Source organism: Streptomyces sp. NPDC036822, assembly GCF_055609145.1.
In genome coordinates, this window is sequence record NZ_JBVJPY010000006.1 from 445,846 (window position 1) to 492,918 (window position 47,073).

The following is a 47,073-nucleotide window of genomic DNA, read 5'->3' on the forward strand; positions in this document are numbered from 1 at the left end:
GTCCTGCCCTGCGATCGCGACCTGTTCGTCCCACACCGCGGTCGGTGCGGAGCGGTCCGCGGAAGCGACGGTGACGCCGGTGAACGTGACGCCGCCGCCGATCGCGCCCAGGACGAGCACGGCGGGCAGAACGACGGTCAGCAGCGTGCGCCCGCGCTTGCGCGGCCGGCCAGGCGGCACGGTCTCGGGGGACATCCCACCCGCATCGATCACGGGGGACGCCTCATTCGCATCGGTCACGGTGGTCCTGCCGTCCTCGCTCACAGCCGCCCCAGCTGACGCTCGGCCACGGAACTGATGTCCTTCCGGCTGATCTTCTTCGTGTCGGCCATGAAGATCTCCACGGCGATGTCCCCGCGGTGGAGATAGGCGCTGGCGGTGTAGACGTCCATATAGCCCGCCTTCTTGTCCACCTCGTGGACGTAGGCGCGTCCGTTGGTGGAGCCCTTGAGCTCGAAGCCCCCGTCGCTGTTCTCGTCCTCGTAGTCCTGCTGGTCCTCCACGCGGTCCCGCGCCCCGAGGACACTGGTGGGGCGGTACTGGACCAGCCGGATCTCCGTCGTCCGGTGCTCTCCCGTCCGCCACGACGTGGTCGCGACCCGGCGGATCCCCTGCTCCAGCTGGTATCCGAACGCCAGCCCGGGATCATCGAAGCCGTCGACGTACTCGCTCACGTCCATCCAGCCGTCCTCGCTCCCGTAGTCCGTCTCCTTCGCGCCCGCGGGCTTGGGGAGCAGCAGCTTGCGCAGGTCGCCCTGCGCCTTGGCGCTCCGGTCCTCCGCGGCGGCCAGCGGCTTCGGCTCCTGGCCCTTCTGCAGAGGCTTCGACGGGTAGACGAGATCGAGCTGGTTCAGGGCCGGCAGCGGTGTCGGCTCGCGTTCGGCCTGGATGCCGTATCCCACCGCCGTGCCGCCGACGAGGCCGAGGACGGCCGCGACGGCGATCAGCCCGGCTGTCCGGGCGGCCCGCCGCCGCGGAGCCGCGGCGGGCTCCGGGGCGGTCTCCGTTGTCGCCTCCGGCGGAGGCGACAACGGATCCGGGGTGTGTGCTTCGACGCTCAAAAAGTCCCCCCACGAGACTTGAAGCGCAGATTCCGTAACCTGCGCACCCAACTGACACGTGGGTCATGCATGAAGTTGCACGACTTCGCATTACAGTTCGGCATATGGCGAAGAAGCTCGTGATCAAGGTGACCGCCGGGGCCGACGCCCCCGAACGCTGCTCGCAGGCCTTCACCGTGGCCGCCGTCGCCGTGGCCAGCGGGGTCGAGGTCTCGCTCTGGCTGACGGGCGAGTCGTCGTGGTTCGCGCTCCCCGGACGGGCGGCCCAGTTCGAACTACCGCACGCCGCACCGCTTCCCGACCTGATCGACTCGATCCTCGCGGCCGGTCGCATCACGCTGTGCACGCAGTGCGCGGCGCGCCGCGAGATCACGGAGAAGGACGTGCTGGAGGGCGTACGCATCGCCGGCGCCCAGGTCTTCGTCCAGGAGGCGATGACGGACGGCACCCAGGCGCTCGTCTACTGACCTCCACCGGCCGGCGGAGCTTCGTGCCGGCTTCCGGTCACGGCTCCCGGCGCTTCCTGCCGTCGAGTTCGTCCCACCACTCGTCGGACTTCGGGTCGCCCGACGGATCGTCCCACCACTTGTCCTCGGGGCCCCGCCGGTTGGCGACCATCGCGGCGACCGGCGGAATGACCATGGCGATCACGCACATGCCGATGGCGACGGGCATCGAGAACAGCCGCACCACGGCCCAGGCGCCCACGAAGAGGGCCAGGCAGATGCCCATCATCCAGAAGTAGACATGCCGCCGGCGTGCGTACATACCTCCAGCGTACGACCGCCCCCCGCCCCCCGGGCAGACCGAAGGGCCGTGCCTCAAGTCCTGGAATGGCGTCCAACCCCCCAGGAGGCACGGCCCTTCGGCCGGTTCTGCGGTGCGGTGTCAGACCGCGATCGCGACCTCGGCGAGGCCGCCCTGCTGCGCCACGACCTGGCGGTCGGCGGTGCCGCCGGGGACCAGGGCGCGGACGGTCCAGGTGCCCTCGGCCGCGTAGAAACGGAACTGGCCGGTGGCGGAGGTCGGGACCTCGGCCGTGAACTCGCCGGTCGAGTCCAGGAGACGGACGTAACCGGTGACGGGCTCGCCGTCCTTGGTCACGAAGCCCTGGATGGTGGTCTCACCGGGCTTGATCGTCGAGGCGTCGGGGCCGCCGGGCTGCGCTCCACACATGTCTGTTCTGTCCTTACGGTCGAGGGGTCCGGAGGGGAGGAGTCCGGGACTTACTTGTTGGCGCCGAGCTCGATCGGCACGCCGACGAGGGAGCCGTACTCGGTCCACGAGCCGTCGTAGTTCTTGACGTTCTCGACGCCGAGGAGCTCGTGCAGCACGAACCAGGTCAGCGCGGAGCGCTCGCCGATGCGGCAGTAGGCGATGGTGTCCTTCGCCAGGTCGACCTGCTCGTCCTCGTAGAGGGCCTTGAGCTCGTCGTCCGACTTGAAGGTGCCGTCGTCGTTGGCGTTCTTCGACCACGGGATGTTGCGGGCGCTCGGCACGTGGCCGGGGCGCTGCGACTGCTCCTGCGGGAGGTGCGCCGGGGCGAGCAGCTTGCCGGAGAACTCGTCGGGCGAGCGGACGTCGACCAGGTTCTGGGCGCCGATCGCGGCCACGACGTCGTCGCGGAAGGCGCGGATCGAGCTGTCCTGGGCCTTGGCCTTGTACTCGGTGGCCGGGCGGGTCGGGACCTCGGCGACGAGGTCGCGGGAGTCGAGCTCCCACTTCTTGCGGCCGCCGTCGAGGAGCTTCACGTCCTGGTGGCCGTAGAGCTTGAAGTACCAGTAGGCGTAGGAGGCGAACCAGTTGTTGTTGCCGCCGTAGAGGACGACCGTGGTGTCGTTCGCGATGCCCTTGGCCGAGAGGAGCTTCTCGAAGCCCTCCTGGTCGATGAAGTCGCGGCGGACCGGGTCCTGCAGGTCCTGGGTCCAGTCGATCCGGATCGCGTTGCGGATGTGGTTCTTCTCGTAGGCCGAGGTGTCCTCGTCGACCTCGACGATCGCGACCTGGGGGTTGTCGAGGTTCGCCTCGACCCAGTCGGCGTCTACCAGGACGTCGCTGCGGCTCATGCTTTTCTCCTCCGGGGCAGTGTTCGGCGGTGTGGCGCAAGTGGTGCGGGTACGCGGCATGGCGTGCGTACGGCTACACGGGGCGGCGCCGACCGTGCCGGTCGGCGGGCCCGGGGAACGCGGGGCTCGGTGGCTCCGCTCAGACGGAGCGACAGAGCATGGCGGCGACGCGGCACAGGTCTACTGCCCGCCGCTTCGTGAGATCCGCCTGTCGCTTCATGCCACGATCGTAGGGACGGACGGGTGGCCGTGTCACCGGCGTGTCGCATTTTGAGACACGATCGTCCGAGATGTGGGACGCGATCACTGCGCACGGCATCGCCCGACCCCTCCGCGCGGAGGTGCCGGGGCTTTCCATCTACGACTCGGACTGCGCCGTCTCACCATGTGGCCCAAGGGCCCCGGGAGGTGCGGCGTCAGCTCGCGAGGGCCACGTCCTTGCCGGTCACGGCGATGGCCACGCCGTCCTCGCGGGCCTCGACCTTCTCCAGCTTCATGCCGGCCGGCAGGCCGCCGATCCGGCGGTCGAAGTCGGTGCGCTTGCGGACCAGGCCCTCGACTCCGGGGATGCCCTCGCCGGGCACCTCGTCCGCACGGACCCGGATCGTGTCGCCTCCGGTCACGGTCACGGTGGAGATCACGCTGCGGGTGACCGTGCGGCCCAGGATCTCGATGCCGCCGGTGACCTTGACCTTGCCGTTGCCGCCGTAGGCGACGGTCACGTCGCGGTCGGAGGCGGCGGTGAGGTCGGCGTAGGAGATCAGGGCGGTGCCGGTGGCGGATCCCGCGCGGGCGCCGGAGTAGTCGCCGTTCACCGTCACGTCGTGGAGCGTGGCGGTCATCTCGCCGATCCGTATCCTGCGGCTGCCCGCCGTCGCCTCGACGCCGGTCAGCTTCACGTCGACCTCGTCGAGGCGCTTGTCCATGAGCTGCGTCAGGAAGGGGAAGCCCTTGATGTCGACCTCGGTGGAGCCGGCCCGGCCGGGCCCGAGCCGCACCCGGTCGGCGGCCTCCGACTCGGCGTAGTTGACGGCGAGCCGGTCCAGGCCGACGAAGAGGCCGCCCAGCACGACGGCCACGATCAGCAATACGCGTAGTGCTCGCATGGCCCGTGCATCCCCCAAAGTCTCCGGCCCCCCGACACGTTGATCGACGTGTCGGGGGGCCGGTTGGTTCCCGGGGGCGCTGCGACGGGTGTCACGCCAGCGCGCGGCCCAGCAGGTAGACGGCGGGTGCGGCGGCGGCCAGCGGCAGGGCGACACCGGCCGTCATGTGGACGAAGCGGGAGGGGTAGTCGTAGGCGGCGGCCCGTAGGCCCACGAGGGCGCAGACGCCGGCGCCCAGGCCGAGGAGGGCCCCGGAGGAGCCCAGGTCGGTGAAGCCCCCCGCCGCGATGCCGGCGCCCGCGGCGGCGAGCAGCGCCACGACGACGGAGACCGGTCCGGGCAGCGGCAGGGCCCGGGCGAGGACGGCGGCGGCGACGGCGGTCCCGCCGACGACCACGGCGTCGGGGGCGGCGCCGAGGTGTCCGGTGGCCACGACGGTCAGGGCGGCGGAGGCGACGGTCGCCATCAGGCCGTACATCCGCTCGTCCGCGTCGGCGCGGCTGCGCAGCTGGAGGACGAGGGTGAGGAGCACCCACACGCCGAGGGTGCCGATGATCGCGGCGGGGGCGTGCTCGCGGCCGGTGGCGAGGAGCGCGATGTCGGCGGTGAGGCCGCCGAGGAAGGCGAGGGCGATGCCCTGGCGGGCGGGCCACATGCCGTTGAGCCGGAACCAGCCGGCGGCGGTGACGGCCTGGATCAGGACGAGCGGCACGACCAGGGCGTACGGGCCGACGGCCGCGCCCGCGGCGAGCAGGACGCCGAGGACGGCGGTGAGCGCGGCGGGCTGGATGCCGGGGTCGATGATGGGCGACCGGCCCTCGGCGCGGGCGCGCTGGGCGTCGGTGACGCGGGTGTTGCCGCCGGTGGTGGGCGTGGAGTAGTGCGGGGCGCGTTCCGAGGGGGCGGGGCTCTGGGGCACGGGGGTCGCCTGCGGCGCCGGGGGCCGTGCGTCGTGGCCGGACGCGCCCTGCGGGGGCAGATAGGCGGTGTCGTCCGCGGCGGGCCGGGGGGCCGGGGGCGGGGCGGCCTCCGGCCGGACGGTCGGCTGGTACTGGGTGTCCCAGGTCTGGCCCTCCCACGTCTGGGTGACGTCGGGGTCCTGCTGTCCGTACGGCTGCCGGCCGTACGCGTGATCGCCGTGGGCGTGGTGGCCGGGCTCCTGCGCGGAGGCCTGCCCGTACAGCTGCTGGTCGGACTGCGGGTGCCCGTAGGACTGCTGTCCTCCCGGCTGTGGGTGCCCGTACGCCTGCTGTCCGGGTGGCTGCTGCCCGTATGCCTGCTGCTGTCCGTACGGCTCCCCGGTGGCGGCCGGCTGGTCGTACGCCTGCGGGGCGTGGCCGTGCGGATGCCCGCCGTACGGCCCGGTGGCCTGCTGCTGCGGGGCGTACGGGTCGTACGAGGGATCGTACGGATGTTGCTGATCGCTGCTCATGCTGTGCGGTTCACCCTCCTGCGAACGGCGGGAGCACCTCGACCGTGCCGCCCTCGGCAAGCCGTACGGTCTCATGCGCGCGGGTTCCGACGGGGTCGCCGTCGATGAGGAACGAACACCGCTGGAGAACGCGGACGAGCTCGCCCGGGTGCTTCTCGCGGGCCGCGTCGAGGGCCTCCGCCAGGTTCTCCGCGGTGTACGGCTCCTCGGCGACTCCGGCGGCGGCCTTGGCCGCGGCCCAGTAGCGGATGGTTCCCGCTGCCATAGCGGCGCTCCCTTCGTTCGTGTGCGCGCCGCTCCCCATGATGGGCTATGCGCGCGTCAGCCAGTCCCCCAGACGGCGGAGCAGCTCGTCGTCGGCCGCGTTCTCGGCGTGGCCCATGCCCCGCTCCAGCCACAGCTCGCCGGGACCGGCGGCGGCCAGGGTCCGCGGGTGGTCGACGGGGAAGTACGGGTCGCGGTCGCCGTGCACGATCAGCAGGGGCGTCGGCGCGATCAGGGGGACAGCCTCCACGGGGGACAGCGGGACGGGGTCCCAGTCCTGGTGGTGGATGCGGGTGCCGAGACCGTACCGGCCGACCAGGCGCCCCGCCCGCCGGGTGATCACCCAGTGGACCCGGCGCATCGACGGCGTCCCGCGGTAGTACCACCGGGCCGGGGCGCTCACGGCGGCGACCGCGTCGGTGTACGCCCCCGCGCGCTTCCGCGCGCTCCCCGACTGCTCCCCGGCCTTCGACCCGCCCGCGGCGGACGTGTGGTTCGGCCCGCCCGTGCCGGACGGGTCCATGGGCACGCCCGCGCCGGGCGCGTCCTCGCCGTCCTTCTTCTCCAGGGCGGCGTGCCGCAGCACCACGGACCCGCCCATGGAGAAGCCGACGGTCACGACGCGCGTGTGGCCGAGTGCGCGCGCCCAGCGGACGGCCGCCGAGAGGTCGAGGACCTCACGGTCGCCGACGGTCGAGCGGCCCCCTGACCTGCCGTGGCCCCGGAAGGAGAAGGTGACGACCGCCGCCCGCTCGGCGAGGACCCGGGAGGCCCGCCGGACGGCGGGCCGGTCCACCGAACCGGTGAACCCGTGGGCCACGACGACAGCCGTTGCGGTACCGCTCGTTTCGGTGACACTTGCCGTACACGGTTCGTAAACCGCCTCGATACGGACACCGTCCTCCGTGAGGAGGGTGGCGCGCCGAGGGCCGTACGTGATCGAGGAAACATCCACCATGTGAAATCGGCCCTCTGCCTCGGAACTCATGTGGGCTATTGTGCTTGGCAGAGGATCCGGGCGACGCAGCCCCCGGGTCCTTTTGTCTTTCCCGGCCGTTGTTACGGCCGGGTGAACAAAAGCTCTCAGGGCGCGAGAGCCTCGTGTGACCAGCAGTGAGTATGTGCCGCAGAACGTCCTCGCAGGGACCGAGGAGGAACCGACGTTATGGGCGAGCGAACGAAGCACGACCGACCGACGACCCGGTGGGGGTCACCCCTGCTCGAGCGCAGCGACGAGCTGGGGGGCGGGAAGCGATGAGCTCACTGTTGCTTCTGACCAACGCCCTGCAGCCGTCGACCGAGGTGCTTCCCGCACTCGGCCTGCTGCTGCACAACGTGCGCGTGGCGCCCGCCGAGGGCCCCGCGCTCGTCGACACCCCCGGTGCCGACGTGATCCTGATCGACGGCCGCCGCGACCTCCCGCAGGTGCGCAGCCTCTGTCAGCTGCTCCGTTCCACCGGCCCCGGCTGTCCGCTGATCCTCGTCGTCACGGAGGGCGGCCTCGCGGCCGTCACCGCCGACTGGGGCATCGACGACGTACTGCTCGACACCGCGGGTCCGGCCGAGGTCGAGGCCCGGCTGCGTCTCGCGATGGGCCGCCAGCAGATCGTGGCCGACGACTCCCCCATGGAGATCCGCAACGGCGATCTCTCGGTGGACGAGGCGACGTACAGCGCCAAGCTCAAGGGCCGGGTCCTCGACCTTACCTTCAAGGAGTTCGAGCTCCTGAAGTACCTCGCCCAGCACCCGGGCCGGGTCTTCACCCGCGCCCAGCTCCTCCAGGAGGTCTGGGGGTACGACTACTTCGGTGGCACCCGTACCGTCGACGTCCACGTCCGGAGGCTGCGGGCGAAGCTCGGGCCCGAGCACGAATCGCTCATCGGCACCGTCCGGAACGTCGGATACCGCTTCGTGACGCCGGAGAAGGTGGAGCGCGCGGCCGAGGAGGCACGGGTGAAGGAGGAGGCCCGGGTCAAGGGCGCCGCCCGCACCGTCACTCCGACGGACGAACCGGCCGACGTGGCGCATGCCACAGCACGCCCTGCCAATGGGTAGGTCACCCCGCGTAGACTGCCGCGCGTGGCCAAGGTGACGCGTGATGACGTAGCTCGACTGGCGGGTACTTCGACCGCGGTCGTGAGTTACGTCATCAACAACGGACCCCGGCCGGTCGCCCCGGCCACGCGCGAGCGTGTCCTCGCCGCCATCAAGGAACTGGGCTACCGCCCCGACCGGGTGGCCCAGGCGATGGCGTCCCGCCGCACGGACCTCATAGGCATGATCGTCCCGGACGCGCGGCAGCCGTTCTTCGCGGAGATGGCGCACGCGGTCGAACAGGCCGCCGCCGAGCGCGGGAAGATGGTCCTCGTCGGCAACTCGGACTACCGCGACGAGCGTGAGGTCCACTATCTCCGGGCCTTCCTCGGCATGCGGGTCTCCGGGCTGATCCTGGTCAGCCAGGGCATGAGCGAGCGGGCCGCGAGCGAGATCGAGGCGTGGGACGCGCGTGTGGTACTGCTGCACGAGCGGCCCGAGGCGCTCGACGACGTCGCCGTCGTCACGGACGACATCGGCGGGGCCCAGCTCGCCACCCGGCACCTCCTGGAGCACGGGCACCCGTACGTGGCCTGCCTCGGCGGCGTCCCCAACACCCCGGCGGTCGGCGACCCGGTCGCGGACCACGAGGAGGGCTGGCGCCGCGCGATGCTGGAGGCCGGCCGCTCGATCGAGGGCCGGCTCTTCCAGGCCCCGTACAACCGCTACGACGCCTACCAGATCGCGCTGAAGATCCTCGGCGGCCCCGACCGGCCGCCGGCCATCTTCTGCTCCACCGACGACCAGGCGTTCGGCGTGCTGCGCGCGGCGCGCGAGCTGCGCATCGACGTCCCCGGCGAGCTGGCCGTGGCGGGCTTCGACGACGTGAAGGAGGCGGCGCTCACCGATCCGCCGCTCACGACCGTGCACTCCGACCGCCCGGCGATGGCCCGGGCGGCGGTGGACCTGGTGCTCGACGACTCGCTGCGGGTGGCGGGGTCGAAGCGCGAGCGGGTGAAGCAGTTCCCCTCGGCGCTGGTGGTCCGCCGCTCCTGCGGCTGCGGCTGACCGGCGGGCACACCGGCCGGCGACGCCCGGCACGGGCCGGAACCCCCCGGCACCGCTCGCACGGACCAGGCCCTCCCGGCCGCACACCGCCCATGCCGACCCGGGGCCCCCGCCCAGGCCCGGCCCCCGCCGGGACCCGGCCCGCGACCGGTCCCACCAAACCCGCCTCGTCACCCGCCCCTCCCGGGCCTGTCTTTATATCGGGCATACGCGCTTCTGTCGGGCTTCTCAGCCCTTCCTCAGAGACCTCTCATCTCCCGATCCGAGAGTCGTTCCCATGACGGACCACTCCCAGCAGCCGCAGCAGCACCCGTACTACCCGCCGCAGCCCGCGCACCCGCCGTACGACCCGGCGGCGCCGGTCATGACCGAGCCGGGAACGACGATCTGGCCCGGCGCCGGGCACGTGCCCCCGCCTGCCGCCCCTCCCGTGGCCACCGCCTCGGCCGCGCCCGCCCCGGCTCCGGTGCCGCAGCACCGCCGCGCCAGGCGGAGTGTCGGCCTGATGGCCGCCGTGGCGATCGCAGCGGCCGCGATCGGCGGCGGCGCGGCGACGCTGACGCAGCAGCTCACCGCGGACGGCGCCCCGACGGCCGGGTCCGCGGTCAGCGGCACGAACGTCTCGGCCGACAGCAAGGGCACCGTCGCCGGAGTCGCCCAGGCCGTCTCCCCGTCCATCGTGGAGATCTCCGCGACCTCGGCCTCCGGCAAGTCCACCGGCTCCGGCGTGATCATCACCGGCGACGGCGAGATCGTCACCAACAACCACGTCATCTCCGGCGCCACCGCGATGACGGTGCGGCTGTCCGACGGCAGGACCTACGACGCCGAGGTCGTCGGCACGGACCCCGGCAAGGACCTGGCACTCCTCAAGCTGAAGGGCGCGTCCGGGCTGAAGGCCGCCACGCTGGGCGACTCCGACGACGTCAAGGTCGGCGACCAGGTCGTCGCGATCGGCTCGCCCGAGGGCCTGACCGGCACGGTCACCAGCGGCATCGTCTCGGCTCTCGGCCGCGACGTGACCGTCGCCAAGGGCGACGACGGCCAAGGCCAGGGACAGCAGCCGCAGTACGACCCCCGGCAGGGCTGGCCCTTCGAGTTCGGCGGGCAGCAGTTCAACGGCGACACCGGCTCGTCGAAGACGACGTACAAGGCGATCCAGACCGACGCCTCGCTCAACCCCGGGAACTCCGGCGGCGCGCTGATCGACATGAACGGCGCGATCATCGGCATCAACTCGGCGATGTACTCCCCCAGCGCCTCGAACGGCTCCTCGGCCGGAAGCGTCGGCCTCGGGTTCGCGATCCCGGTCAACACCCTGAAGGCCGATCTGGACAGCCTGCGCTCCGGCGGCGGCAACTGAACGGGGGCCCGGGCGAGCCGTGCGACGCTGGGGTCATGACAGGTCCGGTGAATGAAGGCGGCCGCATCCTCATCGTCGACGACGAGCCCGCCGTACGGGAGGCCCTGCGGCGCAGCCTCGCCTTCGAGGGGTACGGCACCGAGGAGGCCGTCGACGGGTTCGACGCCCTCGCGAAGGTGGGGACGTACGCCCCCGATCTGGTCGTCCTCGACATCCAGATGCCCCGGATGGACGGCCTGACGGCGGCCCGCCGTATCCGCTCGTCCGGCTCCACCGTGCCGATCCTCATGCTGACGGCCCGCGACACGGTCGGCGACCGGGTCACCGGCCTCGACGCGGGCGCGGACGACTATCTGGTGAAGCCCTTCGAGCTGGACGAGCTGTTCGCCCGGATCCGGGCCCTGCTGCGCCGCAGCTCGTACGCGGCGACGGCGGCCGGGGCCGAGGAACCCGTAGGCGACGTCCTGGTCTTCGGGGACCTGCGGATGGACCTGGCGACCCGCGAGGTGACGCGGGCCGGCCGGCCGGTGGAGCTGACGCGGACGGAGTTCACGCTCCTGGAGATGTTCCTCGCGCATCCGCGGCAGGTGCTGACCCGGGAGCAGATCCTGAAGGCCGTCTGGGGCTTCGACTTCGAGCCGAGCTCGAACTCGCTGGACGTGTACGTGATGTACCTGCGGCGCAAGACGGAGGCGGACGGCGAACCGCGCCTGGTGCACACCGTGCGGGGCGTCGGATACGTGCTGCGCGGCGGGGGCCCGGAGTGAGGAACCCGGTCGCGTGGTTCCGGTCGCGGCCGCTGCGGTCGCGGCTGGCGCTGCTCACGGCGGTGGCCGTGGCGCTCGCGGTGGCGGCGGCGTCGGCTGCGTGCTGGTTCGTGACGCGGGCGCAGCTGGAGGCCGAGCTGGACTCGTCGCTGCGCGACAGCCGGATGAACGACCGCGCGGTGGCCAGTCTGGCGCTGGCCTGCGCGGGAAACCTGGAGACGCCCGTACCGGCGGCCGGTGCGGCGTTCACCTGGCAGATCGTGCTGACGGACGGCAAGGTCTGCACGTCCGGCTCCTCGCCGATCCCCGTCCAGCCGGCCGATCTGGCCGTCGCGCGCGGCCAGGCTCCGTACGCCCTGCACACGACGAAGGCCGAGAACGGCGCGGAGATGCGGGTCTACACCTATCCGCAGGTGTTCCAGAACGTGGCCGTCGTCAGCATCGCCCGGCCCCTGTCGGAGATCGACAACTCGATGTCCACCCTGGCCTGGGTGCTGCTCCTGGTCTCCGGGGTCGGCGTGGTGGGCGCGGGGGCGGCCGGGCTGTGGGTCGCCCGGGCCGGTCTGAAGCCGGTGGACCGGCTGACGGAGACGGTCGAGCACATGGCGCGGACGGAGGACCTGACGGTCCGTATCCCCGTCGAGGGCGAGGACGAGGTCGCGCGGCTGTCGCGCTCCTTCAACGCGATGACGGCGGCGCTCGCCAGCTCGCGCGACCGGCAGGCGCAGCTGATCGCGGACGCCGGCCACGAGCTGCGGACCCCGCTGACCTCGCTGCGGACCAATGTCGAACTCCTCGCCCGCAGCGAGCAGACGGGCCGCGCGCTGCCGCCCGCGGACCGGGTGGCGCTGATGGCCTCGGTGAAGGCGCAGATGACGGAGCTGGCCGCGCTGATCGGCGACCTCCAGGAACTGGCCCGTCCGGACGCGGTCGAGCGGGGGCCGCTGGGGGTGGTGCCGCTGCACGGCATCTTGCGCTCGGCGCTCGACCGGGCACGGCTGCGGGGGCCGGAGCTGGCCTTCCGTACCGACCTGGCGCCCTGGTACGTACGGGCAGAGCCGGCGGGGCTCGAGCGCGCCCTGGTGAACGTGCTGGACAACGCGGTGAAGTTCTCGCCGCCGCGGGGCGAGGTGGAGGTGACCTTGATGCGGGGCGAGCTGACGGTCCGGGACCACGGTCCGGGGATTCCGCCCGAGGAGCTGCCCCATGTCTTCGAACGCTTCTGGCGTTCGCCGTCGGCCCGGAGCCTGCCCGGTTCGGGCCTGGGGCTCTCGATCGTGGCCCGTACGGTCCAGCAGGCGGGCGGCACGGTGGCGCTGACGCCGGCGGAGGGCGGCGGCACGGCGGCGGTGATCCGCCTGCCGGGGGCGCCGACTCCTCCGCCGGACGGGTCAGTTGTGGCGGATGAGGGACTCGACGAGTCCTGAGCGCGTGGCGGGGAAGTCCAGGGGGACGATGCCGAGCCCCTTCCAGCCGGCGGCCTCCGCGCCGTCGAGGAAGGTGTGGACCCGGGGGTTGAGCCGGTCGGAGTTCCAGCGCGGCGGGAGGTAGGCCGAGGTGGAGACGTAGTTGACGTAGAGCTTTCCGGGCTGTGCGGCGGCCTTGCGCAGGTGGGACTCGATCAGGGGGTACTTGGCTCCGGGCTCGGTCATGTAGGCGTCCTGGATGTCGAAGAGCGCGCCGTCGCCGTAGCGGACGCCGGGCAGTCCGGCGTTGTCGGCGAGCAGGACGACCTTGCCGCGGGCCTCGCCGAGGGCGGGCAGGCCGTCGCCGATGCGGAAGAGGGAGCGCCAGCCGCGCACGTCGAGGTAGTCGTCGAAGATCTGCCGGAAGACGGTGTCGGAGTCCGTGGAGTACTCCTGTCTGACGCGCATGAGGACGGTCTCGGAGGGGTGGGCGGCGAGGAAGGCGGCGCATGCGACGAGGACGTCGCCGAACATCATGTTCTGGTAGGCGGCGCCGTGGTGGATGGCGAAGGAGCCTCCGGTGACCCGGCAGCGGATGTCCAGGAAGCGGATGCCGCTGTCCAGCTGCTGGGCGATGGTGGTGTTCTGGCAGGCGGCCCAGAGGCCGCCGAACCGGGCTCCGGAGTCGTGGGTGCCGGGGATGGTGAGCTTCTGGAGCGGGGTGGGGTCGCCGTGGCCGGCCATCCAGTCCTGTGTCCCGAGGCCCCGGGTGCGGGCCCGTGCGGGCGGGGTTCCGATGAGGACGGTGGCGGTGGTCGCCGCGGCTCCCGCGAGAAAGCTTCGTCGGTCCATGGCACGGGAGTATGACGGGTACGCGTCAAGCAGCACCAGAGAGAGGAGGCGGCCCGTCGAAACGGGCTGCCTCCTCTCCGCGTGGGCTCCGACGTCAGTCGGCGTAGTAGCCGAAGACGTCGACGATGGCGTCGACCGACCCCGCGTGGTTCTCGATGTAGATCTGCCCGTTCACCACGGGGACGACCACCAGGTTCGGCACCGTCTGACCGGGGCCCACGTTCACGTGCGACGCGTCGGGAACCGTCCCCGACGGCGGGTACACCGTCAGGAACGTCGGAGCCGTCGCGTTCGTCGCCGTCAGGTTCAGCACGACCGCCGACACACCCTCGGCGGGCACGCCGCCGAGTCCGGCGATCTCCAGGACCGTCGTGCTCCGGGGCGCCAGCTTCAGCGCCATCCAGTTCTCCCGGGTGTCCATCACCCGCTTCGGCGGCAGCGGCTCGAACAGCGAACCGTCGCCCCCCGTCGTGAAGTAGCCCGAGACGTCGGCGATCAGATCGACCGAGCCCGCGTGGTTGTAGAGGCTCACCCTGCCGTTCACGACCGGCACGACCACGAGGTTGGCGACCGTCTGCCCCGCGACCACGTTCAGGTTCGACGCGCTGGTGCGGGTCGTCCCGTCCGGGTACGCCGACACGAAGCTCGACGCCGTCGGGTTCGTCGCCGTCACGTTCATCACCACGGCCGACACACCGCTCACGGGCACCCCGCCCCGGCCGGTCACCTGCACGTTCACCGTACGGCCGGCGCCGACCTTGGCCTTCGGCGCGCCGAGACCGCCGCGGGTGTCCAGGAGCCGGGCCGGCTTCACCGGCGCGAACCGGGACCCGTCACCGGCGAGCGAGTAGTAGCCGGCGACATCGGCGAGCAGGTCGACCGAGCCCGCGCGGTTGTAGAACGTCGCCTTTCCGTCCACCACCGGAACGGTGACCAGGTTGGACACGTTCCGCCCCGCCGTCACGTTCAGGTTCGACGCGCTCGTCCGCACCGTCCCGGCCGGGTACACCGACACGAAGGTGGAGGAGGTCGCGTTCGTCGCCGTCACGTTCATCACCACGGCCGACACACCGCTCGCGGGGACCCCGCCCCGGCCGCCGACCTGGAGCGTCACAGTGCCCCCGGGGCCGACCTTGGCCTTCGGCGCGCCCAGACCGCCCCGCGTGTCCATCACCCGCGTGGGCGTCACGGGCCGGTACGTCCCGGAGGCGAGCGACCGCGCGCGCGTCAGCGCGACGTCGCCGGTCAGGGTGAGCGCGGGCCCGACGCCGTCGGCCGGGACCACCGTCAGCGTCCAGCTGTACAGGCCGTCCGCGAGCGTCCCGCCGTCCGCCGCCTTCCCGTCCCACACCGCGTCGATCCGCCCGCGCGTCTCGCCGCCCGCCAGGGTGCGGACGACCTCGCCGGCCTTGTTCCTGAACTCGGCCCGCCAGGACGCGGCGGGCTTCGACAGCCACCACTTCCCGGACCACGCCTGCGGAGCCACGGCCTTGCGGTCGATGACCTCGGCCGGGCGCACGGAGTCGAGGACGGAGAGCGCCGAGGCGGGCACACCGGCCGGGACGACGTGCACGCGGTCCTGGTCGTCGGCGTACGAGACGTGCCCGCCGAAACGGTCCACTGTCCAGCGGTGGTCCACGCCGGTGGCGAGGACCCGGGTCGGTGCCGACCCCTTGAGCGGAGTGACCAGCAGGTCGTCGTCCCTCCGGCTGACGGCGTATCCGTCGCCCAGCCGCGCGTGGGTGCCGGGCACGGCGATGTTCGCCCCGGTGGCCAGATCGCGGACACCGGAGGTGGTGTCGCACCGCCAGTGGGCGAAGGTGCTCCACACCTCGACGCCCTTGACCTCGCAGTCCGCGACCTTCGCCGTACGCGTCACGGTCCCGGACCGCACGTCCACGGCGCTCACGGTGCCGCCGCCGGCCGGGAACCAGAGCGCTCCGCCGACCAGCGAGGCACCCCGGCCGTCGTGCACGCGGCGGTACACGATCGCGCCGGTGTCCAGGTCGACCACCCGCCACTCGTCGGTGGAGCCGTGGAGGACGTGCCGGCCCGAGGCGCCGATGTCCCCACGGACGTCGTCGACGCCGGCCACCCGGGTCGCCGGCAGTGTCCCGCCCGGCTGGAGCACGTACATCCCGGAGCCGTAGCCCGCCTCCCGGAACACCAGCCGCCCGTCGCCCGTGGGGACGGCGTTCTCGCAGTCGCCGCTGACCCGGCACGCTCCGTGGTGGAGCGCGTTGTCCGATCCCCGGTCGACCCGCGGACCGGCCGACGGCTCCGAGCCGACGCCGAGCTCGACCGCACGCACCCGGGCCCGGTCCCAGGGGACCTGGTCGAGCGTGTGCATGACGCCTTGGGCGACGGCGACCTGCTTGACGCGGGTACGGGCGAGGGGCGCTTCCGCCACCCGTGTGGCCACGGGGGCCCCGCCGGACTCGGGGACGCTCACCGAGTGGTACGTGTGCCCGCTCCCGCCCCCGGTGCTCGTGGCGACGACACGGCCGCCGGGGCCCACCGCTACGTCACCGACGACATGGTCCAGGACGACCCGGTCCGGGCCGCCGTCGAGCGGCCGGGCGACCAGACGCTCCGTTCCCGCCTCGCCGGGAACACGTGCCAGGACGTGGCCGCCCAGCAGGGCGACCGGGACGCCGTCGGCCCAGTCGAGCGCGGCCGACGGCGCGGAGAAGTCTCCCGCCAGGTCCCAGACCTGCATGCGGCCCGCGACAGGGCCGCGGAACATCTGGGCGCCCGCGATGCGCGTCACGACCCCGGTCGTGCCGAAGCGGAGCGGACGGGGCGTCATGGTCGCGTCCACCCAGATGCTTTCGGCGACCCCGTCGAGCTTGTACGCGAGCATGAAGCCGTACGAGCTCCGGAAGTTGCCGAGCCGCACCTCGACGGCCCCCGCCGGCAGTTCCAGCGTCCGGTCGGTGACCTTGTCCGCCTCCTGGGTGAGCAGGTGCCACCTGCGCGGGGCGTTCGGCTCGAACGTGACGACGGACGTACCCAGCACGGTCCTGAACTGCTGCCCGACAGGAACAGTGAGGTGGGTGACCGCCCCAGAGACCGGATCACGCAGGCCGATGGACGCGCCGAAGACCTCGGCGATCACGTCCGAGCCGGTGCCGAAGCGCGTCGAAACCGTGTCCGGCAAGGGGACGCGAGCGCCGTCCGCGTACGAGATCCAGGTCTGGCCGCCGCCGGACGCGCCCTGGAGGAACCCGGTCGCCCCGGCCAGGGGCAGCTTCGCCGCGTCGGGATCCACCGAGAACTCGGCGGGGACGGTGACCGACCCGGAAGCGGTGCCCGCCGGCTCGGCCGCCGCCGTTCCCGTCCCCAGCGGGACGAGCGAGATGAGTGCCGCCGCCGTCGCGACGGCGGCCGCCGTGGCGCGGCCACGGCGGTGTTTCGAGATGGCGTGCAAGAAGGTCCCTCCCCAGGAACCTGCGCAGGTTCCTCACCTGCCACAAGTGGCTTGAGGCTACCAGCAGTTCGAACCCGTTCAAATGGAAGGAGGGGCGGCGCCCGTCGAAACGGACGCCGCCCCTCCCCCCGTCTTCTACTTGACGACCGTGATCCGGTCCGCCGCCGGCACCGGCAGCGGCGCCGAGGCCGTCGAGTGCGCCGCCAGGTACGCGTTGAAGAGGTCCAGGTCCGACGCGCCGACCAGCTTGTTCGTGCCCGCCGCCAGCGCCGGGAAGCCGTCGCCGCCGCCCGCGAGGAACTCGTTCATCGCGACCCGGTAGGTCTTCGCCGGGTCGATCGGCTCACCGTTCAGCTTGACCGAGCCGTCCACGACACGGTCGGCGCCGCTCTTGGTCATGTCCAGCGTGTAGGTCAGGCCCCTGGAGACCTGAAGGATCTTGACCGAGGTCGCGTTCGCGCCGCTGACCTGCTGCTTCAGCGCGGCGAGCAGGTTCGCGCCGGAGAGGTCGACCACGTTCATCATGTTGGTGAACGGCTGCACGGTGAAGGCCTCCCCGTACGTCACCACCCCGTCGCCCTCGGCGCCGGACGCCTTGTGGACCAGGTCCGCGCGGATGCCGCCCGGGTTCATCAGGGCCAGCTGCGCGCCCCCCTTGTCCGGCGCGGCGAGACCTTCGAGCTGGGCGTCGGCGATCAGGTCGCCGAGCGGCTTCTCGTACGCCGTCGAACCGCGGCCGTTGATGTCCGCGGCGATCCAGCCCTGCGGGCGGTTCGCGATCGGGGCGGCCAGCGCGTTCCAGCGGCCGATCAGGTCGCTCATGTCCTGGGCCTTGGGCACGTCACGGGTGACGACGTGGTTGGCCGACTCCACCGACGTACGGACGATGTCCTTGGTACGGCGGTCGTAGGTGAGCGTGGTGTCCGTGTAGAGCTTGCCGTACGAGGACGCCGACGTGACCAGGCGCGGCTTGCCGGCCGGGTCGGGGACGGTGCACACGTACGCCTGGTGCGTGTGGCCGGTGACCAGCGCGTCGACCTGCGGGGTGACGTTCTTGGCGATCTCGGTGATCGGACCGGAGATGCCGTCGCCCGGGCCGGGGCTGTCGCAGTCGTAGTTGTACGCGGTGGAGGCCGGCGCGCCGCCCTCGTGGACCAGGGCGACGATGGACTTGACGCCCTTGCGCTCCAGGATCTTGGCGTACTTGTTGATCGTCTCGACCTCGTCGCCGAACTTCAGGCCCTTGACGCCCTCGGCGGTGACGATGTTCGGGGTGCCCTCCAGGGTCACGCCGATGAAGCCGATTTTGACGCCGTCGCGCTCCCAGACGAAGTAGGGGTCGAGCAGCGGCTTGCCGGTCGTCTCCTTCGTCACGTTGGCGGCGAGGTACGGGAAGTCGGCGCCCTGGAACTTCTCGCCGGGAACCGCGCAGCCGGCGGTGGGGTGGCAGCCGCCGTCCTGCATACGGGCCAGCTCGCGCGCACCCTCGTCGAACTCGTGGTTGCCGACCGAGGTGACGTCGAGGTCCAGCTTGTTCAGCGCCTCGATGGTCGGCTCGTCGTGGAAGAGCCCGGACAGCAGCGGCGACGCGCCGATCAGGTCACCGGCCGCGGCCGTGACGGAGTAACGATTCCCCTCACGCGCCCCGCGCAGGTGCGTGGCCAGGTACTCGACACCGCCCGCGTCGATCTTCTCCGTGGTGCCGTCCTCGTGCAGACGGGTGACCTGTCCGGAGGAACCGGTCGGCGGCTCGAGGTTGCCGTGCAGGTCGTTGAAGGAGAGCAGCTGGACGTCGACGGTCCGGCCCCATCCGTGACCATATGTCTGGCCCCGGTCCTGGGCCGCGCCGGCCGGCATCGCGGCCACGAGGGCGCCGACGGTGGCAAGTCCCGCACCGGCGGCGAGGATCCGCCGCCTCGCCCTGTTCTTCTTCGGTGTCGCTGACATCGCTCCCCTTGTTTCCTGTGAGTCAGTCCGCGCCGCAGCCTAGAGTCAACGCGCGTAGCGCAACAGGGGGTAGCGGGTTACAAGTGAGTTGCTCGTAGGCTCGTACCCATGACTTCTGACGTGGCGCCGGCCCTCGAACCCGGCCGGCAGATCCATACCCTCGACGAGCTCTCGCCCGAGCAGGTCCAGGACGTGTTCGCCCTGCTGGAAGCCGCCGAGCGCTCGGACGGCATGCACGCGGTGTCCGAACAGGGGCGGCTGTACCTGCGTCGCGGCAGCCGTGAGGGCGTACGGCACTTCCTCCTCACGGTCGGCCCCCACCTCTACGGCTACGCCCAGCTGGAGGACACCGACCCGGTGGAGGCCCCGGCCGCCGAACTGGTCGTGCACCCCTCGCACCGCGGCCGGGGGCACGGCCGGGCGCTCGGCACGGCGCTGCTGGCCGCCTCCGGGAAGCGGCTGCGGGTCTGGGCGCACGGCGGGAAGTCGGCCGCCCGGCACCTGGCCCAGGTGCTCGGCCTGACCCTGTTCCGGGAACTGCGCCAGCTGCGCCGGCCCTTGGTGCCGCTCGACATCCCCGAGCCGGTACTGCCCGAGGGCGTCACCGTCCGCACGTTCGTCCCCGGCCAGGACGACGCGGCCTGGCTGGCCGTCAACGCGGCGGCCTTCGCCCACCACCCCGAGCAGGGATCCCTCACCCAGCGGGACCTGGACGACCGGACGGCCGAGCCGTGGTTCGACCCGAAGGGCTTCTTCCTCGCGGAGAAGGAGGGGCGCCTGATCGGCTTCCACTGGACGAAGGTGCACGCCGAGGAGCAGCTCGGCGAGGTGTACGTGATCGGCATCCTGCCGGACGCCCAGGGCGGCGGGCTCGGCAAGGCCCTCACGGCGATCGGCCTGCGGCACCTCGCGGCGCAGACGCTGCCGACGGCGATGCTGTACGTGGACGCCGACAACACGGCGGCGGTGTCGGTGTACGAGCGGATCGGCTTCGTCACCCACGAGGTGGACCTGATGTACCGCACGGAGTCCTGACCCGCGCAAGCGCCGCGAAGCGGGGGGCGGTTGACACCGCGACCGGTATGCGGCCGGTACCGCTCCCTGCCTCCGGACCGTCCGGCGGCCCCAGCCCGGCGCCGGGGGCGCCGGGCGCGACGAGACCCCCCGTGGCCCGGCGTCCGCGACCGCGGCACCTGGCTGACCGGGGCCGCGCCTGCGCCCACCCCGCGGCTCGGCACCTGGCCGACCGGGGCCGCGCCTGCGCCCACCCCGCGGCTCGGCACCTGGCCGACCGAGGCCGCGCCTGCGCCCACCCGCGGCTCGGCACCTGCCCGGCCGAAGCCCTTCGCCGTCGCCGCCCTCGCCCTCCTGGCCGCCTTCCGCGTCCTGCGCGCCCGGCACCCGCGGAACCGCCGGTTCGGATCGGTGGCCGGGCCCCTCGCCGGACCCGCCACCGATCCGCCACCGATCCCCGTACGACACGTCGTCGTTACCAGCCATTCAGACGCGCTTGCGAGGCTCGCTCAATGAAGCCCGCCGTGCACGCGCCCCGCCAGGCGCTCCCGAAAGGGAGACTTCCCTCCACCACGGCCCGCTCCGACGCGCTTGACCACCCCTTCGCGCGGAAGAATGGGGCCATGAGCCAGCAGCCCGCCGAGGTCCCGGTCCAGTCCTCCGTACAGCCGTCCGCGACGCCGACACCGCACGGCCAGAACGGTCAGAGCGGCCAGAACGGCCAGCCGACCGTCGGTTCCATAGCCGCGCACCGCCCCCACGCCGTCCACGCGGGCCCGGTGTCGGATCTCGCGCCCGACCTGGACGCCGATCCGGACGCCTACGAGGACGACGGCGCCGCCGGGGAGCTCCCCCAGGGCCGCTTCCTCGACCGTGAGCGCAGCTGGCTCGCGTTCAACGAGCGGGTCCTCGAACTGGCCGAGGATCCCGCCACACCGCTCCTCGAACGGGCTAACTTCCTCGCCATCTTCGCGTCGAACCTCGACGAGTTCTTCATGGTCCGCGTCGCCGGCCTCAAGCGCCGCATCGCCACCGGGGTCGCCACCCGCTCCGCCTCCGGACTCCAGCCGCGCGAGGTCCTCGAACTCATCTGGAACCGGTCCCGCGAGCTCATGGCCCGGCACGCCGCCTGCTTCCAGCAGGACGTGGCCCCGGCCCTGGCCGACGAGGGCATCCACCTCATCCGCTGGCCCGAACTGACCGAGAAGGAGCAGGCCCGCCTCTTCACCCTGTTCCGGCAGCAGATCTTCCCGGTCCTCACGCCGCTGGCCGTCGACCCCGCGCACCCCTTCCCGTACATCTCCGGCCTCTCCCTGAACCTCGCCGTGGTCGTGCGCAACCCGGTCAGCGGCCACCGCCACTTCGCGCGCGTCAAGGTGCCGCCGCTGCTCTCCCGCTTCCTGGAGGCCTCCCCGCAGCGTTACGTCCCCCTGGAGGACGTCATCGCGGCCCACCTGGAGGAGCTGTTCCCCGGCATGGAGGTGCTGGCGCACCACATGTTCCGAGTGACCCGGAACGAGGACCTGGAGGTCGAGGAGGACGACACCGAGAACCTCCTCCAGGCGCTGGAGAAGGAGCTCATGCGCCGCCGGTTCGGGCCCCCGGTCCGCCTGGAGGTCGAGGAGTCCATCGACCCGTACGTCCTCGACCTGCTCGTACGCGAGCTGAAGGTCTCCGACGCCGAGGTCTACCCGCTGCCCGGGCCGCTCGACCTCACCGGTCTCTTCGGGATCGCCTCCCTGGACCGGTCCGAGCTGAAGTTCCCGAAGTTCGTCGCCGGCACCCACCGGGACCTCTCCGAGGTCGAGTCGGCCTCCGCGCCCGACATCTTCGCCGCGCTGCGCGAGCGGGACGTCCTGCTGCACCACCCGTACGACTCGTTCTCCACCTCCGTCCAGGCGTTCCTGGAGCAGGCGGCCGGCGACCCGGACGTGCTGGCCATCAAGCAGACGCTGTACCGGACCTCCGGCGACTCGCCGATAGTCGACGCCCTGATCGACGCCGCCGAGTCCGGTAAGCAGGTCCTCGTCCTCGTCGAGATCAAGGCCCGCTTCGACGAGCAGGCCAACATCAAGTGGGCGCGCAAGCTGGAGGAGTCGGGCTGCCACGTCGTCTACGGCCTCGTCGGCCTCAAGACGCACTGCAAGCTCTCCCTCGTCGTCCGGCAGGAGGGCGAGCTGCTGCGCCGCTACTCCCACGTCGGCACCGGCAACTACCACCCCAAGACGGCCCGGCTCTACGAGGACCTCGGGCTGCTCACCGCCGACCCGCAGGTCGGCGCCGACCTCTCGGACCTCTTCAACCGGCTCTCCGGCTACTCGCGCCGCGAGACCTACCGCCGGCTGCTCACCGCCCCCAAGTCCCTGCGCGACGGGCTGGTCTCCCGGATCCACAAGGAGATCGTCCACCACCGGGCCGGGCGGCCCGCCTACGTCCGCATCAAGGTCAACTCGCTGGTCGACGAGGCCGTCATCGACGCCTGCTACCGGGCGGCGCAGGCGGGCGTACCGGTCGACATCTGGGTCCGGGGCATCTGCGCGGTACGGCCCGGGGTCGCCGGCCTGTCCGAGAACATCCGGGTCCGCTCGATCCTCGGCCGCTTCCTGGAGCACTCCCGGATCTTCGCCTTCGGCAACGGCGGCGACCCCGAGGTCTGGTTCGGCAGCGCCGACATGATGCACCGGAACCTCGACCGGCGCATAGAAGCCCTGGTGCGGGTCGCCGACCCGGCCCACCGGGCCGCCCTCACCCGGCTCCTGGAGACCGGGATGTCCGACACGACCTCCTCCTGGCACCTCGGTCCGGACGGGAACTGGACGCGGCACGCGACCGACCCCGACGGCCAGCCACTGCGGCACGTCCAGGAGATGCTCATCGACGCGCGGAGGCGCCGGCGTGCACAAACCTGACCACGACGTCACCACGGAAGGCCCCGCGGGAGCCCCGACGGACGTCCGCGCCACGACCCCCGTCCGCGCCACGCCGGGCACCGGAGCCCCGGCGGCCCTCCGTCCGGGGCTCGGCGCGGGAGTCACCGCCGGTGAGGTCCTCTCCCCCTACCTCCACGCCCGGGCCGGCGACTTCCTGCGCGCCCTGCGGCTGCACGCCGAGCGGGGAGCGGGCACGGCGGACGCGGAGGAGGCGGCCCGGTCCCTGCGGGCCGCCGCCCGCAGGATCGGTGGAACCCTGCACACCTTCCGGCCGCTCCTCGACCCCGTGTGGGCCGACCAGCTCCGCACCGAGCTGGGCTGGCTCTCCGGCACGCTGGCCCTGGAGCACGCCTGCACCTCGCGCCTCGTCCGGCTGGTGGACGCCCTGTCCCGTCTGTCGAACGGAAGCGGCCCCGTCCCGGCCGCCCGGGGCGCGGAGGCGGCGGGCCTCACGGTGGGCGCCGCCCGCGCGGGAGCCCTGCTCGAACGCCAGCTCACCCTCGCCCGTACACGAGCCCACTCGGCCGCCCTCCAGGCGCTCGGCTCCTCCCGCTTCCACGCGGTCGCGGACGCGGTCGCCCTCCTGGCGTCCGAGGTGCCCCTGGGGCCGGCGGCGGCCGCTCCGGCGTTCGACGTCCTCGACCCGCAGGCCGAGACCGTCGAACGCCGCCTCCTGGACGCCGTCGCCGGGCTCCCGCTGACCCGCGCGGCCCACCCGTACAACGCCGACGCGCTCGCCCTCGCCGCGGGCGAGTCGCAGGACGCGCCCTGGCACCAGACCCGGCTCCTGCTGCGCCTGCACCGGTACGCCTGCGAGGTGCTGCACGCCGGCACGGACCCTGACCCGGTCCTGTACGAGGCCGGCCGCGCCCTGGACCGCCACCGCGACGCCTCCGAGGCGGCCACGGCAGCGGCCACGGCGGCCCGCACCCCCCGCATCGCCCCGGCCACGGCGTACGCCCTCGGCGTGCTGCACGCGGATCAGCGCCACGAGGTCGAGGCGGCCCGGTTCGCCTTCCAGCGGACCTGGCGGAGAGCGACGGCGGCGGTGTCGTGATCAGGGCGGCCGGAGGGGTCCTCTGGCGCCCGGACCCGTCGGGCCGGGGCGTCGAGATCGCCCTGGTCCACCGGCCGAAATACGACGACTGGTCGCACCCGAAGGGCAAGCTGAAGCCGGGCGAGACGGCCCTGGAGTGCGCGGTCCGCGAGATCCTGGAGGAGACCGGCCAGACGTGCGAACTGGGCCGTCGGCTGCCCACGGCCCGCTATCTGGCCAACGGCCGCCCGAAGGAGGTCACGTACTGGTCCGCGCGCGCCCTCGGCGGCACGTTCACGCCAAGCCGCGAGGTCGACCGGCTCCTCTGGCTCGCCCCGCCCTCGGCCCGGCCCCACCTCACCCAGCCGAGGGACCGCGAACTCCTCGACGCCCTCCTGGCCACGACGGCCCGATAGGCCCGTCGGCCCGGTGCGCACGGCGACTCGGCCGGCCGGCCGGCCCCCTCCCCGCCGCCCCGCACCCCCGGCGCGCCGCCCCGCACCCGGGCTTCCGGCACGGTTCACTTCCCGTTCACTCTCCTCGGTCGGCCGATTCACCTGTTCTGCCTAATTTCGGCCGTACAAGGTGCACGGCCACAGCGCCGCATCCCACGACCCCGACACACGCCGCCGTACAACGTTCAGGACACCCGGTCCCCGTAGGCGGCTTCTGGAAGGAACACCCGAAAGTGAAGCTTTCGCGCAACAACGGGCTTCGCGCCTCCGCGATCGGTGCCCTCGTCGTCTCCGGCGCCCTTGTCCTCTCGGCGTGTGGTTCGGACGACAACACCGGCGCGACCCCGAACGGCGACAAGACGTCCACCGCGGCGTCGAACATCAAGTGCGACGGCGCCAAGGGCCAGCTCCTGGCCGCCGGGTCCAGCGCGCAGAAGAACGCCATGGACCTGTGGGTCAAGAACTTCCAGGCCGCCTGTTCCGGCGTCGAGGTCAACTACCAGGCCATCGGCTCCGGCGGCGGCATCACCAAGTTCAACCAGGGCCAGGTCGCCTTCGCCGGCTCCGACTCCGCGCTCAAGGAGGAGGAGGTCGCCGAGTCGCAGAAGATCTGCAAGGGCGGCAAGGGCGTGAACCTCCCGATGGTCGGCGGCCCCATCGCCATCGGCTACAAGCTGGACGGCGTGGACAACCTGGTCCTGGACGCCCCCACCATCGCCAAGATCTTCGACACGAAGATCAAGAAGTGGAACGACCCGGCGATCGCCAAGCTCAACCCGGGCGCCAAGCTGCCGGACTCCTCCATCCAGGCCTTCCACCGCTCCGACGAGTCGGGCACCACCCAGAACCTCGGCAAGTACCTCTCCCAGGCCGCCCCGGCCGACTGGAAGCACGACCCGAAGTCGAAGTCGTGGCCCGCCCCCGGTGGCCAGGCCGCCAACGGCTCCTCCGGCGTCGCCACCGCGGTCAAGGACGCCGAGGGCTCCATCGGCTACTTCGAGCTCTCCTACGCCGCGGCCAACAAGATCTCCACGGTCGACCTGAACACCGGCGCCTCCGCCCCGGTCGAGGCCACCTCCGCCAACGCCTCCAAGGCCATCGCCGCCGCCAAGGTCAAGGGCACCGGCAGCGACATGGCCCTCTCCCTCGACTACGCCACCAAGGCCGAGGGCGCCTACCCGCTCATCCTCGTCACCTACGAGATCGCCTGCGACAAGGGCAACAAGGCGGAGACCCTGCCGACCCTGAAGGCGTTCCTGAACTACACCGTCAGCGAGGAGGGCCAGAAGGTCCTCACCGACGCCGGCTACGCCCCGCTCCCCGCCGAGATCGCGGCCAAGGTCCGCGAGATCGTCCCCACCCTGTCCTGATCCCGGCCGGGTCCGGCCCGTCGGCCACACCCGACGGGCCGGACCCGGCATCCGGTGCACCGCCGCCAGGAACCCGTACACCCGTACCGGCTCCGCAGACCGGAGAGACACGATGGTTACGACAACCCCACCACCCATACGCGAAAGCGATCGCCCCAAGGGCGCGACCCGCCCCGGAGACAAGATCTTCCTCGGCCTGTCCCGGGGCTCCGGCATCACCCTGCTGGTGATCATGGCCGCGATCGCGGTCTTCCTCGGCTACCGCGCCGTCCTCGCCATCTCGCAGGACTCCACGAACTTCCTCACCACCTCCGAGTGGAACCCGGCCGGCCAGCCGCCGGTCTTCGGCATCGCCGTCCTGGCCTTCGGCACGGTCGTCTCGTCGGTCATCGCGATGGTCATCGCCGTGCCGGTCGCCATCGGCATCGCGCTGTTCATCTCGCACTACGCGCCGCGCAGGCTCGCCAAGCCGCTCGCGTACGTCGTCGACCTGCTCGCCGCCGTCCCCAGCATCATCTACGGCCTGTGGGGCGCGATCTTCCTGGTCCCCTACCTGGCCGGCCTGAACGAGTGGCTCGACCACTACATGGGCTGGACGTACATTTTCGACAAGTCCAGCGACGGCGTCGCCCGCTCGCTGTTCACCGTCGGCATCCTGCTGGCGATCATGATCCTGCCGATCATCACCAACGTCACCCGTGAGGTCTTCCTCCAGGTCCCGAAGATGCACGAGGAGGCCGCGCTCGCCCTCGGCGCCACGCGCTGGGAGGTCATCCGCATGTCGGTCCTCCCCTTCGGCCGCTCCGGCATCATCTCCGCCTCCATGCTGGGCCTCGGCCGGGCACTCGGTGAGACCATGGCGGTAGCAGTCGTCCTGTCTCCCAGCTTCGTCATCTCGGGGCACGTCCTCGACCCCGGTGGCGGCACCTTCGCCCAGAACATCGCGGCGAAGTTCAACGAGGCCAACGAGTTCGGCCGTGACGCGCTGATCGCCTCCGGCCTCGTCCTCTTCGCCATCACCCTGCTGGTCAACGGCGCGGCCCGGTGGATCATCGGCCGCCGCAAGGAGTACTCGGGGGCCGCCGCGTGAGCGACGCACTCGCGGCCTCCGGGCCGCAGACGACAGCGAGGACCGCACCTCCGCGCCGCGCCGGCGGAGAAGCCACGGTAGGGGGCACAGCATGAGCAACGCCATACAGGACCGGCCGCCGGTGACGACCGCCCCCGTGCGGCACGACCCGCTGCGCCACGCCCGCCTCCCGCGCTGGACCCCGGCCGCCATCGCCGTCGGGTCCATCGCCGCCGCCGTCGGCCTCGGGCTCGCCGCCGGCTGGCACAGCCGGATCCAGTGGGGCCTGATCGCCGCGCTCTTCTTCGTCCTCGCCACCTACGCGATCACCTCCAAGGTGGAGGGCAGCCGGCAGGCCAAGGACCGCGTCGCGACCAGCCTCGTCTGGGTCTGCTTCGTCCTCGCCGTGATCCCGCTGCTCTCCCTCGCCTGGGTCACGATCAGCAAGGGCCTGGCGGTCCTCGACCCGTACTTCCTCGGCCACTCGATGAACGGCGTCCTCGACGCCGAGGCCGGCGGCGGTGTCTACCACGCGCTGGTCGGCACGATCGAGCAGGTCGGCATCGCCACCCTGATCGCCGCGCCGATCGGCCTGCTGACCGCCGTCTACCTCGTCGAGTACGGCGGCGGGAAGCTGGCCCAGGCCGTCACCTTCTTCGTCGACGTCATGACGGGCATCCCGTCGATCGTCGCGGGCCTCTTCATCCTCGCCACCTGGAACCTGATGCTGGGCTTCGGCCCCTCGGGCTTCGCCGGCGCGATGGCGCTCGCCATCCTGATGATGCCGGTCGTGGTCCGCTCCACCGAGGAGATGCTCAAGCTCGTCCCCAACGAGCTGCGCGAGGCCTCCCTCGCCCTCGGCATCCCCAAGTGGCGCACCATCCTGAAGGTGGTCCTGCCCACCGCGATCGGCGGCATCACGACCGGCGTCATGCTCGCGGTCGCCCGCATCACCGGCGAGACGGCCCCGGTGCTGCTCCTCGTGTTCGGTACGAAGCTGATCAACCCGAACCCCTTCGAAGGCGCCCAGTCCTCGCTGCCGCTCTACGTGTACGAGCAGTACGCGGTCGGCACCGACGCCGCCGTGGCCCGCGCCTGGGCCGCCGCGCTCGTCCTGATCGCCTTCGTCATGATCCTCAACCTGGTGGCCCGCGGCATCGCCCGCTGGAAGGCCCCGAAGACCGGCCGCTGACCGCGGCCACCTTGGATGTGAACTGATATGGCCAAGCGAATCGACGTCAGTGGCCTCTCCGCCTACTACGGCGCCCACAAGGCGATCGACGACATCTCCATGACCGTGGAGCCCCGCTCGGTGACGGCCTTCATCGGCCCCTCCGGCTGCGGCAAGTCCACGTTCCTGCGGACCCTGAACCGTATGCACGAGGTCACCCCCGGTGGCCGCGTCGACGGCAAGGTGATGCTGGACGACGAGAACCTGTACGGCTCCCACGTCGACCCGGTCGCCGTGCGCCGCACGGTCGGCATGGTCTTCCAGCGCCCGAACCCCTTCCCCACCATGTCGATCTTCGACAACGTGGCGGCGGGCCTGCGCCTCAACGGCTCGTACAAGAAGTCCCAGCTCAGCGAGATCGTCGAGCGCTCCCTCAAGGGCGCGAACCTCTGGAACGAGGTCAAGGACCGTCTGAACAAGCCGGGCTCCGGCCTCTCCGGCGGTCAGCAGCAGCGTCTGTGCATCGCCCGCGCGATCGCGGTCGAGCCGGAGGTCCTGCTGATGGACGAGCCCTGCTCGGCCCTCGACCCGATCTCCACCCTCGCGATCGAGGACCTGATCGGCGAGCTGAAGGAGCGCTTCACGATCGTCATCGTGACGCACAACATGCAGCAGGCGGCGCGCGTCTCCGACCGTACGGCCTTCTTCAACCTGGCGGCGGTCGGCCAGCCCGGCAAGCTGATCGAGCTTGACGACACCGAGCGCATCTTCTCCAACCCCAGCGTCCAGGCGACCGAGGACTACATCTCGGGCCGCTTCGGATAGCCGACAGACCAGCGGCCTCGCCGCTCGGCGTCCTGCGGTGCTGCATGGCGGTGCCACCGCAAGGCGAAGGGCCCGGCTCCCCCACAGGGGAGCCGGGCCCACATCCTTTTGCCCGCCCGAACCGGCCGCGCTCGGTGCCGGCGGTTCGGTGCCGGCCGTTCGGTGCCTGCCGTCAGCCGAAGAACAGCTGGACGACGTAGAAGCTGACCGCGGCGACCAGGGCGGCGGCCGGCATCGTGATGAACCATCCGAGGATGATGTTCTTCGCGACGCCCCACCGCACGGCGTTCACGCGCTTCGTCGCACCCACGCCCATGATCGCCGAGGTGATCACGTGCGTCGTCGAGATCGGCGCGTGGAAGAGGAACGCCGAGCCGAACATGATCGACGCGCCCGTCGTCTCCGCCGCGAAGCCCTGCGGAGGATCGAGCTCGATGATCTTGCGGCCCAGCGTGCGCATGATCCGCCAGCCGCCCGCGTACGTACCCAGCGAGAGCATCACGGCGCACGCGATCTTCACCCACACCGGGATGTCGTCGCCGGACTGCTGCACATCGGCGATGACCAGCGCCATCACCACGATGCCCATCGTCTTCTGGGCGTCCTGCAGACCGTGACCGAGCGCCATGCCGGCCGCCGACACCGTCTGGGCGATACGGAAGCCACGCTTCGCCTTGTGCGGGTTGGCCTTGCGGAAGATCCACATGATCAGGCACATGACCAGGTAACCGGCGATCAGACCGACGACCGGGGAGATGAACATGGGGATGACGACCTTGTCGAGGACGCCGCCCCAGATGACCTCCGTGCCACCCGCGAGCGCCGCGCCCACCATGCCGCCGAACAGCGCGTGCGAGGAGGACGACGGCAGGCCGAAGTACCAGGTGACCAGGTTCCAGATGATCGCGCCGACGAGCGCGGCGAAGAGGATGCCCATCCCCTTGTCGCCGTGCGGCGTCTCGATCAGGCCCTCACTGACGGTCTTGGCGACCCCGCTGCCGAGGAACGCACCGGCGAGGTTCATCACCGCCGCCATCGCCAGCGCCGCCCGCGGGGTCAGCGCCCGGGTCGAGACGGAGGTGGCGATGGCGTTGGCGGAGTCGTGGAAGCCGTTCGTATACGTGAAGCCGAGCGCGACACCGATGGTCACGATCAGAGCGAAGGTGTCCACGAAGCCTCAGGACTCCTTGACCGCGATGGTCTCCACCGTGTTCGCCACGTGCTCGAAGGCGTCGGCCGCCTCTTCCAGCACATCCACGATCTGCTTGAGCTTGAGGACCTCGATGGCGTCGTACTTGCCGTTGAAGAGGTGGGCGAGCAGCTTGCGGTGGATCTGGTCGGCCTGGTTCTCGAGACGGTTGATCTCGATCCAGTACTCGGTGAGGTTGTCCATGGTCCGCAGGTGCGGCATGGCCTCGGCGGTCAGCTCGGCCGCCCGCGACAGGACCTCGATCTGCTGCTCGACGCCCTTGGGCAGCTCCTCGACGTTGTAGAGGACGACCAGGTCGACGGCCTCCTCCATGAAGTCCATGATGTCGTCGAGGGAGGACGCGAGGTTGTAGATGTCCTCGCGGTCGAAGGGGGTGATGAAAGAGGAGTTCAGCTGGTGGAAGATCGCGTGCGTGGCGTCGTCACCGGCGTGTTCCGCTGCCCGCATCCGCTCCGCGATCTCGGCCCGGGCGGAGGAGTCCGCTCCGAGCAGTTCCATCAGGAGCTTCGAGCCCGTGACGATGTTGTCCGCGGACGCGGCGAACATGTCGTAGAAGCTCGTCTCCCTGGGGGTCAGACGAAATCGCACGTGGGGTCCTCGGGGTGCTGGGTTTCGGTCAGGCTGATGCTAGGCGCATCATCCGGCCACGGCTAACCGGCGTCCCTTCAGTGTCGCCCATCAGGCACAGTGATCTGCACGGGCCCCCGCCGGGATCGGCGGGGCTCGGTACCATATACCCACGAGGGGTATCCACACCCTTTTGGACAACGGGAGGACGCGATGACGACCACCGAGGCGGGCCAGGTCACCCCCGAAGCCGTCGAGCCGACCGTCACGCCGGCCGACCACGACCACGGCGTGCACGGCTACCACAAGCAGAAGGACGAGCACCTCAAGCGGCTCCGCCGGATCGAGGGGCAGATCCGCGGTCTGCAACGGATGGTCGACGAGGACGTCTACTGCATCGACATACTCACCCAGGTCTCGGCCTCCACGAAGGCCCTGCAGTCCTTCGCGCTCCAGCTGCTCGAGGAGCACCTGCGCCACTGCGTCGCCGACGCGGCCCTGAAGGGCGGCGACGAGATCGAGGCGAAGGTCGAGGAGGCCACGAAGGCCATCGCCCGAATGATGCGTACCTGACGGGCGCGGGGCGGAGTCCCGGCGGCCGGGCTGGAACCGCGCACCGGACCGGGGCGGAGTCCCGGCGGCCGGGGCGGGAACCGGACCGCGGCCGGACCCGCGGCCCGGTCAAAGGCTGAGGCCCGGCGGCCAGGGCTGATAACCGGACCCGCGGCCCGAGCCGTGCCCCGGACAGAGGCGGGCTGAGCCGCACCCCCGCGCATCCGCCGCCGGAGCCGTGCCCCGGCCGGTCAGCGGTCCCGCTCGCCCCGGCCGACGGGCCGCCGGGCGCGGGCGTCCGCCCGCCCGACGGGTCCGGTCGCCTCGGCCCGCTCGCCGGCCACCCGCAGCACCTCGTCGATCCGGTCGGCGCTGAGGCGCTCCCCGTCGGCGGCCGAGGCCGCGATGATCAGCTCACCGCACAGCTCGATCTCGGCGAGAGCGACGCGTTCCTGCTCGGTGGGCAATGTCGCGGTACGGGACGGAGCCACGCGCTTTCACCTCTTCCTGCCGGCGTCGGTCTCCCAGCGTAGGGAGCGCGCCACGCACCGCGCATGACACGTCCGGACCATTTGAGGGTGGCCTGGTGGCCTACGGCCGTCCCGTCACGCCTTGATCTTCCCGGCGTAGATGTCCTTCCGGGCCGGCAGGCGTACGTCGACGGGGGTGCCGAAGGCGTACAGCAGGGTGGTCGAGGCGACCGCGACCGTACGCCCCTGGTTGGTGAAGCTGAACTGGTGCCGGACCTTGCGCAGCCGCCCGTCGCGGTCCAGGTACGCGTCGAAGGGCACGGCGTCCTTGGCGAACCCCTTCGCCGCCGCGGCGAGCGCCCCGCGCACCTGAGGGGAGGCCGCCCGGGCGGCCTCCGCGATGTCGGCGGTGCCCCGGTAGTGGCTGACTTTCACCCCTGCCAGGTCGACCTCGCCGACGTAGCTGACCCCGTGCGCGCCGCGCAGCAGTTCGGCGGCGGCCGCCGGATCGGTGGCCCCGCCCGTGACGAGGTTGCCGTCGTCGAGGGTGGTGGTGTCGACGCGGACCCACTTGTCGGCGGGCACTCCGGCCCCGCGGTTCTTCATGTACAGGGCGCCGGGGCTGAGGAGTTCGGTGATGGGCCGGTGCTCGTCGGCCCCGGCGGCGTCCTTGGGCAGCACGACCTCCAGCCGGCCGGTACGCCTGCGGAAGTCGTAGCCGCCCTCGCCCCGGATGGTGACGCGGGTTCCGCCGGCCGCCATCTCCATGGAGGTGGTCGCCTTGGACGTCCCGGCCCGGGCCAGCACGTCGGCCGCCTTCCGCACGGCCGCCGTCGGATCACCGCCGGGCTTGGCGTCGGCGGGGCCGGAACACCCGCTGGTGGCCGCCGCTCCGACCAGAGCGGCGGCGACGGCGATCGCCCCGGTCCCGCGTCCGTACCTCCGCACCACCATCGCCTGCCAACCCCCAACGCCGTGCCGCTGCTTGCCGGGACCGCCCGACCGGATAACGACGGTCCCGGCGCCCCGTCACGCGCAGTACGGTGGTGGTGTGCACGAGCAGGCCCCGCATCACACGACCACGACGGAACGCGGCTCCTTCGCGATAGCCAGGTGCAGCTGCGGATGGTCGGGCCCGGCCCGGCGCTCGCGCGAGCGGGCCCGTACGGACGCCGAGGCGCACACGGCGGCGCCGCCGGAGGAAGAGCTGTAGGCCGTGCGGCCCGGACGGGGCTTGCGGAACAGGACCTAGGCCGCGAGGTCGCTCTCGCCGGAGCCGGAGCCGACCCGGGGGTCGGTGATGCCGAGCGTCTCGGGGACCGGGCAGCGCTCGGCGGCGCGCCGGGACCGGACGAGCCGGGCGCCGTAGGACGAGCGGGCGACGGCGGAGACGACCGGGGTCAGCAGGGCGTGGGCGAGCGGCGCGAGGAGCAGGGCCACCGCCGTGCCGAGCGCGAAGCCGCCGATGACGTCGGTGGGGTAGTGCACGCCCATGTAGACGCGGCAGAAGCCCTCGGCGAAGGCGAGAGCGATGGCGGCGAGGCCGAATCTGCGGTGAGCGACGAAGAGTCCGACGCCGATGGCCATCGCCATGGTGGCGTGGTCGCTGACGAAGGAGTAGTCGGTCTTGCCGCCGATGAGGACCTCGAGCCCCTGATGGTCATTGAAGGGCCGCGGCCGCTCGACGAAGCCCCGGATGGGGATGTTGACGAGGAGCGCGACTCCGGCCGCGAGCGGGGCCCAGACGAGGCCCACGACACCGGCGACGGACTCGGCGAGGGTGCCGCGCCGGCGGACGCTCGCCCAGCACCAGAGCGCGACGAGGACGAGGCCGAGCATGATGCCGTACTCGCCGACGAACTCCATGACGCGGTCGAACCACGGCGGCGCGTCCTTGGCCAGTCCGTTGATGTCGTAGAGCAGGCCGACATCGGGGTTCGAACCGTCCGATGCGAGTCCAGCCATCTGCCGCGGCCCCTTGCCTTGTCCTGTGAGTCGACCGTGGGCGGTCGGATCAGGGAACGAACCGCCTGAGGCGAGCGTTCCGCTCTTCCCCGAGAATCAGCGCGACGTTACCGAAGAGTGACACGTCGTCGCAGCTCAGGGCCATCGTTTAACGGAGAGTTCCGGCCACTCGGCCGGTATGACCGGACACAGCGTCAGGCTTGCGGCAGCCCGGTAGGCAGCGCCGCCGCACCGTCCGCGGTGACCCGGGTGGCACCGAAGTAGTCCGGCGTGTCGATCTTGTCGAACCGGATCACCGCCCCCGTTCGAGGCGCGTCGATCATATAGCCGCCGCCGACGTAGATGCCGACGTGCCTGATGGCACGGGAGTTGGTGAGGTCGTCCGAGAAGAAGACCAGGTCGCCGGGGAGCAGCTCGTCACGCGACGGATGGGGTCCCGCGTTGTACTGGTCGTTGGCCACGCGCGGCAGCCGGATCCCGACGCTCTCGTACGCGGCCTGGGTGAGACCGGAGCAATCGAATCGGCCATTCTGCGCGGCCGTTCCCGTACCGCCCCAGAGATAGGGCGTGCCGAGTTTCTGCTGGGCGTAGTAGATCGCCCCGGCCGCCTGGCGGGACGGCTCCACCCTGCCGACGGGCCGGGCGAAGCTCTTCTCCAGCGAGCGGATGATCCGTACGTAGTTCTGGGTCTCGCTGATCCGGGGCACCCCGCCGGACTTGATGACGCGGTACGCCCCCGCGTTGTACGCGGCGAGCATGTTGTTCGTCGGATCGCCCGGCACGTCCTTCACATAGCCGGCGAGCTCGCAGTCGTACGAGGCCGCGGACGGGATCGCGTCGTTCGGGTCCCAGACGTCCCGGTCCCCGTCGTTGTCCCCGTCGATGCCGTGCCCGGCCCAGGTGCCGGGGATGAACTGCGCGATGCCCATGGCGTTGGCGGGGGAGACGACCTTCGGGTTCCAGCCGCTCTCCTGGTACAACTGCGCCGCCAGCAGCGCCGGATTGATGGCCGGGCAGAGGTTCCCCCACTTCTGCACCAGACCCTGGTACGCGGCCGGCACGGCTCCCCTGGCCAGGCCCACGGTCCCGTTCTTGGCGTCCCCCGCGCCCCCGAAGAGACCCGCGGCGGCGGAGTAGGTACCGACGACGAGCAGCGCGACGAAGCCGAGGCACACCCCGACGGCCCCGCCACCCACGAGCCACGCCTTACGCACCGTCAAACACCCCCGAGGTCCCGGCAGTCCGCCACCCGTCGAGTCTAGGCGGCGGGGGGCCGCCCGGGGCGTGGACGAAAAGGACGGACCGGATGTGTCAGAAACCCTCCAGCCCCGCGCGGCGCGGCCGTCCCGCTCCTTCCCGCGGTCGCCACACCCCCAAGAGTGCAACAACGACAATCATTGCCCGGAGTCACACCCCGTGATACACAGAGTGACCATACGCTTCTTCGTAGAGAAACCGGCCACACCGCCGCAGGTCAAGGCGGCCAGATCGGTCAAGTGTGCGGGGATCGGGTAAAGAGAGCCGCCAAGCCGTCACACGCGAGCGGTTTCATCAGCGAAGATAGGACGATGACCCATGCCATCCGGCAGGGGCGACGAACTACCCAACAGGGGCGGTGAGTTACATGTACCTGGCGGCGCCAAAGGGCGACATCACCACCATCATCGGTGGAATCGCCCCGAACTGGGGGCCTTTCGGAAGCCTGGGCAACGAGGCCAAGGTGATGATCGAGGTCGTGATGGCCGTGGCCATCCTGCTCTGCCTCGGCATCGCCATCTGGGGTGCGGCCAAGCAGCGCATCGGCGCGACCGCCCTCCGGGACACGTTCAGCGCCGAGCAGGGCAAGGGCCTGATCGTGGCCGGCCTCACCGGCGTCTTCATCATCGGATCGCTGGGGACGCTCTTCACCATCGTGTACGGGATGGCCGTCTAACCACCGAAGGTCACGATCCCTGATGTCCAGTCACCACACCGCGCCCGCGCGGCGAACAGCACGGCTTCTGTCGTACCCGCGAACGGTTGAGGGGGCGTACCCGTCATGAGCCTCGGCGACGAGAACGACGGCTTCGGCGGCGGTGTCGGCGGCTCGGGCCAGACCCGTACCCGTCTCCCCGAGGGCGGCAGCGGCGACGTCTACGGCGGCGGCACCCGACGCCCCCCGATGCGCAGCTCCCGCTCGCTGATCGCGGTCGTGGGCGTGGTGGTCCTGCTGATCGCCGCGATCGCCTTCGCCAACCGCGGCGACGGCGACCCCACGGCCGGCCCGTCCACCTCGACGGACAAGGCCCCGGCGGGCGCGGGAGCACCGACGACGGCGACGGGAGTCCGCCCGGTGACGGGCAGGACGGGCCAGATCCCCACGGGCTTCGCCCACGACGAACAGGGCGCGCAGAGCGCGGCGGTGAATTTCTCGGTGCCTCTCGGGTCCGCCGACATGTTTGTCGCCTCCCGCCGCCAGGAGATCGTCGCGGCGGTCTACTCCCCCGCCGTCGCCGCCGCCCGCGGCGACGATCTCGACAAGGTGTACGCGGACAAGGGCTTCCTCACCCGCATCGGTCTGCAGGAGGACGGGTCGGCCCCGAGCGGGCTGACGTTCATCTCCCGGGTCATCCCGGTGGGCTCGAAGCTCGTCGACTACAGCCACGAGCGGGCGACGGTCTCCGTCTGGTTCTCCTCACTGTTCGGCCTCGCGGGCGAGGGGTCCCAGAATCCCGTGTCGGAGAGCTGGTACACGACCACGTACCAGCTGGAATGGGTCAATGGTGACTGGAAGGTGACCGACTTCGATCAGAAGGACGGTCCGGTCCCGGTCGGCCGCGATCAGACCGCCTCCGGCGCGGAGGAGATGGCCGACGCCGTGGACCAGTTCGGAGGTTTCACCTATGCCCGGTAAGCGTCCGCCTCGCGCCTTCACGCTCGCTGCGGCGGCCGTCGCCGTGCAGACCTCGGTCGTACTGATGGCAGGCCGTGCCTTCGCGGCACCCACGCCGACCCCCTCGCCGGGCCGGAGCGACAACCCCTGTGACCTGATCCGCGGCCCCGCACGCGAATACTGCGAGGACGGCGAAGGCGCCGCCCGCTCCCCCCGCGTCGACGACCCCACCTCCGCCCTCGATCCCCTCTCCTCCCTCGCCCGCGGATGCGCCGACGCCGCCGTCTCCATCGTCGACGCCCTCTCCAAGGCCGTGAAGGAGACCGCCGAGGTCGACTTCACCAACTCCGCCTTCCTCGCCCGCTACGCCGTCGTCTTCGCCGCCGCCACCGTTCTCACCCTCCTCCTCTGGCTCCTCGCCGTCGCCAAGCGGGCCATGCGCGGCGTCCCCCTCACCACTGCCATCTCCGAGGCCATCGGCTTCCTCTGGCTGACCGTCCTCGCTTCCGCCTTCACGCCGCTGATCCTCTACACCGTCGTCTCCGCGACCGACGCCGTCACCGAGGTCATCGCCTCCGGGACCGGGCAGCAGACCGACGTCTTCTTCGGGAGCTTCAAGGAAGCGCTCCAGAAGGGCGACGACATCGGCGGCGGGCCCATCATGCTGATCATCGTCTCGCTCGTGACCGTGCTCGCCGCCGGCGTGCTCTACCTGGAGCTGTTCCTGCGCGCCGTGCTGCTCTACGTCGGCGCCCTCCTCGGCGTCGTCGTCTACTCCGGTCTCGTCGACAAGAACATGTGGGGCCACGTCCGCCGCTGGGCCGGGATCATGATCGCGGTCATCCTCGTCAAGCCCGTGATCGTCATCGTCCTCGGGCTCGCCGGCGCGCTCTCCTCCGGTACCGGCCCCGACTCGTTCTCCGCCGTCGTGTCCGGACTCGCGATCATCCTGCTGGCCATCTTCGCGTCCGGCATGATCTACCGCTTCGTCCCCGGCTTCGGCGACGAGATCGTCGCCTCCCGCAACAACCGGCTCCACCGCTCCGGCGAGAACGCGGCCGCCGCCGTCATCTCCTCCCCCGCCTCCCTCGTCTCGCAGGGCATCAAGACCCACAGCACCCGCGGCGACGGCGGAGGCGGCCAGTCCGGCGCCAACAGCGGCGGCGCCCGCCCAGCCAACCCCCTCGCCGGTGGCGTCGCGGCCCACAGCAGCCGCGGGGGCTCGGGCGGGGGCGGCGGCGGAACTGTCCCCTCCGCCGCACCCCCGCCGCGTAGCAGCAGCCCCACGTCAGGCACACCGCACAGCAACCGAAAGAACTCTGGAGGTGGAGGGCGTTGACGACCCAGTCCCATCCGGTCACGCCCCGCCGCACGTATCTCATCGGCCGGGCCCGGCCGAACGCGATCGTCGGCAAGAACCGCGAGACGGGCGAGATCGCACTGATCATCGCCGGCGCGTTCCTCGGCATGATGAGCGGTCTGATCGTCCCCGTCCTGTCCCTGCGCATCGTGCTGCTCATGGGCTTCCCCATGCTCGCGCTCGCCGCGGTCTACGTCCCGTACAAGCACCGCACGTTCTACAAATGGTTCGAGATCAACCGTAGTTACAAACGCTCCCTCAAGCGCGGCACGGCCTACCGCTCGGCCACCGCCGAGGCCGGCACCCGCCTCGACGGCCGCGAGGTCGAGGTCGGCCCGCCCCCCGGCATCGGCAGGATCAACTGGATGTCCGCGCCCTTCGGCCCGGACGAGATCGCCGTCCTCCTCCACGCCGACCGGCGGACGGTCACGGCGGCCATCGAGATCGAGGGCCCCGGCGTCGGCCTGCGCGACAGCGAGGACCAGGAAGCCCTGGTCGACCGCTTCGGCACGCTCCTCAAGCACGTCGCCAACGGAGACGGCTTCGTCACGCGCCTCCAGATGCTCGCCCGCACCCTCCCCGCGGACCCCGACGCCCACGCCAAGGACGTCGGCCAGCGCGGCGACCCGAACGCCCCCGGCTGGCTCCAGGAGTCGTACGAGCAGCTCCAGTCGATGGTCTCCACCTCCAGCGAGCAGCACCGCGCCTACCTCGTCGCCTGCATGCACTACACCCGCGAGCTCGCCGCCGAGGCGAACGCCATGGCCCGGGCCGCCCGCCACGCCTCCGGCGTCCGCAAGCTCGACCGCGACGCCGGCCTCGCCGTCGTCATGGCCCGCGAGCTCACCGACATCTGCGCCCGCCTCGCCGAGGCCGACATCCGGGTCCGCCAGCCCCTCGGACAGTCCCGGCTCTCCTCCCTCGTGCACTCCATGTACGACCCGGACCACCCCATCGACCACATCCAGGCCATGACGAAGCGGAACGCCTGGCCCGCCGAGCTGGACGCCATGGAGCCGACGTACCTCCAGGCGAAGACCCGCGAGTCCTCCACCCGCGCCCCCTGGTGCCACGCCACGGCCTGGGTGAAGGAGTGGCCGATGACCCCCGTCGGCGTCAACTTCCTCGCCCCGCTCCTCGTCCACACCCCGGACGTCATCCGCACCGTCGCCGTCACGATGGACCTCGAACCCACCGAGGTCGCCATCGAGCGCATGCTCACCGAGAAGACCAACGACGAGGCCGAGGCCTCCCGCCAGGCCAAGATGAACCGCACCGTCGACCCCCGCGACATCGCCGCACACGGCCGGCTCGACCAGCGGGGTGAAGATCTCGCGAGCGGCGCGGCGGGCGTCAACCTCGTCGGGTACATCACTGTGTCGTCGCGTTCGCCCGAGGCCCTGGCCAGGGACAAGCGCACGATCAGGGCCTCCGCCGGCAAGTCGTACCTCAAGCTGGAGTGGTGCGACCGCGAGCACCACCGGGCCTTTGTGAACACCTTGCCGTTCGCGACCGGCATCCGCCGCTAGCCGCTAAGGGGCCCGTGCCATGCGAGATCCGCTCTCCGCCCTCACCGAGGCGTTCACCTCCTTCCTCTTCGGGAAGGTCGAGACGACACGGCTGCCCGTACGCACCTCGACCGGACAGGCCCAGGCCGTCTACCTGCCCACGGCCGCCCCCGGCCTCGGCGACTCGGGCGTCATCATCGGCCGCGAGGTGTACAGCGGCAAGGGATACATCTACGACCCGTTCCAGCTGTACGGACAGCAGCTCCCGGCCCCCCACTGGCTCGTCCTCGGGGAGTCCGGCAACGGCAAGTCCGCCCTGGAGAAGACGTACGTCCTGCGCCAGCTCCGCTTCCGCGACCGGCAGGTCGTCGTCCTCGACGCCCAGGGCGAGGACGGCGTCGGCGAATGGAACCTCATCGCGCAGGAGCTGGGAATAACCCCCATCCGCCTGGACCCCATGGTCGCCGTCGACTCCGGCATCCGCCTCAACCCGCTCGACCCGTCGATCACCACGACCGGGCAGCTCGCCCTGCTCCGTACGATCATCGAAGTCGCCATGGGCCACGGCCTGGACGAGCGGTCCGGCTTCGCCCTCAAGGTCGCCCACGCCTACGTCACCGACCACATCACCGACCGCCAGCCGATCCTCACCGACATCGTCGAGCAGCTGCGTCACCCGAAGGCGGAGTCGGCCGAGGCGATGAACGTCGACATAGACGATGTACGGGCCTGGGGCCTGGACGTCGCGCTCGTCCTGGACCGGCTGGTCGACGGCGACCTGCGCGGCATGTTCGACGGTCCGACGACCGTCGGCATCGACCTCGACGCCCCGCTGATCGTCTTCGACCTCTCCCACATCGACCGCAACTCCATCGCCATGCCGATCCTCATGGCGATCGTCGGCGTCTGGCTGGAGCACACCTGGATCCGCCCCGACCGGAAGAAGCGCATCTTCCTGGTCGAGGAGGCCTGGCACATCATCAACAGCCCCTTCGTCGCCCAGCTCTTCCAGCGGCTGCTGAAGTTCGGGCGACGGCTCGGCCTGTCCTTCGTGGCGGTGGTGCACCACCTCTCCGACGTGGTCGACGGAGCGGCGGCCCGGGAGGCCGCGGCCATCCTCAAGATGGCCTCGACCCGCACGATCTACGCGCAGAAGGCCGACGAGGCCCGGGCCACCGGCAAGGTCCTCGGACTCCCCCGCTGGGCCGTCGAGATCATCCCGACCCTCACACCCGGCATCGCGGTGTGGGACGTCAACGGCAACGTCCAGGTGGTCAAGCACCTCATCACCGAGAGGGAACGCCCGCTCGTCTACACCGACCGCGCCATGACCGAGTCCTCCCGGCCGGACGACCTCCCCGAGGACCTGCGCGCCGCGGAGTGGGAAGCCGAACAACGGGCCGCCCTCATCGAGCAGCAGGTGAACGGCCCCTCCGAGTCAACGGTGGCATGACATGGCGCAGGACCAGCGGACAGGCGGGGTCTCCGACGGGCTTCTCGTGGGGCTCCTGGGGTTCCTGTTCGGCCTGAGCGTGCTGGCGTGGACGGCCACCGGCCTGGCCGGTCTGCTCGCGAAAGGCGCGTGGCCGAGCGGGGTCACCTTCACCAGGACCCCGCTCGCCCTCCGGTCCCTGATCGGCAGCCCGCAGGACCTGGCGGGCGCGTGGCCGAACACCCCGGCGGGCGAGCTGTCGGGGTACGGGCTGTTCTGGGGCCTGTTCATCGGCGAGCTGATGGTGCTGGCGGTCCTCCTGGTGTTCGCGGTGGGAACGCTGGCGCGATGGCGAGGGGTACGGGCGGCCCGACGCGCCCACGCCGGGGGCGCCGCGGTCGACGCGCGGGAGGAGCACCCGCGCGAGGAGCACCCGCGCCCCCCGGCCCGAGTCGCGGCCCATGCCCCCGCCCCGGCCGCCTCCACGGAGCCCGTCGTCAGCGAGCCATCCCGCATCGCGGCCACCGAAGCCACCGCCCCCGCCGAGCCCGCTGTCCTCAAGCCCGTCGTCCCGGCGGAGCCCCTCCGCACCGAAACCACCGAGGCCGCCGGAGGCGTCGCAGCCACGGAAGCCGCCGAGCCCGTCTCTGCCGAGTTCGCGCTCGCCCACGCCGCCCCCACGGGTCCCGTCCTCATCGACCCGGCTCGCGTCGACCCGGTCCTCCCCTCCCCTCGCGCCCCCCGCCTCCTCTACGGCTCCCCCGCCACCCGCCGGCCCTCCGCCCTCCAGGCCGTCCAGGACGCGGAGGGCCCCGCGCTCGTCGTGACCTCCGACCCCACCGTCTGGGCCGAGACCAAGGACGCCCGCGGCAAGCTCGGCCCGGTCCTCGTCTACGACCCCGGCCACCTCTGCGACACCCCGGCCCGGCTCCACTGGTCCCCGGCCGCCCGGTGCGAGGACCCGGCCACGGCCCAGGAACGGTCGATCGCGCTCCTCGCCCCCGTACGCCCGCCGTCCCGGCTGGACGCCGCCGTCGCCGAGACCGCCGAAACGCTCCTGCGCTGCTGGCTGCACGCCGCCGCGGTGGACGACCGCCCGTTCAAGCAGATCCACCGCTGGGCGCAGGGCACGGGCGCCCACGAGCCCGTACGCATCCTCCGCACCCACCCCAAGGCGGCCGGCGGCCATGCCGGTCTCCTGGAGTCGGCGCTGACCGCGTACCCGGAACGGCGCCAGATGGCACAGGAGCTGACGGCGCGTGCGCTGTCGTCGCTCTCCTCGGTCCACATCCGCGAGGCGTGCACGCCGAATCGAACGGATTCGTTGACGCTGGAATCATTCATCGCGGAAGGGGGCACCCTTTACGTGGTGGGTGAACCGGTAGAGGACCCCCGCACCCGTCCCGGTGCGATGCCTCTGCTGACCGCCCTCACCGCGAGCGTGGTCGAGCACGGCCGCCGCATGGCCGCACGGTCATCCGACGGTCGGCTCGACCCACCACTCACACTTGTCCTCGACGACGTGGCCGCCGTGGCCCCGATCCCCCGCCTCCCCGACCTGCTGGCGCACGGCGAGGACGAGGGGCTCCCCACCACGGTCCTCCTCCGCTCGCGCGAACAGGCCAGGGCCCGCTGGCAGCAGCCGCTCCCTCAGAGCTGAGCCACCCGGAGCCGGGCACGCCGCGCAGGGCGGGGGCGGCGCGCAGGGCGGGGGCGGCGGGCCCCCTCCACTGGACAGCCCTCAGCGGCCCTCCGGCCGCCGGATCTCGTACTCCGCCTCGTACGCCGACTCGTTCCCCGGCATCGGCACCCGCTCCCCGCTCGCGACGAACCCGAAGCGCCGGTAGAACGCGGACGCCCGCGCGTTCTCCTCGTGGACGTACAGCCGCACCCGCCGCACCGACGGCTCGGCCAGCGACCAGGACCACTCCACGCCCTCGCGGAACAGCCGCTCGATCAGCCCCGTGCCCCGCGCCTCGGGCCGGACGTACACGCCCACGATGTGCGTCTGGTCGACCTTCGCCGCCGTACCGAAGCGAGTGTCGCCCGCGGGACGCTCCACCAGCACCGTGATCGTGCCCGCCCAGCTCCCGTCCGGCGCCTCCGCGACGAACTGCCGGGCATGCGTGCTGCCTTCGGCCGCCCCCTCCGCACGGTCCCGCCAGAATGACTCGGGCCGCTCGACGGCGGCCTCGTAGGTGTCCAGGAAGGCGATGCCCGCGGCCGGGTCCCTCAGGGCGGCCAACCGGATCTCGCGGGTCTTCTCCCACTCGTCGGCACGGACGGCTCGGATCACATAGTCCATACGGTGATCATCGCCGCCCCACCCCGACGTGACAACGCCATTTGCGGGCAGGCGGGCAAGCCCCCGTCGTACCCCGGTACTACCCCGCGTGCCGCGCTTCCCACCCACGGTCGGACGATCCCCCGGCCCCCGCTGCCTAGCGTCATGAGCATGATCCGAGCAGACGAACTCACCAAGCGGTACGGGGACAGGACCGTCGTCCAGGACCTCAGCTTCACCGTCCGCCCCGGCACGGTCACCGGCTTCCTCGGCCCCAACGGCGCGGGCAAGTCCACCACCCTGCGGATGCTCCTCGGCCTGGACGCCCCCACCCGCGGCCGCTCCACGATCGGCGGCCGCGCCTACGCCACCCACCCGGCCCCGCTCACCCAGGTCGGCGCCCTCCTCGAAGCCCGCTCGCTGCACCCCGGCCGTACCGCCTTCCACCACCTCATGGCCCTCGCCCACACCCACGGCATCCCGCGCTCCCGGGTCACGCACGTCCTCGGCCTCACCGGCCTCACCGCGGTGGCCCACCAGCGCGTGAAGGGCTTCTCGCTCGGCATGGGCCAGCGGCTCGGCATCGCGGCCGCCCTCCTCGGCGACCCGGCCGCGATCGTCCTGGACGAGCCGGTCAACGGCCTCGACCCCGAAGGCGTCCTCTGGATCCGCACCCTGCTCCGGTCACTCGCCGCCGAGGGCCGCACGGTCCTCGTCTCCTCCCACCTCATGAGCGAGATGGCGCTGACGGCGGACCACCTGGTCGTCATCGGCAAGGGGCGGCTCCTCGCCGACACCACCGTCGCCGCACTCGTCCGCGCGTCGGGCGGCGCCTCGGTCAAGGTCGTCACCCCGGAGCCGCACCGCCTGCGCACGCTCCTGCCCGCCGCCGCCCGGATCACCGACGAGGACCCCGGCACGCTCCTCGTCACCGGCGTGGAAGCGGCCGACATCGGCCGTGCCGCGTCCGCCCACGGCGTACCGCTGTACGAACTCACCCCACGGGAACCGTCCCTGGAGCAGGCGTTCATGGACCTCACCCGCGACTCGGTCGAATACCAGGGAGCAGCAGCATGACCACGACCACCGAGCCGTCCGCCGCGCCGGCCACGGAGGCCCCCGCCGCGACGTACCGCGTCACCCCCGCCCGCGTCCTGCGCTCGGAATGGCACAAGCTGTGGACGGTCCGCTCCACCTGGATCACCCTCCTCACCTCCGTCTCCTTCCTCCTCGGTGTCGGCATCCTCATGGGCGCCACCTACACCTCCGACGGCGGCGACTCCGACGTCGACCCGGTCGTCCTCACCCTCTACGGCTCCCAGCTCGGCGCGATCTGCCTCGCCGTCCTCGGCATCCTGGTCACGGCGGGCGAGTACGCCACCGGTCTGATCAGGGCCTCGCTCACCGCCGTGCCGCACCGGACGCCCGTCCTCCGGGCGAAGGCCACCGTCTTCACGGCCGTCGTCCTCACCGTCTCCCTCGTGACCGCCCTGATCACCTTCCTCACCGCCCAGCTCTTCCTCTCCGACACCGACCAGGCCGCCTCCCTCACCGACGACGGCGTCCTCGCCGCCATCGCGGGCAACGCCGCGGGCGTGACCCTGCTCGGCGTCATCGCGCTCGGTCTCGGCGCCGCACTGCGCTCGGTGCCGGGTGCCATCGGGGCCTTCATCGGCGGCGTCATGGTGGTGCCCGAGGTCCTCGGCATGCTCCCGTACGACGCGATGGAGACGGCCGTCAGGTACTTCCCCACCCAGGCCGCCGGTGCCCTCGGCTCCGCCGCCCCGATGCCTCACGCGGCGTCTCCGGGGGGCGCGTTGCTCGCCCTGTGTCTGTGGGCGGCCGCGGCTCTGACCGTCCCGGCCCTGTTGCTGAAGCACCGGGACGTCTAGCCCCCGAGGTACGAGGATGAACGCGTGATCACGGAGAAGCAGCCCGAGACGGGACCCGCCACGGAGTCCGGCACGGCAGAGGAACCCCTCAGCCGGCACATCCAGAACCTGTCCCGACGCGTACGAGCCTTCGACACGCGCCGACCCGGAACCTGGGACGGGCTGCTCACCGCCTTCTGGACGACGGCGGCTCTGATCGACGCCATGGGCGGCTGGCGGAACACCGCCCCCGACCCGACCGTCCCCGCCTGGCTGGTCGTGGCCATGAGCCTGGCCTTCGCGCTCCCGCTGCTGTGGCGGCGCCGCCGGCCGATGGCCGTTCTCGCGGTGATGGCGTGCGTGTCCCTCGTCAGCAACGGGACAGGCGCCTTCCTCCAGGCCGGCCTCCTCCAGCTCGTCGTCGTCTTCCACGTCGCGCTCCGGCTCCCCCTGCGCACCCTCCCGTGGACGCTCGCCCTGCTCGCCCCGCCCCTGATCCTGGGGGCGGTCCGCCACCCTCAGGGCAGCTGGGACCAGCAGGTCGTCCCCGCCCTGTGGGCGTACGCGATGGTCGCCCTGCTCGGCATCGCGGTCCGCTCCCGCAAGGACCACACGGCCGCCCTCGTCGACCGGGCCCGCCGCCTCGAGGTCGAGCGCGACCAGCAGGCCCAACTGGCGGCAGCGGCCGAACGCACCCGGATCGCCCGCGAGATGCACGACATCATCGGCCACAACCTCTCCGTCATCACGGGCCTCGCCGACGGCGGCAGATACGCGGCTGCCAAGAGCCCCGAACGCGCCGCCGAGGCCCTCGACGCCATCGGCACGACGAGCCGTCAGGCCCTCGCCGAACTCCGCCGTCTGCTGCGGGGCGAGGCGGTACGCGACCCCCAGCCCACCCTGGACGACCTGGACGCCCTGCTGGCCGGCGTACGGACGGCGGGCCTCCCGGTGCGCCTGGAGACCCGGGGCGACACCCCGCCCCTGGCGACGGGCGCGCAGCTGACCGTCTACCGGATCGTCCAGGAAGCTCTGACGAACAGCCTCAAGCACGCGGGCCCGGGCGCCGAGGCAACGGTCCTCCTCGCGTACACGCCGGAGGAGTCGACGGTGGAGATCAGGGACACCGGCGGAGCGCGCGGGAACGGAACCACGGGGACGGGCCAGGGAGTTACGGGTATGCGCGAGCGCGCCGCGCTCTATGACGGCACACTCGAGGCCGGCCCGCTGCCGACCGGCGGCTGGCGGGTACGGCTCCGACTCCCCCTGGAGGGCTCCCTCTCGTGACGACCGTGCTGATCGCGGACGACCAGGCGATGCAACGCTTCGGCTTCCGCATGCTGCTGGAGAGCCAGGACGACATGACGGTCGTCGGTGAGGCGCCGAACGGCGCCGAGGCGGTCCGCCTGGTCGACCGGTACCGCCCGGACGTGGTCCTGATGGACATCCGCATGCCGGGCCTCGACGGCATCGAGGCCACGCGCCGCATCGTCGCCACGGGCGCCCGCACCCGCGTCCTGATCGTCACGACGTTCGACCTCGACGAGTACGCCTACGAGGGCCTGCGTGCCGGCGCCAGCGGGTTCCTGGTCAAGGACGCCCAGCCGGAGGAGCTCCTCTCCGGCATCCGCGCCGTCGCGAGTGGGGACGCGGTGGTGGCCCCCAGCCTGACGCGCCGCCTCCTGGACGCGTACATCCACCACCTCCCGCCCACCCCGGGCCCGCCCCGAGCGGACCCCCGCCTCACGGCCCTCACGGACCGCGAACGAGAGGTCCTCACGGTCATCGCCCAGGGCTGGACGAACACGGAGATCGCCGCCCGCCTCCACCTGGCGGAATCGACGGTGAAGACCCACGTGAGCCGCATCCTCGCGAAAACGGGAGCGAGGGACCGCGTCCAGGCGGTCATCCTGGCCTACGACACCGGCCTGGTCTCCCCGTCCCAGCGGTGACGGCAGGGTGGGGACGGGAAACAGGGCTGAACGCAGAAAAGCCCCGCACCATAAGGTGCGGGGCTTTCCCACAATGATTGTTCGGCGGCGTCCTACTCTCCCACAGGGTCCCCCCTGCAGTACCATCGGCGCTGAAAGGCTTAGCTTCCGGGTTCGGAATGTAACCGGGCGTTTCCCTAACGCTATGACCACCGAAACACTATGAAGTTAACCAACCGGAAATCGGCACAGTTCGTTACTTCAGAACTAACACAGTGGACGCGAGCAACTGAGGACAAGCCCTCGGCCTATTAGTACCGGTCAGCTCCACCCATTACTGGGCTTCCACATCCGGCCTATCAACCCAGTCGTCTACTGGGAGCCT

Annotated in this window: 45 protein-coding genes and 2 rRNA genes (1 of these 47 only partly in view); 26 read left to right on the top strand and 21 right to left on the bottom strand. The window is 71.6% G+C overall.

Annotated elements, in window-relative coordinates:
• Window positions 1-240: the 5' portion of a hypothetical protein gene (locus ACZ68P_RS17855; RefSeq protein ID WP_471007060.1), read on the bottom strand. It extends 597 nt beyond the left edge of the window; 240 of the gene's 837 nt are visible here — the first part of the coding sequence; it begins with the start codon at window positions 238-240; its stop codon lies beyond the left edge, outside the window.
• A 20-nt stretch (window positions 241-260) separates the two neighbouring features.
• Window positions 261-1,061 (bottom strand): hypothetical protein, encoded by an 801-nt coding sequence (locus ACZ68P_RS17860; RefSeq protein ID WP_471007061.1) that lies wholly within the window; start codon window positions 1,059-1,061, stop codon window positions 261-263.
• Window positions 1,062-1,165: 104 nt separating this feature from the next.
• On the opposite strand from ACZ68P_RS17860, the gene ACZ68P_RS17865 reads away from it, so the two are divergent.
• Entirely contained in the window at window positions 1,166-1,528 is a 363-nt protein-coding gene (locus ACZ68P_RS17865; RefSeq protein WP_471007063.1) for a DsrE family protein, read from the top strand.
• Window positions 1,529-1,565: 37 nt separating this feature from the next.
• On the opposite strand, the gene ACZ68P_RS17870 is transcribed toward ACZ68P_RS17865, so the two are convergent.
• The 7 genes from ACZ68P_RS17870 to ACZ68P_RS17900 all read right to left on the bottom strand — a co-directional run bounded on the left by ACZ68P_RS17870 (window position 1,566) and on the right by ACZ68P_RS17900 (window position 6,917).
• Entirely contained in the window at window positions 1,566-1,829 is a 264-nt protein-coding gene (locus ACZ68P_RS17870) for a DUF3099 domain-containing protein (protein WP_471007065.1), read from the bottom strand.
• Between the two features lie 120 nt (window positions 1,830-1,949).
• Window positions 1,950-2,237, bottom strand: a complete 288-nt coding sequence (locus ACZ68P_RS17875; RefSeq protein WP_356607213.1) for a DUF1416 domain-containing protein — start codon at window positions 2,235-2,237, stop codon at window positions 1,950-1,952.
• 50 nt (window positions 2,238-2,287) lie between these two features.
• Window positions 2,288-3,127 (bottom strand): sulfurtransferase, encoded by an 840-nt coding sequence (locus ACZ68P_RS17880; protein ID WP_365718721.1) that lies wholly within the window; start codon window positions 3,125-3,127, stop codon window positions 2,288-2,290.
• A gap of 416 nt (window positions 3,128-3,543) precedes the next feature.
• Window positions 3,544-4,233, bottom strand: coding sequence for an LmeA family phospholipid-binding protein (locus tag ACZ68P_RS17885; RefSeq protein WP_471007067.1), 690 nt, complete (start codon window positions 4,231-4,233; stop codon window positions 3,544-3,546).
• A 91-nt stretch (window positions 4,234-4,324) separates the two neighbouring features.
• Window positions 4,325-5,665 (bottom strand): hypothetical protein, encoded by a 1,341-nt coding sequence (locus tag ACZ68P_RS17890; RefSeq protein ID WP_471007069.1) that lies wholly within the window; start codon window positions 5,663-5,665, stop codon window positions 4,325-4,327.
• Window positions 5,666-5,675: 10 nt separating this feature from the next.
• Window positions 5,676-5,930, bottom strand: coding sequence for a MoaD/ThiS family protein (locus tag ACZ68P_RS17895; protein WP_471007070.1), 255 nt, complete (start codon window positions 5,928-5,930; stop codon window positions 5,676-5,678).
• A 45-nt stretch (window positions 5,931-5,975) separates the two neighbouring features.
• Complete coding sequence (locus ACZ68P_RS17900; protein ID WP_471007072.1) at window positions 5,976-6,917, bottom strand: alpha/beta hydrolase; 942 nt, start codon at window positions 6,915-6,917, stop codon at window positions 5,976-5,978.
• Between the two features lie 266 nt (window positions 6,918-7,183).
• Between ACZ68P_RS17900 and ACZ68P_RS17905 the strand changes: the two genes are divergently transcribed.
• The 5 genes from ACZ68P_RS17905 (at window position 7,184) to ACZ68P_RS17925 (ending at window position 12,588) form a co-directional block, all read left to right on the top strand.
• A complete protein-coding gene (locus ACZ68P_RS17905) occupies window positions 7,184-7,984 on the top strand; it encodes a response regulator transcription factor (RefSeq protein WP_471007075.1) in 801 nt (266 codons plus the stop codon).
• A 24-nt stretch (window positions 7,985-8,008) separates the two neighbouring features.
• Window positions 8,009-9,031, top strand: a complete 1,023-nt coding sequence (locus ACZ68P_RS17910) for a LacI family DNA-binding transcriptional regulator (RefSeq protein ID WP_471007077.1) — start codon at window positions 8,009-8,011, stop codon at window positions 9,029-9,031.
• 277 nt (window positions 9,032-9,308) lie between these two features.
• Window positions 9,309-10,394, top strand: coding sequence for a S1C family serine protease (locus ACZ68P_RS17915; RefSeq protein WP_471007080.1), 1,086 nt, complete (start codon window positions 9,309-9,311; stop codon window positions 10,392-10,394).
• 35 nt (window positions 10,395-10,429) lie between these two features.
• Window positions 10,430-11,161 (top strand): response regulator transcription factor, encoded by a 732-nt coding sequence (locus tag ACZ68P_RS17920; RefSeq protein WP_471007081.1) that lies wholly within the window; start codon window positions 10,430-10,432, stop codon window positions 11,159-11,161.
• Window positions 11,158-12,588 (top strand): HAMP domain-containing sensor histidine kinase, encoded by a 1,431-nt coding sequence (locus ACZ68P_RS17925; RefSeq protein ID WP_471007082.1) that lies wholly within the window; start codon window positions 11,158-11,160, stop codon window positions 12,586-12,588. Before ACZ68P_RS17920 ends, ACZ68P_RS17925 begins: the two co-directional genes overlap by 4 nt.
• Here ACZ68P_RS17925 and ACZ68P_RS17930 read toward each other — a convergent pair.
• The 3 genes from ACZ68P_RS17930 to ACZ68P_RS17940 form a co-directional block, all read right to left on the bottom strand.
• A complete protein-coding gene (locus ACZ68P_RS17930) occupies window positions 12,553-13,419 on the bottom strand; it encodes a phosphatidylinositol-specific phospholipase C (RefSeq protein WP_471007084.1) in 867 nt (288 codons plus the stop codon). The two genes, ACZ68P_RS17925 and ACZ68P_RS17930, sit on opposite strands and share 36 nt — an antisense overlap.
• 94 nt (window positions 13,420-13,513) lie before the next feature.
• Complete coding sequence (locus tag ACZ68P_RS17935; RefSeq protein WP_471007086.1) at window positions 13,514-16,849, bottom strand: FlgD immunoglobulin-like domain containing protein; 3,336 nt, start codon at window positions 16,847-16,849, stop codon at window positions 13,514-13,516.
• A gap of 135 nt (window positions 16,850-16,984) precedes the next feature.
• Window positions 16,985-18,796: a bifunctional metallophosphatase/5'-nucleotidase gene (locus ACZ68P_RS17940; RefSeq protein ID WP_471007088.1), complete on the bottom strand. Its 1,812-nt coding sequence runs from the start codon at window positions 18,794-18,796 to the stop codon at window positions 16,985-16,987.
• Between the two features lie 108 nt (window positions 18,797-18,904).
• On the opposite strand from ACZ68P_RS17940, the gene mshD reads away from it, so the two are divergent.
• From mshD to pstB, 8 genes are all read left to right on the top strand, one after another.
• The gene (mshD, locus tag ACZ68P_RS17945; protein WP_471007089.1) at window positions 18,905-19,831 is read left to right on the top strand and encodes a mycothiol synthase; all 927 of its coding nucleotides are present in this window, start codon (window positions 18,905-18,907) and stop codon (window positions 19,829-19,831) included.
• 602 nt (window positions 19,832-20,433) lie between these two features.
• Window positions 20,434-22,719: an RNA degradosome polyphosphate kinase gene (locus tag ACZ68P_RS17950; RefSeq protein WP_471007091.1), complete on the top strand. Its 2,286-nt coding sequence runs from the start codon at window positions 20,434-20,436 to the stop codon at window positions 22,717-22,719.
• Entirely contained in the window at window positions 22,706-23,797 is a 1,092-nt protein-coding gene (locus tag ACZ68P_RS17955; RefSeq protein WP_471007092.1) for a CHAD domain-containing protein, read from the top strand. Before ACZ68P_RS17950 ends, ACZ68P_RS17955 begins: the two co-directional genes overlap by 14 nt.
• Window positions 23,794-24,192: an NUDIX hydrolase gene (locus ACZ68P_RS17960; RefSeq protein WP_471007093.1), complete on the top strand. Its 399-nt coding sequence runs from the start codon at window positions 23,794-23,796 to the stop codon at window positions 24,190-24,192. The genes ACZ68P_RS17955 and ACZ68P_RS17960 overlap by 4 nt, the downstream gene beginning before the upstream one ends.
• A 272-nt stretch (window positions 24,193-24,464) precedes the next feature.
• Entirely contained in the window at window positions 24,465-25,601 is a 1,137-nt protein-coding gene (gene pstS, locus ACZ68P_RS17965; RefSeq protein ID WP_471007095.1) for a phosphate ABC transporter substrate-binding protein PstS, read from the top strand.
• Between the two features lie 112 nt (window positions 25,602-25,713).
• On the top strand, window positions 25,714-26,691 hold the full coding sequence (pstC, locus tag ACZ68P_RS17970) for a phosphate ABC transporter permease subunit PstC (protein ID WP_471007097.1): 978 nt from the start codon (window positions 25,714-25,716) through the stop codon (window positions 26,689-26,691).
• A gap of 91 nt (window positions 26,692-26,782) precedes the next feature.
• Window positions 26,783-27,862, top strand: coding sequence for a phosphate ABC transporter permease PstA (gene pstA, locus ACZ68P_RS17975; RefSeq protein WP_471007099.1), 1,080 nt, complete (start codon window positions 26,783-26,785; stop codon window positions 27,860-27,862).
• A 27-nt stretch (window positions 27,863-27,889) separates the two neighbouring features.
• Window positions 27,890-28,666: a phosphate ABC transporter ATP-binding protein PstB gene (gene pstB, locus ACZ68P_RS17980; protein ID WP_471007102.1), complete on the top strand. Its 777-nt coding sequence runs from the start codon at window positions 27,890-27,892 to the stop codon at window positions 28,664-28,666.
• A 172-nt stretch (window positions 28,667-28,838) separates the two neighbouring features.
• Here the strand turns inward: pstB and ACZ68P_RS17985 are convergent, their stop codons facing one another.
• Window positions 28,839-29,837 (bottom strand): inorganic phosphate transporter, encoded by a 999-nt coding sequence (locus ACZ68P_RS17985; RefSeq protein ID WP_471007104.1) that lies wholly within the window; start codon window positions 29,835-29,837, stop codon window positions 28,839-28,841.
• A 6-nt stretch (window positions 29,838-29,843) separates the two neighbouring features.
• Window positions 29,844-30,464 (bottom strand): DUF47 domain-containing protein, encoded by a 621-nt coding sequence (locus ACZ68P_RS17990; RefSeq protein ID WP_365718679.1) that lies wholly within the window; start codon window positions 30,462-30,464, stop codon window positions 29,844-29,846.
• Between the two features lie 192 nt (window positions 30,465-30,656).
• Here ACZ68P_RS17990 and ACZ68P_RS17995 point away from each other — a divergent pair, with 192 nt between their 5' ends.
• Window positions 30,657-31,016: a metal-sensitive transcriptional regulator gene (locus tag ACZ68P_RS17995; protein ID WP_471007106.1), complete on the top strand. Its 360-nt coding sequence runs from the start codon at window positions 30,657-30,659 to the stop codon at window positions 31,014-31,016.
• A gap of 230 nt (window positions 31,017-31,246) precedes the next feature.
• Here the strand turns inward: ACZ68P_RS17995 and ACZ68P_RS18000 are convergent, their stop codons facing one another.
• Window positions 31,247-31,486: a hypothetical protein gene (locus ACZ68P_RS18000; RefSeq protein WP_471007109.1), complete on the bottom strand. Its 240-nt coding sequence runs from the start codon at window positions 31,484-31,486 to the stop codon at window positions 31,247-31,249.
• A gap of 114 nt (window positions 31,487-31,600) precedes the next feature.
• Window positions 31,601-32,419: an SCO4651 family lipoprotein gene (locus ACZ68P_RS18005; RefSeq protein ID WP_471007112.1), complete on the bottom strand. Its 819-nt coding sequence runs from the start codon at window positions 32,417-32,419 to the stop codon at window positions 31,601-31,603.
• Between the two features lie 97 nt (window positions 32,420-32,516).
• On the opposite strand from ACZ68P_RS18005, the gene ACZ68P_RS18010 reads away from it, so the two are divergent.
• On the top strand, window positions 32,517-32,678 hold the full coding sequence (locus tag ACZ68P_RS18010) for a hypothetical protein (RefSeq protein ID WP_471007114.1): 162 nt from the start codon (window positions 32,517-32,519) through the stop codon (window positions 32,676-32,678).
• A 35-nt stretch (window positions 32,679-32,713) separates the two neighbouring features.
• Here the strand turns inward: ACZ68P_RS18010 and ACZ68P_RS18015 are convergent, their stop codons facing one another.
• The gene (locus ACZ68P_RS18015) at window positions 32,714-33,430 is read right to left on the bottom strand and encodes a phosphatase PAP2 family protein (protein WP_471007116.1); all 717 of its coding nucleotides are present in this window, start codon (window positions 33,428-33,430) and stop codon (window positions 32,714-32,716) included.
• 194 nt (window positions 33,431-33,624) lie between these two features.
• Entirely contained in the window at window positions 33,625-34,644 is a 1,020-nt protein-coding gene (locus ACZ68P_RS18020; RefSeq protein WP_471007117.1) for a C40 family peptidase, read from the bottom strand.
• Between the two features lie 410 nt (window positions 34,645-35,054).
• Between ACZ68P_RS18020 and ACZ68P_RS18025 the strand changes: the two genes are divergently transcribed.
• The 6 genes from ACZ68P_RS18025 to ACZ68P_RS18050 all read left to right on the top strand — a co-directional run bounded on the left by ACZ68P_RS18025 (window position 35,055) and on the right by ACZ68P_RS18050 (window position 42,262).
• A complete protein-coding gene (locus tag ACZ68P_RS18025) occupies window positions 35,055-35,363 on the top strand; it encodes a hypothetical protein (protein WP_365718875.1) in 309 nt (102 codons plus the stop codon).
• A gap of 105 nt (window positions 35,364-35,468) precedes the next feature.
• Window positions 35,469-36,323, top strand: a complete 855-nt coding sequence (locus tag ACZ68P_RS18030) for a DUF8175 domain-containg protein (RefSeq protein ID WP_471007119.1) — start codon at window positions 35,469-35,471, stop codon at window positions 36,321-36,323.
• Window positions 36,313-37,641 (top strand): hypothetical protein, encoded by a 1,329-nt coding sequence (locus tag ACZ68P_RS18035; RefSeq protein ID WP_471007121.1) that lies wholly within the window; start codon window positions 36,313-36,315, stop codon window positions 37,639-37,641. Before ACZ68P_RS18030 ends, ACZ68P_RS18035 begins: the two co-directional genes overlap by 11 nt.
• The gene (locus ACZ68P_RS18040; RefSeq protein ID WP_471007124.1) at window positions 37,638-39,191 is read left to right on the top strand and encodes an SCO6880 family protein; all 1,554 of its coding nucleotides are present in this window, start codon (window positions 37,638-37,640) and stop codon (window positions 39,189-39,191) included. The genes ACZ68P_RS18035 and ACZ68P_RS18040 overlap by 4 nt, the downstream gene beginning before the upstream one ends.
• 19 nt (window positions 39,192-39,210) lie before the next feature.
• Window positions 39,211-40,623, top strand: a complete 1,413-nt coding sequence (locus ACZ68P_RS18045; protein WP_471007125.1) for an ATP-binding protein — start codon at window positions 39,211-39,213, stop codon at window positions 40,621-40,623.
• A gap of 1 nt (window position 40,624) precedes the next feature.
• Window positions 40,625-42,262, top strand: coding sequence for a type IV secretory system conjugative DNA transfer family protein (locus ACZ68P_RS18050; protein WP_471007127.1), 1,638 nt, complete (start codon window positions 40,625-40,627; stop codon window positions 42,260-42,262).
• Window positions 42,263-42,343: 81 nt separating this feature from the next.
• Here the strand turns inward: ACZ68P_RS18050 and ACZ68P_RS18055 are convergent, their stop codons facing one another.
• Entirely contained in the window at window positions 42,344-42,907 is a 564-nt protein-coding gene (locus tag ACZ68P_RS18055) for a GNAT family N-acetyltransferase (RefSeq protein WP_471007130.1), read from the bottom strand.
• Window positions 42,908-43,057: 150 nt separating this feature from the next.
• Between ACZ68P_RS18055 and ACZ68P_RS18060 the strand changes: the two genes are divergently transcribed.
• Genes ACZ68P_RS18060 through ACZ68P_RS18075 form a run of 4 tightly spaced genes read left to right on the top strand, consistent with a single transcriptional unit; the run spans window position 43,058 to window position 46,709 of the window.
• Window positions 43,058-43,963 carry an ATP-binding cassette domain-containing protein gene (locus ACZ68P_RS18060; protein WP_471007132.1) on the top strand — a complete coding sequence of 302 codons (906 nt, stop codon included), beginning with the start codon at window positions 43,058-43,060 and terminating at the stop codon, window positions 43,961-43,963.
• A complete protein-coding gene (locus tag ACZ68P_RS18065; RefSeq protein WP_471007134.1) occupies window positions 43,960-44,778 on the top strand; it encodes an ABC transporter permease in 819 nt (272 codons plus the stop codon). Before ACZ68P_RS18060 ends, ACZ68P_RS18065 begins: the two co-directional genes overlap by 4 nt.
• A 27-nt stretch (window positions 44,779-44,805) precedes the next feature.
• Window positions 44,806-46,044 (top strand): sensor histidine kinase, encoded by a 1,239-nt coding sequence (locus tag ACZ68P_RS18070; protein WP_471007171.1) that lies wholly within the window; start codon window positions 44,806-44,808, stop codon window positions 46,042-46,044.
• Complete coding sequence (locus ACZ68P_RS18075; RefSeq protein WP_471007136.1) at window positions 46,041-46,709, top strand: response regulator; 669 nt, start codon at window positions 46,041-46,043, stop codon at window positions 46,707-46,709. Before ACZ68P_RS18070 ends, ACZ68P_RS18075 begins: the two co-directional genes overlap by 4 nt.
• 79 nt (window positions 46,710-46,788) lie before the next feature.
• Here the strand turns inward: ACZ68P_RS18075 and rrf are convergent.
• Both rrf and ACZ68P_RS18085 read right to left on the bottom strand, forming a co-directional pair.
• Window positions 46,789-46,905 (bottom strand): 5S ribosomal RNA (gene rrf / locus ACZ68P_RS18080).
• A 74-nt stretch (window positions 46,906-46,979) separates the two neighbouring features.
• A 23S ribosomal RNA gene (locus ACZ68P_RS18085) occupies window positions 46,980-47,073 on the bottom strand; the annotation flags it as partial.

Excerpts from the sequence above, each read along its gene's own strand:
- ACZ68P_RS17865 (WP_471007063.1), top strand. The coding sequence starts at position 1,166 with ATGGCGAAGAAGCTCGTGATCAAGGTGACCGCCGGGGCCGACGCCCCC.
- ACZ68P_RS17870 (WP_471007065.1), bottom strand. The coding sequence starts at position 1,829 with ATGTACGCACGCCGGCGGCATGTCTACTTCTGGATGATGGGCATCTGC.
- ACZ68P_RS17875 (WP_356607213.1), bottom strand. The coding sequence starts at position 2,237 with ATGTGTGGAGCGCAGCCCGGCGGCCCCGACGCCTCGACGATCAAGCCC.
- ACZ68P_RS17880 (WP_365718721.1), bottom strand. The coding sequence starts at position 3,127 with ATGAGCCGCAGCGACGTCCTGGTAGACGCCGACTGGGTCGAGGCGAAC.
- ACZ68P_RS17885 (WP_471007067.1), bottom strand. The coding sequence starts at position 4,233 with ATGCGAGCACTACGCGTATTGCTGATCGTGGCCGTCGTGCTGGGCGGC.
- ACZ68P_RS17890 (WP_471007069.1), bottom strand. The coding sequence starts at position 5,665 with ATGAGCAGCGATCAGCAACATCCGTACGATCCCTCGTACGACCCGTAC.
- ACZ68P_RS17895 (WP_471007070.1), bottom strand. The coding sequence starts at position 5,930 with ATGGCAGCGGGAACCATCCGCTACTGGGCCGCGGCCAAGGCCGCCGCC.
- ACZ68P_RS17900 (WP_471007072.1), bottom strand. The coding sequence starts at position 6,917 with ATGAGTTCCGAGGCAGAGGGCCGATTTCACATGGTGGATGTTTCCTCG.
- ACZ68P_RS17905 (WP_471007075.1), top strand. The coding sequence starts at position 7,184 with ATGAGCTCACTGTTGCTTCTGACCAACGCCCTGCAGCCGTCGACCGAG.
- ACZ68P_RS17915 (WP_471007080.1), top strand. The coding sequence starts at position 9,309 with ATGACGGACCACTCCCAGCAGCCGCAGCAGCACCCGTACTACCCGCCG.
- ACZ68P_RS17920 (WP_471007081.1), top strand. The coding sequence starts at position 10,430 with ATGACAGGTCCGGTGAATGAAGGCGGCCGCATCCTCATCGTCGACGAC.
- ACZ68P_RS17930 (WP_471007084.1), bottom strand. The coding sequence starts at position 13,419 with ATGGACCGACGAAGCTTTCTCGCGGGAGCCGCGGCGACCACCGCCACC.
- ACZ68P_RS17940 (WP_471007088.1), bottom strand. The coding sequence starts at position 18,796 with ATGTCAGCGACACCGAAGAAGAACAGGGCGAGGCGGCGGATCCTCGCC.
- mshD (WP_471007089.1), top strand. The coding sequence starts at position 18,905 with ATGACTTCTGACGTGGCGCCGGCCCTCGAACCCGGCCGGCAGATCCAT.
- ACZ68P_RS17950 (WP_471007091.1), top strand. The coding sequence starts at position 20,434 with ATGAGCCAGCAGCCCGCCGAGGTCCCGGTCCAGTCCTCCGTACAGCCG.
- pstC (WP_471007097.1), top strand. The coding sequence starts at position 25,714 with ATGGTTACGACAACCCCACCACCCATACGCGAAAGCGATCGCCCCAAG.
- pstA (WP_471007099.1), top strand. The coding sequence starts at position 26,783 with ATGAGCAACGCCATACAGGACCGGCCGCCGGTGACGACCGCCCCCGTG.
- pstB (WP_471007102.1), top strand. The coding sequence starts at position 27,890 with ATGGCCAAGCGAATCGACGTCAGTGGCCTCTCCGCCTACTACGGCGCC.
- ACZ68P_RS17995 (WP_471007106.1), top strand. The coding sequence starts at position 30,657 with ATGACGACCACCGAGGCGGGCCAGGTCACCCCCGAAGCCGTCGAGCCG.
- ACZ68P_RS18005 (WP_471007112.1), bottom strand. The coding sequence starts at position 32,419 with ATGGTGGTGCGGAGGTACGGACGCGGGACCGGGGCGATCGCCGTCGCC.
- ACZ68P_RS18015 (WP_471007116.1), bottom strand. The coding sequence starts at position 33,430 with ATGGCTGGACTCGCATCGGACGGTTCGAACCCCGATGTCGGCCTGCTC.
- ACZ68P_RS18025 (WP_365718875.1), top strand. The coding sequence starts at position 35,055 with ATGTACCTGGCGGCGCCAAAGGGCGACATCACCACCATCATCGGTGGA.
- ACZ68P_RS18030 (WP_471007119.1), top strand. The coding sequence starts at position 35,469 with ATGAGCCTCGGCGACGAGAACGACGGCTTCGGCGGCGGTGTCGGCGGC.
- ACZ68P_RS18035 (WP_471007121.1), top strand. The coding sequence starts at position 36,313 with ATGCCCGGTAAGCGTCCGCCTCGCGCCTTCACGCTCGCTGCGGCGGCC.
- ACZ68P_RS18045 (WP_471007125.1), top strand. The coding sequence starts at position 39,211 with ATGCGAGATCCGCTCTCCGCCCTCACCGAGGCGTTCACCTCCTTCCTC.
- ACZ68P_RS18050 (WP_471007127.1), top strand. The coding sequence starts at position 40,625 with ATGGCGCAGGACCAGCGGACAGGCGGGGTCTCCGACGGGCTTCTCGTG.
- ACZ68P_RS18055 (WP_471007130.1), bottom strand. The coding sequence starts at position 42,907 with ATGGACTATGTGATCCGAGCCGTCCGTGCCGACGAGTGGGAGAAGACC.
- ACZ68P_RS18060 (WP_471007132.1), top strand. The coding sequence starts at position 43,058 with ATGATCCGAGCAGACGAACTCACCAAGCGGTACGGGGACAGGACCGTC.
- ACZ68P_RS18065 (WP_471007134.1), top strand. The coding sequence starts at position 43,960 with ATGACCACGACCACCGAGCCGTCCGCCGCGCCGGCCACGGAGGCCCCC.